This is a genomic window from Dapis purpurea BLCC-M126 (assembly GCF_050015975.1).
In the GTDB taxonomy this organism is placed as follows: Bacteria; Cyanobacteriota; Cyanobacteriia; order Cyanobacteriales; family Microcoleaceae; genus Trichodesmium.
This window is the reverse complement of record NZ_JBNHER010000196.1, coordinates 57,672-100,201: the sequence shown is the minus strand read 5'-3', so window position 1 is coordinate 100,201 and position 42,530 is coordinate 57,672. Positions and strand designations below refer to the sequence as shown.

The 42,530-nt window shown below is 36.8% G+C and carries 36 protein-coding genes (1 of these 36 only partly in view); 8 read left to right on the top strand and 28 right to left on the bottom strand.

The annotated features are described in order from the left end of the window. The first annotated feature begins 483 nt into the window (after positions 1-483). Positions 484-2,292 carry a V-type ATP synthase subunit A gene (locus ACP6PL_RS17310; protein WP_426546504.1) on the top strand — a complete coding sequence of 603 codons (1,809 nt, stop codon included), beginning with the start codon at positions 484-486 and terminating at the stop codon, positions 2,290-2,292. A 163-nt stretch (positions 2,293-2,455) separates the two neighbouring features. Here the strand turns inward: ACP6PL_RS17310 and ACP6PL_RS17305 are convergent, their stop codons facing one another. Next, complete coding sequence (locus ACP6PL_RS17305) at positions 2,456-2,584, bottom strand: hypothetical protein (protein ID WP_426546503.1); 129 nt, start codon at positions 2,582-2,584, stop codon at positions 2,456-2,458. Positions 2,585-2,629: 45 nt separating this feature from the next. Here ACP6PL_RS17305 and gcvT point away from each other — a divergent pair, with 45 nt between their 5' ends. From gcvT to ACP6PL_RS17285, 4 genes are all read left to right on the top strand, one after another. Next, positions 2,630-3,769 carry a glycine cleavage system aminomethyltransferase GcvT gene (gene gcvT, locus ACP6PL_RS17300; RefSeq protein WP_426546502.1) on the top strand — a complete coding sequence of 380 codons (1,140 nt, stop codon included), beginning with the start codon at positions 2,630-2,632 and terminating at the stop codon, positions 3,767-3,769. A gap of 428 nt (positions 3,770-4,197) precedes the next feature. Then, positions 4,198-4,656, top strand: a complete 459-nt coding sequence (locus tag ACP6PL_RS17295) for an ATP-dependent zinc protease family protein (RefSeq protein WP_426546501.1) — start codon at positions 4,198-4,200, stop codon at positions 4,654-4,656. Positions 4,657-4,679: 23 nt separating this feature from the next. Then, entirely contained in the window at positions 4,680-5,585 is a 906-nt protein-coding gene (gene rimK / locus ACP6PL_RS17290) for a 30S ribosomal protein S6--L-glutamate ligase (RefSeq protein ID WP_426546508.1), read from the top strand. Positions 5,586-5,953: 368 nt separating this feature from the next. After that, a complete protein-coding gene (locus ACP6PL_RS17285; RefSeq protein ID WP_426546500.1) occupies positions 5,954-6,898 on the top strand; it encodes a succinylglutamate desuccinylase/aspartoacylase family protein in 945 nt (314 codons plus the stop codon). Between the two features lie 64 nt (positions 6,899-6,962). Here the strand turns inward: ACP6PL_RS17285 and ACP6PL_RS17280 are convergent, their stop codons facing one another. The 12 genes from ACP6PL_RS17280 to ACP6PL_RS17225 all read right to left on the bottom strand — a co-directional run bounded on the left by ACP6PL_RS17280 (position 6,963) and on the right by ACP6PL_RS17225 (position 18,901). Continuing rightward, the gene (locus tag ACP6PL_RS17280; RefSeq protein WP_426546507.1) at positions 6,963-7,094 is read right to left on the bottom strand and encodes a PEP-CTERM sorting domain-containing protein; all 132 of its coding nucleotides are present in this window, start codon (positions 7,092-7,094) and stop codon (positions 6,963-6,965) included. Between the two features lie 63 nt (positions 7,095-7,157). Then, positions 7,158-9,449, bottom strand: coding sequence for a DUF1565 domain-containing protein (locus tag ACP6PL_RS17275; RefSeq protein WP_426546499.1), 2,292 nt, complete (start codon positions 9,447-9,449; stop codon positions 7,158-7,160). 1,095 nt (positions 9,450-10,544) lie between these two features. Continuing rightward, positions 10,545-13,388, bottom strand: coding sequence for a WD40 domain-containing protein (locus ACP6PL_RS17270; RefSeq protein WP_426546498.1), 2,844 nt, complete (start codon positions 13,386-13,388; stop codon positions 10,545-10,547). Between the two features lie 511 nt (positions 13,389-13,899). Then, the gene (locus tag ACP6PL_RS17265) at positions 13,900-14,301 is read right to left on the bottom strand and encodes a hypothetical protein (RefSeq protein WP_426546497.1); all 402 of its coding nucleotides are present in this window, start codon (positions 14,299-14,301) and stop codon (positions 13,900-13,902) included. Between the two features lie 167 nt (positions 14,302-14,468). Beyond that, positions 14,469-14,972, bottom strand: coding sequence for a NifU family protein (locus ACP6PL_RS17260; RefSeq protein ID WP_426546496.1), 504 nt, complete (start codon positions 14,970-14,972; stop codon positions 14,469-14,471). Positions 14,973-14,981: 9 nt separating this feature from the next. Then, a complete protein-coding gene (locus tag ACP6PL_RS17255) occupies positions 14,982-15,206 on the bottom strand; it encodes a hypothetical protein (RefSeq protein ID WP_426546495.1) in 225 nt (74 codons plus the stop codon). 151 nt (positions 15,207-15,357) lie between these two features. After that, complete coding sequence (locus ACP6PL_RS17250) at positions 15,358-15,648, bottom strand: asr0689 family protein (protein ID WP_426546494.1); 291 nt, start codon at positions 15,646-15,648, stop codon at positions 15,358-15,360. Between the two features lie 36 nt (positions 15,649-15,684). Continuing rightward, entirely contained in the window at positions 15,685-16,677 is a 993-nt protein-coding gene (locus ACP6PL_RS17245) for a tetratricopeptide repeat protein (protein WP_426546493.1), read from the bottom strand. A gap of 470 nt (positions 16,678-17,147) precedes the next feature. Further along, positions 17,148-17,477, bottom strand: coding sequence for a hypothetical protein (locus tag ACP6PL_RS17240; protein ID WP_426546492.1), 330 nt, complete (start codon positions 17,475-17,477; stop codon positions 17,148-17,150). 222 nt (positions 17,478-17,699) lie between these two features. After that, a complete protein-coding gene (locus tag ACP6PL_RS17235) occupies positions 17,700-17,963 on the bottom strand; it encodes a hypothetical protein (RefSeq protein ID WP_426546491.1) in 264 nt (87 codons plus the stop codon). Between the two features lie 53 nt (positions 17,964-18,016). Next, entirely contained in the window at positions 18,017-18,484 is a 468-nt protein-coding gene (locus ACP6PL_RS17230; protein ID WP_426546490.1) for a hydrogenase maturation protease, read from the bottom strand. Positions 18,485-18,775: 291 nt separating this feature from the next. Further along, positions 18,776-18,901: a hypothetical protein gene (locus tag ACP6PL_RS17225; protein ID WP_426546489.1), complete on the bottom strand. Its 126-nt coding sequence runs from the start codon at positions 18,899-18,901 to the stop codon at positions 18,776-18,778. Between the two features lie 83 nt (positions 18,902-18,984). Here ACP6PL_RS17225 and ACP6PL_RS17220 point away from each other — a divergent pair, with 83 nt between their 5' ends. After that, a complete protein-coding gene (locus ACP6PL_RS17220; protein WP_426546488.1) occupies positions 18,985-19,518 on the top strand; it encodes a GNAT family N-acetyltransferase in 534 nt (177 codons plus the stop codon). A gap of 103 nt (positions 19,519-19,621) precedes the next feature. On the opposite strand, the gene ACP6PL_RS17215 is transcribed toward ACP6PL_RS17220, so the two are convergent. After that, entirely contained in the window at positions 19,622-19,795 is a 174-nt protein-coding gene (locus ACP6PL_RS17215) for a hypothetical protein (RefSeq protein WP_426546487.1), read from the bottom strand. A gap of 402 nt (positions 19,796-20,197) precedes the next feature. On the opposite strand from ACP6PL_RS17215, the gene ACP6PL_RS17210 reads away from it, so the two are divergent. Beyond that, entirely contained in the window at positions 20,198-21,286 is a 1,089-nt protein-coding gene (locus ACP6PL_RS17210) for an RNA-guided endonuclease InsQ/TnpB family protein (protein WP_426546506.1), read from the top strand. A 973-nt stretch (positions 21,287-22,259) separates the two neighbouring features. Here the strand turns inward: ACP6PL_RS17210 and ACP6PL_RS17205 are convergent. From ACP6PL_RS17205 to ACP6PL_RS17185, 5 genes are all read right to left on the bottom strand, one after another. After that, the gene (locus tag ACP6PL_RS17205; RefSeq protein WP_426546486.1) at positions 22,260-23,276 is read right to left on the bottom strand and encodes an AraC family transcriptional regulator; all 1,017 of its coding nucleotides are present in this window, start codon (positions 23,274-23,276) and stop codon (positions 22,260-22,262) included. A 455-nt stretch (positions 23,277-23,731) separates the two neighbouring features. Next, positions 23,732-24,790, bottom strand: a complete 1,059-nt coding sequence (locus tag ACP6PL_RS17200) for a sucrase ferredoxin (RefSeq protein ID WP_426546485.1) — start codon at positions 24,788-24,790, stop codon at positions 23,732-23,734. Positions 24,791-25,133: 343 nt separating this feature from the next. Further along, the gene (locus tag ACP6PL_RS17195; RefSeq protein ID WP_426546484.1) at positions 25,134-25,955 is read right to left on the bottom strand and encodes an ABC transporter ATP-binding protein; all 822 of its coding nucleotides are present in this window, start codon (positions 25,953-25,955) and stop codon (positions 25,134-25,136) included. Then, a complete protein-coding gene (locus tag ACP6PL_RS17190; RefSeq protein ID WP_426546483.1) occupies positions 25,952-26,995 on the bottom strand; it encodes a FecCD family ABC transporter permease in 1,044 nt (347 codons plus the stop codon). The genes ACP6PL_RS17195 and ACP6PL_RS17190 overlap by 4 nt, the downstream gene beginning before the upstream one ends. Beyond that, entirely contained in the window at positions 26,992-28,029 is a 1,038-nt protein-coding gene (locus tag ACP6PL_RS17185) for a FecCD family ABC transporter permease (RefSeq protein ID WP_426546482.1), read from the bottom strand. Before ACP6PL_RS17185 ends, ACP6PL_RS17190 begins: the two co-directional genes overlap by 4 nt. Positions 28,030-28,272: 243 nt before the next feature. On the opposite strand from ACP6PL_RS17185, the gene ACP6PL_RS17180 reads away from it, so the two are divergent. Continuing rightward, positions 28,273-29,835, top strand: coding sequence for a sensor histidine kinase (locus ACP6PL_RS17180; protein ID WP_426546481.1), 1,563 nt, complete (start codon positions 28,273-28,275; stop codon positions 29,833-29,835). Between the two features lie 157 nt (positions 29,836-29,992). Here ACP6PL_RS17180 and ACP6PL_RS17175 read toward each other — a convergent pair whose 3' ends face one another. The 9 genes from ACP6PL_RS17175 to ACP6PL_RS17135 all read right to left on the bottom strand — a co-directional run. Next, a complete protein-coding gene (locus ACP6PL_RS17175; RefSeq protein WP_426546480.1) occupies positions 29,993-31,081 on the bottom strand; it encodes an ABC transporter substrate-binding protein in 1,089 nt (362 codons plus the stop codon). 61 nt (positions 31,082-31,142) lie between these two features. Continuing rightward, positions 31,143-34,526, bottom strand: a complete 3,384-nt coding sequence (locus ACP6PL_RS17170; RefSeq protein ID WP_426546479.1) for a TonB-dependent receptor domain-containing protein — start codon at positions 34,524-34,526, stop codon at positions 31,143-31,145. Between the two features lie 439 nt (positions 34,527-34,965). Continuing rightward, positions 34,966-35,655: a calcium-binding protein gene (locus tag ACP6PL_RS17165; protein ID WP_426546478.1), complete on the bottom strand. Its 690-nt coding sequence runs from the start codon at positions 35,653-35,655 to the stop codon at positions 34,966-34,968. A gap of 124 nt (positions 35,656-35,779) precedes the next feature. Further along, positions 35,780-37,123: an MFS transporter gene (locus ACP6PL_RS17160; protein WP_426546477.1), complete on the bottom strand. Its 1,344-nt coding sequence runs from the start codon at positions 37,121-37,123 to the stop codon at positions 35,780-35,782. 559 nt (positions 37,124-37,682) lie between these two features. Continuing rightward, positions 37,683-38,747 (bottom strand): hypothetical protein, encoded by a 1,065-nt coding sequence (locus tag ACP6PL_RS17155; RefSeq protein ID WP_426546476.1) that lies wholly within the window; start codon positions 38,745-38,747, stop codon positions 37,683-37,685. Between the two features lie 93 nt (positions 38,748-38,840). Then, the gene (locus tag ACP6PL_RS17150) at positions 38,841-40,316 is read right to left on the bottom strand and encodes an energy transducer TonB (protein WP_426546475.1); all 1,476 of its coding nucleotides are present in this window, start codon (positions 40,314-40,316) and stop codon (positions 38,841-38,843) included. 290 nt (positions 40,317-40,606) lie between these two features. Further along, positions 40,607-41,014 carry an ExbD/TolR family protein gene (locus ACP6PL_RS17145; protein WP_426546474.1) on the bottom strand — a complete coding sequence of 136 codons (408 nt, stop codon included), beginning with the start codon at positions 41,012-41,014 and terminating at the stop codon, positions 40,607-40,609. 63 nt (positions 41,015-41,077) lie between these two features. After that, positions 41,078-41,761, bottom strand: coding sequence for a MotA/TolQ/ExbB proton channel family protein (locus ACP6PL_RS17140; RefSeq protein ID WP_426546473.1), 684 nt, complete (start codon positions 41,759-41,761; stop codon positions 41,078-41,080). 329 nt (positions 41,762-42,090) lie between these two features. Further along, positions 42,091-42,530, bottom strand: the end of a protein-coding gene (locus ACP6PL_RS17135) for an MFS transporter (RefSeq protein ID WP_426546472.1). The gene runs 886 nt beyond the window's last position; only the last 440 of its 1,326 coding nucleotides appear in the window; its start codon lies off the right edge, out of view; the stop codon is at positions 42,091-42,093.

Genomic DNA, 42,530 nt, shown 5'->3' with positions numbered 1-42,530 from the left:
AACCAGAGGTAATTATCAATTATCCATTATCAATTATCAATTAATGAAAGGAGATATTTTTTTGATAAAAAGGATGATTTACGGCAAAAAAATGGTATTGAAGCCATTCCCATGCGACTCATGACTCCTGAATTATGACTCCTAAAAATTCCCCTAGTTCTTTGTAGCAAACATTTATCAAATTGGTATAATTCATCAGTGTTTGAAGGTGAGTTAGACCCACCATTAAGTAGTTCGTCAAGAGAAAAAGGTTACCTTTATTATATTTTGGATTACATTTACTTCCACAATAAGCAACATTTCCAAGACGGCATAAGGTGAAAAGTTCTCTTGATTCTAAAAATTTTAGTTATTTGGTTCAATCAAATACTAAAGACTAGAACTACCATCAATCGAATGCTAAGCAGAATATAATAATGACATTGCTGATAATCACAGTATTCCTCTAAATAATTTCAATAAACAATAATAACTATAATAATTATGGCACAAACATTCAATCCAGCACAGGTCATTGCCGTTCAAGAAGACCTTGTTACCATTAAAAGAGCATCCACTCAGGCAAGACCTCTGATCAAAAATGAAGTGATTTATATTTGTCCGCAACGGCAAACTGAAGGTCGTACCGAAAAACTCAAAGCAGAAGTGCTGCGCGTGCGAGGACAAGAGGCAGAGGCCCAAGTATATGAAAGTACGCGAGGTGTTGGGATTGGCGATCCGGTTGAACAGACGGGAGAACTGTTGTCTGTCACCCTCGGACCAGGTTTGCTGAGTCAAGTTTACGACGGCTTACAAAATTCTCTCTCAGAACTGGCGACAGATTACGGTACTTTCTTGCCCCGTGGTGTTTATGCCTCAGCCTTAAATCCCCAGAAAAAATGGTCTTTTATTCCTACAGTTAAAATTGGCGATCGCCTCAAAGCTGGAGATACGATCGGTACAGTTGCTGAAGGTCGATTTACCCACAAAATTATGATTCCTTTCAATGAACCCACAGAAGTAACCGTTGATTGGATTCAACAAGGGAGTTTTACCATTGATACTCCCATTGCTCGGATTAAGGATCAAAATGGCAAAGAACGTAGTCTAACTTTAACCCAACAATGGCCGGTACGTCGTCCTTTACCGCAACAATTATTAGACAAACGATTTTCTCAACGGCTTTATCCCCAAGAACCGATGATTACGACTCAGCGGATTATTGATACGTTTCTACCCATTGCCCGTGGCGGAACGGGTTGTATTCCAGGTCCGTTTGGCGCAGGGAAGACGGTATTACAAGGCATGATTTCCCGTTTTTCAGCAGTGGATATCGTTATCGTGGTGGCTTGTGGGGAACGGGCAGGTGAAGTGGTAGAAACTATTACCGAATTCCCGAAAATGCAAGATCCTAAGATGGGGGGGTCTTTAATGGATCGGACAATTATTATCTGTAATACTTCTTCAATGCCTGTGGCCGCCCGTGAAGCATCTATTTATACGGGTATTACTTTGGGGGAATATTACCGTCAGATGGGTTATGATGTACTGCTGATTGCTGACTCTACATCCCGTTGGGCACAAGCTATGCGGGAAACGTCGGGACGACTCGAAGAAATTCCAGGGGAAGAGGCATTTCCTGCTTATTTGGATTCCTCAATCAAGGGAGTATATGAACGAGCTGGCATCATTCGCACCAATGATGGTACTATTGGTAGTCTGACTATGATTGGAACGGTTTCTCCGGCTGGGGGTAACTTTGAAGAACCCGTTACCCAGTCTACCTTAAGCACGGTCAAAGATTTTCTGGGATTAAGTGCAGAAAGGGCTTACAAGCGTTTTTATCCAGCGGTTGACATTCTCATATCTTGGTCGCGTTATCTCAAACAACTCGCCCCATGGTTTGAGAAAAATGTTGAACCGGGTTGGGTAAAACGGGTTGAAGAAATGATTGAACTGCTTCATACGGGGAATAGTATTGAGCAAATGATGCAGGTGACAGGGGAGGAAGGAGTCACCCTTGATGACTTTATTACTTCTCAGAAAGCTTTGTTTGTGGATATGGTTTACCTTCAGCAAGATGCTTTCGATGACGTGGATGCTAGTGCACCCCTAGAACGACAAAAAGAAACCTTTGGGCTGGTTTATGAGCTAGTTAATCGCCAGTACAAATTTAAAGATAAACAAGCTTCCCGTGATTATTTTACCCGCCTAACAGGTATTTTTAAGAACCTTAATTATGCTCACCCAGATTCTAGCGATCGGGCTAATTATTTGCAACAGATTCAAGAATTAGCCGAATCAGTGACTTGAGATACTCGCGATGGTGTGCATGGCGGGACACTGCAGGATTTTTTGATTCGTTCTGTACGAATCAAAGTGCCAAGCAGATTTGATATAGTTTTACCATCCTAGGGGTTTGGTCTCCCAACTCTGGTCTCCCAACCCTCCACCCCAAAATCTCAAAACTATAACTTTACAGTTGAGGGTCATACCCCCCACCTAACCCCAAAAGTATAATATCAAATCTGGTAGCATTGGTGTAATAAGACAGCACAGCGATCGCTACTTCCTCCTGACTCCTGACTTCTGTAAATACCCACAATGTCCTAAAATCAATAAAGTTTATTAATAAATTAGGGACATACCAGTGGCCAAGTCAACAGAATCTAATACACAACCTCTTTCTCGCACACCTCTATACGACTTAGCAGCAGAACTCAAGGGTAGAATGGTAGAATTTTCTGGGTGGGAAATGCCAGTACAATTCTCCGGCATCAGCACCGAACATGAGGCAGTACGCACCAAAGCAGGAATGTTCGACATTTCCCACATGGGCAAGTTTATCGCTCAAGGCCACGATCTAATTGAAAAAATCCAATATTTAGTACCTTCTGATCTGAGTAGTTTAGAACCTGGTAAAGCTCAGTACACCGTCTTATTAAATCCCCAGGGAGGCATTATTGATGACTTCATTTTCTATCGTCAAAGTAATGACCCCCTCACCAACGAAGCACGGGGTTTTATGATTGTTAATGCTGCCACTAAAGCCAATGATAAAGCCTGGATATTAAGTCATCTAGAAGCTAGTGGTGTTAAATTCCAAGATATCTCTGAGGAAAAAGTGTTATTGGCTGTCCAAGGGCCAGAAGCAGAATCATATTTGCAGCAATTTGTCAAGGAAAATTTGGCATCAATTGGATTTTTCGGGCATTCAGATATTACTGTATTAGAGCAACCTGGTTTTATTGCTAGAACTGGCTACACTGGGGAAGATGGGTTTGAAATTATGGTTGATCCTTCCGTGGGTGTGGAGTTATGGCGCAATTTGTTGAATGCTGGCGTTACTCCCTGTGGTTTGGGAGCTAGAGATACTCTGCGTTTAGAAGCGGCAATGGCACTTTATGGTCAAGATATTGACACTGAGACTACTCCTCTAGAAGCAGGTTTAAGTTGGTTAGTTCATTTGGATAAAAAGGGTGAATTTATTGGTCGTCAGGTCTTGGAAACACAAAAGACGGAAGGAGTCTCAAAACGTTTGGTGGGTTTGGAAATGCTCGATCGCTCTATTGCTCGTCATGGTTATCCTGTTTTGAGTGATGGTAAGGTGGTAGGAGAAGTTACCAGCGGTACTAAGTCTCCGACTTTAGGGAAAGCGATCGCTCTAGCTTATGTACCAAAAAAATTAGGGAAACTCGGTCAAAAATTAGAAGTAGAAATTAGGGGTAAAAATTATGCAGCTATTGTTGTTAAGCGCCCCTTTTATAGAAGGAATAGGGAGCTGGGGTGATGGGGTGGTAGGGTGATGGGGTGATGGAGAAAAATTACAACTCTATCTATTAGTGTGTAGTGCACTGTTTCATCTTAAATGTTGCATTAGAAAATGAGGGGATGGGGTGATGGGGTGATGGGGTGATGGGGTGATTATGAGAAAAGCGCTTTGCACTATTTTAGGTGAAACAATCCAGTAGGGTGCCTTAGGCGCAACCGTGTAAATGTGGTTGTACCTCAAAACTTAAAATTGCGCCGTAACGCACCATTTTAAAAGTAAAAAGTTAAAAGTTAAAAGCTGGAAATGGGGGAAAAATTACAACCTTCTTACTTACAGCAGATTCGGTGACTAATGTGGTACAACTGACGGGGTAAATATTTTTTGCTTATTCCCTATCTTGCTCCCCATCTTCCCTACTCCCTACTCCCTATTCCCTAAAACTAAAAATGAAACATCAAGAATTACCAATTATTGGCTGGCGAGAATGGATAGCATTACCCGAAATTGGCATTACTAGAATTAAGGCCAAAATTGATACTGGTGCCCGTTCTTCTGCTTTACACGCTTTTGATATTGAGACTGTTGAAATTGACGGTAAATCAATGGTAAAATTTAAAGTTCATCCCCAACAAAAAGATACCAATCTCATAGTAACTGCTGAAGCAGAATTAATAGATGAACGAAAAATTCGGAGTTCTAGCGGAGCAGCAGAATTACGTCCTGTTATTTTAACTGAAGTTAATTTAATGAACCAAAAATTGCAAATTGAGCTAACATTAACTAATCGAGAGTTAATGGGATTTAGAATGTTATTAGGCCGACAAGCTGTCCGGAAGAATTTCTTAATTAATCCTGGTAAATCTTATTTAGATAAAACTCGAAAATCAGTCAAGAATAAGGATTAAAAAAAATGGTAGAAAACAACAAAATGAAAATTGCTATTTTATCTACTGAACCCAATCTTTATTCTACTAGAAAATTAGTAGAAGCAGGAGTTGAACGGGGTCACGAAGTTCAGGTTATTGATTACCTGCGTTGTTATATGAATATTACTTCCATGAAGCCTCAAGTTATTTATATGGGTGAACCTTTAGAAGGATTTGATGCTATTATTCCTCGTATTGGTGCTTCTAAAACATTTTATGGCACGGCTGTAGTTAGACAGTTTGAAATGATGGGAGTTTTTACAGCAAATCCTTCTCAAGCTATTTCTCGGTCTCGTGATAAATTACGTTGTTTACAATTATTGGCTAGAGAAGGAATAGGATTACCAGTGACTGGTTTTGCTCATTCAACTAAAGATATTGATGGTTTAATTAATACTGTTGGTGGCGCTCCTTTGGTGATTAAATTATTAGAAGGAACTCAAGGAATAGGAGTAGTTTTAGCTGAAACTTATCAAGCGGCTAAATCAGTTATTGAAGCTTTTCGTGGCTTGAATGCTAATATTTTAGTACAGGAATTTATCAAAGAAGCGGGTGGCGCAGACTTGCGATGTTTTGTAGTAGGAGATAGAGTAATAGCTTCTATGAAAAGACAGGGAGCTGAGGGAGAATTTCGCTCAAATTTGCATCGAGGTGGTAAAGCAGAAAAAATTAAATTGAGTCCAGAAGAACGCTCAACTGCTACCCGTTCAGCTAAAGCAATGGGGCTAAGAGTTGCTGGGGTAGATTTGTTACGCTCTAATCATGGCCCAGTAGTGATGGAAGTGAATTCTTCTCCTGGTTTAGAAGGAATAGAAACTGCTACAGGAGTAGATGTTTCTGGTAAAATAATAGAGTTTTTAGAGAAGAATGCACAAAAAGGTCAAGTGCGCGATCGCATTGAAGGTTAAAGAAGTTAATTAATAATTAATAATGGATAATGGATAATTATTTTTGAGTATAATTATTAATTATTAGGATAAGTTTTAAACCAGATAGATTAATTATTAATTATCCATTGGTAAGCAATCTCCTACCACCTCTTAGATTGCTTCCTATCATTGCAATGACAATTACCAATTTTAGATAATACTATTTTTATAAATGTTTGCAATGAATCTCTATTACCTATTGCCTATTCCCTGTTTCCTGTTCCATATAACTAAAGTTTTATAAAATCCTTTTTTGACTCTTGGTCTAATACTTTATTTATTGATAAAAGATAGTAAATTTCAACAGGAAACATAATATTATTTCTCACCTATAAACTAAATAAAAAATGATAGAAATCGGTGGTTCAGTCATTCCGCCAGCAAAAAGACAACTAATAGAAATACCTATAGCACGTCTCCCTACTCAAACTTTAATTACTTTACCAGTTACAGTCATAAATGGTAGCTTTCAAGGACCAAAACTTTGGTTAAGTGCTGCTATTCATGGTGATGAAGTTAATGGTGTAGAAATTATTCGTCAAGTATTACAAAAAATTTCTCCATCTTTATTAAAAGGTACATTAATTGCTGTGCCAATTGTAAATATATTTGGCTTTATAGAACAGTCTCGCTATTTACCAGATCGCCGTGACTTAAATCGTTCTTTTCCTGGTTCAAAAAGAGGTTCCCTTGGCAGTCGTTTAGCTCATTTATTTATGAAAGAAATTGTTAGCAAATCTACCCACGGTATTGACTTACATACTGCCTCAGACCATCGCAAGAATTTACCACAAATTCGGGCTAATCTTCACGATCCTGAAACTTATGAATGTGCAAAAGCTTTTGCGGCACCAGTAACAATTCATTCCCAAACTAGAGATGGTTCTCTGCGGGAGGCCGCTGCCAAACAAGGTATTCCTGTATTATTGTACGAAGCAGGAGAAGCATTGCGCTTTGATGAGAATGCAATCAAAGTAGGGGTAGAAGGTATTATACGGGTAATGGCGAGTTTAAATATGTACCCACTAGAAACGTACCTGGAACTACAACCAGTTATACAAGTAAATGAGACTAAATGGGTACGAGCTGCTCGCAGTGGAATATTACGGCTATATGTGGAATTGGGTCAGAAAGTTATAAAAAAGCAATTATTAGGTGTGATATCGGATGCTTTTGGTGAACAAAATACTACCGTTAATGCTCCTTGTACAGGAATGGTCATCGGTAGTTTACAAAATCCTTTAGTTAATCAAGGTGACGCGATTGTACATCTGGCAGTTTTCGAGGAATAATTTAAGGAGTTAGAAGTTATGACTGTCAGAAGTATTCACAGAAACTACTTGGACTAAGTTCCATTTATCTTCTAGTATTTCGTTTGCCCCCTAGCATTAAACCGCCCAGTGCCATGAAACCTAGAATTAGGCTTGGTTCAGGAACGCGATCGCTAGATTTAGGAACAGGGACACCTACGGGGTAGAAGGTGGCTATAGGTTCATCTAACGTGGAGCATCTCCTTCAGGAGAAGGCTGTTAAATACTCTATTCCTATACCTTAATCAGCATTTCTCTTGCTACTCCTCAAACTATGACGATAAAATATTTTTGATAGAAAAATTATTCCAAATATCAACAAACAGATAACATTAGAAGACTCAGGAACTCGTTGATAGTCCCGATTAATTTCCTGATAGGAATCACCATTCAGACTTAGGTAAAGATTTTGATGTTTATCGCTGAGATGAACTTGATTAAATTCACAAATAGAAGTAGTATGACCCGCAAGATCGATTACATTCAGGCAATTAGAAGTTTGGGTAGTCTCTCCTACTTTAATTGAAACATTTTCTGGTAAAATTCGACCCAATGGTAACCCTGTGAGGATAAGTTGTTCGAGATTGTTTTCGTTAAGAATAGCTACAAGATTTGATAAATCTTCTTCTAATATTAACGCTCCAGGAACAAACTCTTTGGCACCAATTGTTTGACCGTCTATATTGATAGATGAATTAGTAAATGGTAGGAAAACTTCTCCTGAATCAAGTAATGGAAATAACTCTCTGGGAAGTAATTCACTATCAGATAATCCTGCGTCTTGCCGAGAAAAATTATTTTCTAGATCGCTCAAAAAAAGATTATCCTCTACAGTTGTTCCATCAGGAATATATGGTTTCCCTTGAGATGTCTGATTTTGATGACCGACAGTATTCAACTCACTACTAATATTATTGAGTAAACTTGTACCAGCAAGAGAATTCCTTGCTTCAGCCAGAAGGATACGACCATCAACTGTATTATTTTGTAAATTAATTAGAGTATTATCAGAATTCTCAGCAGTCTCCAAAATACCCCAAACGCCTATACTACTACTGCTCGTATTAAAAATAATGTTGTCATGGATGCTGTAATTAGAATTTCCTAAAGGTGCACCACCAGCATCCAACCGAATACCATAACCACCCCAATGTGGCGCAGTATCATTATAAGACCACACATCATGAATTAAATTGTAGCCAATTTCTGTTTCTTCAGCATCTCCCGCATTGAAAGCATTAATTGCAGCTAAATCGGTTTTTTGTAGGCCAATATTCCAAATATGATTGTGGGTAATCTCAGAACTTTGAAAATTGGCAGAAATTCCTATTCCACCAGTGTTAAAAATTGTATTTTGAGTAATTTCTACATTATATGGATTTCCTTTCGCTTGAATCCCCGATACACTGGCCGCAACATAACCTAAATCGTGAAATACGTTATTTTGTATGATGTGGTCATTACCAGCAATCGTTAATGGACCAGCGGTATTCCCGATGCGAGAATTGATTAATTGATTATTATTTCCTTGTATATCAATTGGTGGAGGAGCTATCCAACCACTTATTCCTTGATTATGACCGCCATAATCAGAAGTTATGCCGTCAAAAACGTTATAGGAACTATTGGAATTCATGGCAATCATGCTGCCAAAGAATTCGATGTCTTTAACATGGATATATGAGCGATCGTTGAGATTAAAAACTTGGTTGCGACGTTTTAATTCGATGGTTTTATTTTCTAAAGTGCCTCCTCGTGGCTTAAAGTATAGAGTGTAGGGGTCTCCCTGGGTTCCTTCAGTATCCAAAAACCATTCTTTTTCTGCATCGAGAGCATTATAACTTCCCCAGATGTAAAAAGGATCGTCAGCGGAGGGTTGATGAGAATTAAGCCATCCAGAAGGAAAATCAAACTCGAATTCAATTCGCCCTGGAGTAGAGTGAGTAATAGTGCCCGCATTTCCCCACCATTCATGACCAGGGATCAAGCTAATATAAGCGTCATCCCAAAAGATTTCAGGAAATTGTTCTAGTTCAGGAGATTCATAGTAAGCTGATATCTGAGAATATCCATTTTTTGATGATGGGGTTGGGTTTCCCAGGAAACCACCATCGGAGGAAATGATATGATTATCACGGGTTATATTAACAGCATTATCAATATTGGACCAGCGAGCTTCGATCATCATTTCGCCATCAACAAATAGTTGATTTTGACCAACTCCTAAATCCCTGATCTGGTTTTCGTCTAATTTAATTTTATAGATACCATCTTCATGTTCTTGCCATTCGCCTTCAATTGTTTGAGTTCCAGATATGATAACTTGTTCGCCATTGTAAGCTTCAAAGGTAATTGGAGCATCTGGGCGACCAGAATTTTTGGGTTGAACCCATTCAGAATAAACTCCTTCTCTGATCGAGCAAGTATCCCCAGGTTGAGCAATACTTGCACACTTATAGATAGTTTTAAATGGTTGTTCGATGGAACCTTGATAATTGTCATTGCCAGTTGGTGATACAAACCAAGTTGTCATATTCTCTCAGCTCCTAGTTTGTGTGTGTTATTTAATTTGTCGCAGTGAAGGCAAAGAGCGCGGATACATCAAAAGTCTAATACCTATCTAATACCTAATAGACAAAGCCATATTTTTTAAGATTAGTGGTGACCGTTTTAAGCTTCGCAAACTTGCACAATTAAACTCGGCAACATGAAAGGTTGTAAGTTTTTGGATCAAGAACGATTGCTTTTAAAGAGTCTGTATTGCAGCCATTTGATAAGTATTAACTGTTGGAATAACTCATAGATTCACTACCGACTGATTTAGTTTAGCCACGATCTCCTATAAAAAAAAAGGGTGATCATACTGAATTTTTTTATACTTAATATTTGATGTCACATTGAATATTTACAGTTGTTCAATTTGTTGACAGTAAGCGTACAGGTTATAGTCATCATGTATTAAACCCATACTGGTTATTAGCCTTTATGGGGTGATGATAACCCTTTGGGTTGTATTACTAAAACCGTTATTTACAGGAGCGATCATCTAGTAATGCAAATTGTCTCCATATTTTGATTTAGGTAGTATTATTAACACCGTTATTTACAGGAGCGATCGTCTAGTAGAGTAGATTATTGCCATATTTTGATTTAGGTTATATTATTAACACCGTTATTTACCGAAGAATTAAGGTTTAAAGCCTCTCACTCGCCGTGGAGAAATAAGCGGTCGTTTGCGTAGCATTCCGTAGGATGGGATGGCGAGGTCTCCTCGCCATATCCAATCGACCAAGAGAGAAAAAATTTTCCTTTTATTCAATCCTCTTCCTTTTAGGGCTATGCTTTATAAACATCTTTCTTAACATAAAATTTGACATGCATAGAAAAGTTATGGATTTGCTATTCAATGGATATTTAGGAAGAATAAATGTATTTAAAAATACGTTTTTTTTCCTGCAAGCCCTAATGAATGCGCTCACTCTCCCCCCACCTCCCCATCTCCCCATCCCCCTATCACAAAAGGGTTTTAGGAGTTCCTTATCAGGGATAGCTTTTAGGGAGAGGTAATTATCAATTATCCATTATCCATTATCCATTATTGAAAGGAGCGATCGTCTAGTAGAGTAAATTATTGCCAGATTTTGATATAACCATCACCATCTCCACTAACCAAAGTATCTCCTTCAGGAGAAATAGCCAACGCCAACACACCGAAATTATGACCAGTCAAAGTACCCAACTCTCGGCCCGTACTCAAATGCCAAATTTTAATCAAATTATCTCCACCCCCACTCACCAAAGTATTATCTGGGGTAACTGCCAAACACCAAATACTCTTGGAATGCCCAGTCAAAGTAGCTACTTCTAGACCTGTACTCAACTGCCAGAGCTTAATAGTATTGTCATCACTCCCACTAACCAACATTTCACCATCAGTGCTAAAGGCAACCTTACTTACATAACCAGAATGCCCCCAGAGAGTTTTAACCTCTTGCCCTGTAGCCAAATGCCAGATCTTTATAGTATTGTCACCAGTGCCACTCGCCAACATTTGCCCATCAGTGCTAAATGCCACAGACCAAACCCTCTCCGAATGACCCGTTAGAGTATGAAGTTCATTACCAGTACTCAACTGCCACAACTTAATTTCGTTATCATCCCCTCCACTCGCTAATATCTGACCATTAGGACTGAATGCCACAGACTCGATATCTTCGGAATGGCCGCGCAGAGTACGAATATTTTTACCTGTACTTAACTGCCACAGCTTGATGGTGCGATCGTAACTGCCACTAGCTAAGATCTGGCTATCGGGGTGAAACGCCACTGACTCCACATCGTCAGAATGACCGACCAAAGTAGCAATTTCTTCTCCCGTACCCAAGTGCCATAACTTAATAGTGTCATCATAACTACCACTAGCTAATATTTGCCCATCAGGGCTGATAGCAAGACAACTTACTCCTTCTGAATGTGCTTGAAATTCATTAACTACAACAAAATTTTCTAATTTATGTTTCCGTTGTTTTACTGTTTTTTGTTTTTGAACAGGTGGAGATTCTGGTTTTACTTTTTCTTGTTGTTGGGGTTGTATTTCTGCCAAAAATCCCCGCACAATGTCTAAATTTTGTCGTGAATCTTCACAGTCTGGCTGCAATTTTAATGCTTGTTCATAGTCAGCGATCGCCTGTTCATATCGCCCTAATTGATTAAAAGCATTACCGCGTTTATTATAGGCATCTACCCAATTTTCATTTGTCCCCAAAGCCTCGGTAAAATCATTAATTGCTTCCTGATATTTTCCTATTTGTGCATAAATAAAGCCACGATTATAATAAGCTTCTCCCCAATTTTTATTCAGCTTTATGGATTGAGAAAAATCACTAATTGCTGCTAAATAATCTTCCTGTTTAAAATTATTTAATCCTCGTTGATAGCAAATTTGCATTATATTTATTTGCCTTTTCTCCCCAATATTTTCCAAACATTTATTTAATTTATTTACATATTCTAAATCTTCTGCTTTTAACACACATTCCATTTCTACCAAAAGCAAAATTAATTCTTCTGGAGACGAGAATAAACCCTGTAATTGTAACCAAGATTTTAGAGAATTTTCAATTTGTTTAATTGCCCAAACTTTATTTTGTAAATTTGCCAAACTTTGAGCTAAATCTAGGATTAATTCTGGCATCCAACCTGAACGCTGAATTTCTAAACCTTGATAAATTTTTTGATAATAGGAAACAACGGATTCCATCATCTCATCAACTTCTGAAGATTCTGGCAAATTTTTGATTAAATTCGGCAATAATTCTGGTAAAATAGGAGGGAGATTATATTCAACTAAAAAATATTCATCTGCTACTAAGCCAGCAAATACACAATGATAAAGACTTAAAAATTTTCCTAATTCCTCAAAGTCTTTTTGATTGACAATATAGTTCATATCCAACTCACTAATGTCAATTCCTGCCTTTCTGAATTTTTGCTCTCGCTGTAATTTTTTCAGGTTAATTAAATTATTCCCAGCATAAAGCTCATCAATTCTTTTTCCCTTTTCTCCGGTAGCAATTAACTTAGACCTAATTGCTAACCATCGACGCGCTCGGAGTTTTGCAGATTCATATAAAATATCCCGATAGGGCAATCTAGAAATAACAGGGTCGTAACGATATTTTGACCAGCCCAAACTCCAATAAGCAACTCTAAAGTTGAGATAATTGCCATTAACTTCTGATTCTAAAACTAAAGTTGGCTGAGATTTTAATACACTAAATAAAGCTTTAATACTGACTTCACTATGAAAAGATTTACTTACCCAAGCTCCTGATAAAAAATCTATTTCTCTGCCTTTAGCTGCATAATTTCTGAAAAATTGTCGTAAACTATCTGCTAAAGTCAGTTCAATATTAGGAAAAAAATTAGGTGAATTATTAGCTTCGTTAATTCTATCGAATACGAGTTTTGGGGGATCAAAGAAAACTCGCAGAGGCATAATTTCTTCCTCTAGATGAGAGTTGAGAATGTCAGTAGCAACTAACCAAATAGGAGAATTTTCTAATCTTTTTTGTTCTTCTATAATTTGTAGAGAAGTTTCTCGTTGGTAGGCGAGTAATTCTCGTTGGAGTTCATGGTTTTGTTTGAGTATTTCTATTTGAATTGCTTTTTCTTGTTCTAACAGCCATCTTTGAAAATCGATATTTGTTTCGAGTTTTGCAGTTTCGGCAATTTGAATAAATGCCTGTAATTCTTCAGAATGATCTTGACTCAGTTGCTCTAAATCAAAGTTATCTTGATTTTGGATATATTCTAGTTTTAATTGTTCTAATTGAATATTCTTTTGTCGTTTGGTTAAAGCTGGATTTTTTATAGTTACTATATTTGTAGATTTCCCATCTTTTTTAAGAGTAATAAATTTGGCTGCTTCTGCCACTGCTTTACTAACTGTTTTCAGAAATTTTAATACCATTTTTTTAGAGTGTAGGGAGTAGGAGATTTAACTAACTGTCAGCTAAAAATTCAAGGGTAACGGTATCCCACTATAATTTTAAAAAATTAGTGGTGGGTGTTAATAGGGGTTTGTAGACGCGGAGATGCTTCTCTTGAGTATCCTCTATTATACACCTTGAGAAGCTAATTGCTGAAGTTCGCAGGGAGGGTAGCTGAGTGCTGAATGCTACTTCAAAACTCAAAAGTAAGATTTGATCAGGTCAAAACTTTCACATTAGAGTAATTTCAGGAAATTATTTCATATCTAAAGGTTGAAAATATTTGTGACATATTTAAAGTGAATTGGTATGACTAAGCTTTACTTTATTAAATATCCTTAAAAAATCATTAAACTTATACGGAGGTAAGCTAAAAATCATTTAGGTTTTATATTCCCTGTTGCCTTTAACAAAAACTTGAACAGTTTGCCATGGAATGTTCCGACATTTTTTTAAGACAACAGGAAAATTTACTAAAGTTTACTTCAACTACTACAATTTTTGGTTTAAATATTTGCACCAATTAAGAGCTAAATCAATATCTGTAAAGGGAATTTGGATATTTTTAGAATCAGAAAAAATAAACTCCAAAACTACTTTACCTTGATCGGGTGGATTTTCCGGATCTACTAGCTTATTATTAACTAATAATTGTAGCGTTTGTACATCTGACAAAGAAAAGGTCTCCAAATTAATAGGTCCCTTGCGTGTAGGTTTTCCCCAAGTTATGCTTTCACCATTTTGACCCAATACTGCATAAATATCATATTTTGCTTTCTCAAAAGATTCTGCCCAAGCACGGTAAGCTTCCAACTTTTGATACTCATTCCAACCTGCCCAAGCTAACCAGATAAACACACCCAATAAGGGCAACCACAATAAGCCTCTTTCCATTTTAACCTTTGGATTTTCTACTATATAGATTATTAAGTGTAAGTGTAATGAAAAAAACCCCCTAATTGAGAATCCATAGATCAATTAGGGGGTTTTTCTAGGGGTGTAGCAGTGCCATAAATTCTACATTTTAGCTGTTCGTAGTGGACGCTCTACTAAATTTATGGTCAAATAGAAACTACATTTTTAATTTCTGGGCAGTGGGTTTTAATTGCCTGTTCAATACCATCTTTCATGGTTAATGTCGAAGCAGGGCAGTTACTACAATTTCCCACTAATTTTACTTCCACAGTATCCGGCAGTTTAATAGCGACTAACTCCACATTACCATTATGGCTTTGCAAACCTGGGCGAATTTCATCTAACGCCTGTTGAACCCGAGTTTCTAAGGGTGGTGTTGGTGGTTTAACCAATTCATGGTAACGCAATAAACCATAAACTACCTCATCTTGCACTGCCTGACGCAATGCTGGCATAGATTCCTGTTTAACACTACGAATTAATCTGGTTAGGGCTTCTTTGTGTAATGCTTCAATGGCATTTTTCAACCCCTCAACTACTGACTTTTGATTTTCATCCCAATGAGCGATCGCCTGTTCAAAGTGGGTAATGTCAGATACCAGAGATTCTAGACTAACAGACTCTTGCAAGGGAATTTTGGCTTGAGTCATTTTTGCTCCCTATTGCAATTTCACATCTTTGAGCAGAAATGGCATAGCAATTCCAGTTGCTAGACTAGAAATAATAATTGGCAGCAATAATGTTGTTTCTATTTGTGCCATTATTATTAAGATTGAAGCACCAACTGCAGTTGCTAAAGCTACTTGTTTGAAAAAGTAAAATGGATCCCGTAGCAGTTTACCTTTTAGTAACAACTTTGTACTATACCAACCGACTTCTAACATAATAATTAACTCCTATTTTCAATTTATAGAGTAGGGTGCATATTAGGGAAACAATGCCAAACTTTGAGATTGCCACGTTACGCGACGCTCCACTCACAATGACATTCAAAATCTCTGCATCCGTCTCAAAATCAATCTCTTGCTCTTGCACTTAAACAAATTTCAAAATTGCCAAGCCAACAACAACTGCCGGAATTACACCAGCAGGACCAAACAAACCGCCAATCATTGCAGCTAGACTATAACCTAAATCTTTTCCTGCTAACCATATTCCACCAATAGCACCAGCAATAACTGAAATTCCGCTAGCAACTGCAAGCCAAAAGATGGCAGTGAGTATTGTAATTTCTCCTGCAGCTAAATTACTGATAAAAATGTGAATGCTTGGTATTGCATCCAAGTCTGTAATTAGAGTATTGATAGTGGTGAGTAAATTACTCATTTTTATCCTCCTAATTATGTTGAAATCTCCTATTTCTTAGGAGTTGGTAAGTTTAGATTCAGACAGCAATAATTCAGCTTCGACTGCTGATAATGCCTCCGAAACTACATTCGCTTTTTCTACTTCGCTATACTGACAAAAAATTTCTTGTGCTTCTGCATAAAGACTTTTTGCCTGGAGCAAATTTTGGTAATTTCCTGCTTCTGGATGTTTTGGGTTATCGGGTAAATTATATAGCAGGTTGGCTTTATTAGAGATAGTTGTCGCATACTCTAATGGTGTATCTTTAGCAGTACGAACTTTCAAGGCTTCATTGTATGCAGTCAACGCCCGCAAATTATTTTCTATCGGATGCAGACTGGGGAGATATTGCAAAGCATTAGCGAGGTTATTTTGCAACATCGCATATTCCTTTGGATGTTCGATCAGGTTAACTGCTTTTAATGCTTCCTCAAATGATTGTACTGCCATTGCTTGTCGCATACTTTCCCTTTCTGGAGAAAGAGTCATCGACAAATAGGCGATCGCGATATTATTCTGCAATATAGCATATTCTTGGGGGTATTTATCTGCTGTAAATGTTGACAACGCCCGTTGAGATACCTGTATTGCCTGTTGCATTGTTGCCAAATTATAGGGAACTAATGCTTGTAATACTAACCCTAAGTTCATTTCCGCTTCTGCTACTTCTTCCGGTGCACCTTGTTCCCGTAATATTTCTAGGGCAGTTTCATAAGCTTCTTTTGCCTCTAGCAATAAATCTGGTCCTTCTCCCGGCATTGTTCTCAAAGCTGTTGCCATTCCTGCTAATGCTTTTGCTTGCAGTAGAGCATAATTCTGGCTAGATAATTCTATAGCTTGTTGGTATAGGCAAATAGCATCATGTAGTTGTTTCGCATCTTTTGGTTTTTGTTGCAGTCCAGTTGCCATATCAATTAGCATTTGAATTTTTTCTACAACATTTGCCGACTCTGACTCTATAGCATTTAGAGCTGCTTTTACGCTGGTATCACTAATAGTTTGAACCACAGTTTTTAATAGCTAGTATTTTTAACAAAAATATTTCGTTTTTTTCACTATTTAATTTATTTATATTAATATATCAATCTACATTAATAACCATCTTAATTATTTATATTATTTTAATATTTATTGTTGTTATCTAGCCATAAAGATAAGGTAGGCAAGTATACAAAGGTTTATTGTTAGTAAATAATACCATTTCACTTTAAAGATGTAACAAATAGTTTCAAAGTTATTTTGTCAAATAATCCCTTGAAACTGCTGAATAACAAAGTTTTTTGTCTATTAAATCTTACTTTTTACTTTTAACTGTCAGATGTGCATCTTATATTCTGTTCGCAGAGCGTTTCCGGAGGAAATGGGAACCTCACGAATTAGCACTCGATGCATGACTTTTGACTTCCGTGAAACGGTTAAGAATCTCAATTTGCCCACCCTAGGATTATTATTTCAACTGCTTCATGCTTCAATCTAGATCAAACTTTGGCTGTCGGAGCAATTTCTTGAGAGCCACGTTCAAAGGCGATCGCCTTAGCAATAGATTCTGGTAATTCCTGCAAATCATCTGTATCTTGAGAACCACTTAAAGGAGATACAAAAGTATAACAAGGGTCACATTCACCAGTATCATAAACCTGAAGAATCCAATAGTCAGGACATCCTTCTATCCCTACTTCAACAATATACCAACTAGGTTCTTGTCGAGCATATCTAATAGTAAACCAATCTTGTTCTGTATCGGGAACTTCCCAATCATTACTCAAAAAATCAATTGCTAATTTTTCTGCTTCTTTTTGAGAAAACATAATATTAACTATAACTATAAATAACTATCTATTTAGTGCCATATCTATTTCAAAGTATCATCAGGACTTACACAAAATGTTGAGTCACACGCTACCTTTAGGGACGAATGGGTATTCGTCTCTACTAGATACGGCGGTTTTGCATAAGTCCTGATCGTAAGTTAATAATTTAGGAAGAAGAGGAGATGAAACCCAAAATCCCCACACTTCCCACACTCTGATTTACTGGGCAGGAACTTCTGAAGTATTTGGATCAGGATACAATCCTAATTGTTTCGCTAATTCACGAGCAAGATGGAATAAAAATTTAGCTCCATCTTGATTTCCATGATGAATTTGTGCTTGACCAACTTGCATTAAAACTGAAACAAAACCTGCATCAACAAGCTCAAGATTTTCATCTAAAACATCAGGCTCTTTCCCATTTGGGCATTTAACTAATTTATCAATTAATTCATAATATTGCTCTTGTCTTTGTTCTTCCATAATAACTTCCTTGATTTTAATTACTTTGCAGATAGAAAGAGATTTTTTCTCTTCTATATTTTGCTGTCAAAACTGTTTATAAGTTCTTGAAAAACCTTATCAGCAGAACCCTGAACTATAGGGGAAAGTTCTAGACCAAAATCTAAATTTTCAGCTTCTATTAAATAGACAATTACATCTTTAGGAAAATCGTCCTGAAAGATTTTTCTACCTACCGCCAGAGCATTATCCCAACGAAAATCATGCAAACTATAACTAGGTTCTGGCAGTGCTTCCAACTCAGAACTAGGAACCTTAAATATTGCACCTGGTTCCGAACCTGTCGCACTAGCATCCACAATAATTAGTTGCTGAGTACCCCGCGCTTGAAACATTACTTCCATTCCTGCAGTACCGCAGTCATAAACCCGGACATTAGGAACAGGATGTGCCACCAAATATTGTTGCAGGCGTTGAGCAATAATTACTCCCACCCCATCATCACTACGGTTAAGATTACCGCAACCGATAATTGTCAACATTATGTATTTGTTAAATGGGGTTTAGATGTGCTGAAAAGTAGATTTTATCTAGTTTATTAACTTCACGTCCTCAACAATAACCCATTTTTTCAACCATTTTTGTAACGTGTTAACATATATTTTAAGTCAAAAGTCAGAAGTCAAAAGTCAGAAGTGAATAAGAAAATATTTAGATTCTTATATAGAATCCGGTTGAACAGTTTTCATGGCGATGATAGGAAGCAATCTCCGTGCGCCTCTGAGATTGCTTCCTTCCACTCCGTTCCAGTCGCAATGACTGAGCTATAGTAATTATCCAGATTCTATATTAGCGATCGCCCTACTTATATCATGTCCGGTTGATATAGTTATAATTAAAGCTTGTAGTTGGGCTTTAGCCCTATCTACAGTTCGGGCTAAAGCCCAACTACAAACCATATACTTTTTTATCACTGATTATCCGGACATGATATTACTGCTATTTTGAGACAAAAAAATACCATTGAATTATTAAAAAGATAATGATTATTAGAAAAGCTTTAGATTCAGATTTAGATAATATACTATCTGTCGAACGTGCTGCATTTGGTTCAGAAGACGGGGCTGAAATTGTGCAAAAGCTTCTTGGGGACAATAGCGCTCAACCGATTATTTCTCTCGTTGCTTTCCAAGGAGATAGAGCAGTAGGACATATTTTTTTCAGTAGAGTTACTCTGGAACCAAATGTACCCTTATCACTTTCAATTCTAGGTCCCCTTGCTGTTATGCCCGATGTTCAAAGACAAGGTATTGGGGGTAAACTCATTGAAAACGGATTAGATATTTTATCCAAATCTGGAGTAGACCTCGTTTTTGTTCTTGGCCATCCCACATACTATCCGAGACACGGATTTATACCAGCAGGTAATCTTGGGTTTGAGCCTTCCTATCCCATACCAGAAAAAAACGCGGATGCTTGGATGGTTCAAGAATTGCGTCCGGGAATAATTGGAAATTTTAGAGGAAAAATTATCTGTGCAGATAGTTTGGACGATCCGCAATATTGGCGGGAATAATGAAGTCAGAATTTAGAAGTTGTTTTTGTCACGGAGATTTTGAGCAACCCTCAAGCTTGACGCAGATCAGATTGATTGGAGAACAATATTCTATTTATTAGCTTCACATTTCGTCAAGGCTTAATTTAAAAGCATACCCAATAGGATAATAAATGTTTTGCCAACGAAAGTTCACTAATTCTGTGCCAATAAATCTTGTCTCATGATTTCCCCGTCGTAATAACTTTCCATTATTAATCAGAATATACTTACTAGCTACACATGATAAAAAAACCATCCTATTAAACTCATACCAATACCAACAACTCCTGCCATTGTTAGCCAAGTATTTCGCCAACCTAAAATATCAATCAATGAACTCATAGTTAGAGGTGCAATGGAAAATCCAAAACTTACAAATACACCTATTTAATTTTAATTAATCATAAAAAATCAACGATTGTACAGCGTATTAATCTTTGACATAGTTTGAATTACTCTTTGATAACAGGGTAGCTTATGAAAATTTAGCCTGATTCAATTTTCGGTAGTGGTGTACAAGTAGTTATTTTTGCAATTATAGTTCTGACAGTGAAAGGAGTTTACTTATAAATATCACTATATCTAGAGGAGCATTGACTTAATCAACGAATAACGATATAATACGTATTTAAGCACACCATTAGACAGGCTGCGCTCAATCTCCATGAAATCCATTAGAACCAAACTCAAATTAAATAATCAACAAAAAACGCTCTTGGCACAACACGCTGGTTATTCGAGGTGGTGCTACAACTGGGGTTTAAGTTTATGGAATGCTGCTTACACAGATGGTTACAAACCCAACCCTCGTAAATTGAGAGAGGTTTTTACTAATCACACCAAACCCCTCTACCCCTGGATGAAAAACTTGTCATCTAAAGTTTATCAATATGCTTTCCGAAACTTGGGTGAAGCATTTAAGAGGTTCTTCCAAGGATTGGGCAAACGTCCACGATTTAAGAAGAAAGGTAGGTCTGATTCCTTCACAATTGATAATTCTGGAAAGCCAATAAAACTTAATGGTTGGTCTCATAAATTACCTTTTATTGGTATTGTCAAAACTTATGAACCAATTGAAGCTACAACTCAAAAAATAACTATTAGTAGACAAGCAGGTGAATGGTATTTAAGTTGCAGCTATGAATTTACTCCTACTCCCACACCCAAAAAAACTGATGTTATAGGTGTAGATTTAGGAGTAAAAACCTTAGCAACTTTAAGTGATGGAAAAGTATTTGAAAGTGTAAAGTCATACCGTAAGTTTGAAGCGAAGCTTTCGAGACTACAATACCTTAACCGTAATAAAAATATTGGCTCTGCTAATTGGAGAAAAGCACAACTAAAGATAGCTAGGCTCCATAGACGAGTAGCCAACATCCGCAAAGATGCAGTTCATAAATTAACAACATACTTAGCCAAAAACCACGGCAGTGTAGTAATTGAAGATTTGAATGTAAGCGGAATGTTAGCTAACCACAAGCTGGCGAAATCTATAGCCGACCAAGGATTTTATGAATTCAGGCGACAGCTAGAATATAAGTGCGAATGGTACGGTTCTGAGCTAGTGGTAGTTGATAGATTTTTCCCATCATCAAAAACTTGCTCTAATTGCGGTCATCTCCAGGATATGCCCTTGCATTTGAGAACTTATGATTGCCCAGAATGCGGTCTATCAATTGATCGAGACTTGAATGCCTCAATTAATTTGAGAGATGCGATCGGCTCGGTCGTGAATGCCTGTGGATGAGAAACCGCCGACGGTCTCAGTAGAAGCAGGAAGTAAACATTAAAATATCACTTTTTATGCGGTGCGACCCCGCGTCGGCGTAAGACGCAAGGGAACGCGCACCAAGAGAGACGTTTTATGTCGGTTTTATAGAGCAGTACCACAATCTTTGAACTCATATTCCGCAGGTTATAGTAGAAATTTTGAATATTTTTCATGTAATATCAAATCCGTTGGCTTCGGTGTTATAAGAAACCGGGTTTATGGGAGACAGATATCAGTATAGTGGGCATTTTATATAAACCCGGTTTCTCTGCTTTTTTATACCGATACTACCGGATTTGATATAATACAGGGCAAGGATTTCAAGAATTTTGCCAGTATGGATTTAGGTCAAAAATTCCTCGCTTTCAGGCGATCGCATCTCTTCAGTTTCCTAGAGGATGTGTGGTAGTCGCAATATATAGTCCGATCATATTTAATTGCCCCCACTAGCTATCATTAATATCCCTAGACTATTCAAGGAATTGAGGACTGCGACACTATTTGGTCACTTCAATCTGTAATAGTCTCTGTTGTTGATGTTGTTTTTTGAGAAGGACTGCAACTTATAAGAGTTGTCAGCACTAAAGCGGAAACTCCACCAAATATCACTGAAACTATTTTCCTATAGGTTTGATAACTATATTTTTAATTGTATTAACACGGATGCTATATAAATTAAATTCTTGATTAAAAATAGGTATTGTTGTTGAGTTTGCTGGTGTTGTCAATGCTACTGAAAAAACAGTACCTAATCCTATTTAATATCATGTCCGCTGGTATCGTTTGTGTAAAAGTTGGGGAAATATTTACCTTATGTAAGGCTTTTCCTTTTCTTCTTCCTTCTTCCTTCTTCCTTAACTTCTCTATACAATACCGATCCTACCGGACATGATATAATTCCAGAGATTAGTTTTGCCAATAACGGATTTGTTTTGCCTGTTTTGTCGATTTAGAAATTCAAACTCATTCTGTAATTTCTAGGAGTAATACCAAAATGTTTTTTGAAAGCGTCACAAAACCGACTTGGACTCTTATAACCAACAGTTTGAGCTACTCCAGCAACAGTTAACATTCGCTCTGCTAAGAGATTTTTTCCCTGCTCCATTCTGATTTTTTGCAAGTATCCAAATGTAGTTGTACCAAAAACTTCCTTAAAACCTCGTTTAAGTTTATAATCATTAAGCTGTACTTTTTTAGCTAATTCCATTAGGGATGGTGGATTGTCTAAATTTGCTTCTAAAATAGATTTTGCTTGATAAATTCTTTCAATATCATCCGGTTGTAGAAAACTAGATGAAATAATTTCTGACTGACTTTGTATTAATTGTGTTAACTGTAAACTTATTAATTCTAGTGCCTTACTTTCTAAATAAATTTGTTTTGCCATACCTTGATATGGGCAATTAATAATTTGTTGTAATGCTTGCTGCATTGCTGGAGTTATTGCTCCAACATTCCGATGAAAAATTTGCGGTGAATAATTAGCAATTAATGCTTTTAATTCACTGGGCATTAAATCAAGTTGACTACTACTAAAATTTCTGAAAATATCTGGTTCTACAATAATTCTAATTCTTTCTAAATTTTCTCCGGTTGGTATTTCTTCTATTTCTTTTGTACCAGGAAGAAAAAATAAATAATTTTCTCCACTTTTTTCACAATAGTAGTCATCTCCAATGCCTTCTGTCCATACTCGATAAGTTCCCGCAAGTTGGAAAGCTAATATTAATGGCATGGAAGCATGATGTTGAATTTCTCGAGCAAAAGTATATTTTGCTTTTCCGCCACTAATATTTATTTTTAATCCAGGGCGCAGTTGGATTGTTCTTTCGTATCCTACTCCCAACTCCTGTTCCGCTTGAATTCTGAGAAAAGTTTCAAAATCATCAGAATAAGAAATAATTTTACCTGTTTTTAAGTATTTCTGATATAGCTCTTGGTATTCTGTTGTTGTTAAATATTTCATTTTTTTACTAGTCAGTAGTTAATAGTTAATAGTTAGTAGTAGTCAGTAGTAATTAGAAAAAACCTAAATATCATTTCTTTGACATTTCAGGATTATGAATCACATTTTCTAACACAAAAAACGCCTAGACATTTTCATGTCTCATTTAAAAATTATATATATCCACTAATACCAAATTCCCAAAAACTGGCTATGACATAGTTTTGCTTACTAAATTATTACAGATATTAAGCATTAAGAATTTTGATAAAATAGAACAATATAAAATAATATCATATTAGGTTAAATGCTTATAATAAAAGGTTTGTAAATTGTAGGTTTGATTAAGCATTAGGATAACCAAAAAACTATTATCTGTTTTGTCTTTGTTTGGTTTCCGACTTAAACCAAATCTACAGTATTGTTATTAATTATCAGAACTATATCTGAAAAAAAATAAGTATCAAGAATGAGCGTCAACTTACTTTTACCAAAGAACTCACATGATATTGCTTAACTGCTGTTAATTCCATATCATCGCTCGAACGCAAAGCACTCATCACCTCACCCTTAACTTCCACCTTTGCTTCATAAACTTTTTTCAAGTTGCTATTATTATCAACAAGAAATTCTAATTGCACTAATGCCCAATTTGCTTCTGCTTTTGCTTCCTCTAAACTGAGATGTTTGAGTTTTTCTTCATCAAATGCCAACACTTGACCTGCTTTAGGATACTTCAACCAATTCCACCCTTCTTGGATCCATATTTCCCGTTCGGCAATTTGGGCAAAAGAGTTTAAACCTGCCCAACCTCGGTAATACTGGCGCAGACCTGATACTGAACCATTTCTCAATACCAGTAGATCGAGCATTTCTGCTTCTAAGTGTCCCCAATAACGACCTTCAGGCAGATCGACTAATGTTGGTGCAAACTGATGACCACCAAAATGACTACATCTCCAAACTCGTAAACTTCCTTGAGAAGTAGCAGCATATTCAGAACGCAACTTTTTATAAATAGGATAGCCAAACCTACCACAAGCTACATCAACATTGGCATTAGTACAAACTAGCATTTCTCTAATATGACTAGTTTGTTGTTGATATTGCTGAAAATTTTCCAGTTCGTTTGGTTGTTGCTGTAGTTGCTTGAGCAAAGAAATTAGTAACTGACTCATCAGAGCATCAGGTACAATATATTCTTGCTTCTCATACTCGGCAAATAATTCACCAGGGCGGTAATAATATAGTATGCGAGTATAACCAGCTTGGGAATATTCGCGGTCTGGAGCGATCGCCATTGGTTTTAACTTCACCCCATCTTTTATTGCTTGGAAAATTAAACCAAGCACTGGTTTAAGTTGAGGATTTTCCATAAAAGCTTGTTCAGACCAGGGTTGTGCTATTTCAATAATTAACCAGTGGTCACAAGTTGATGCTGTCCCTATGGGGTCTTCTCCATTAGCTTTTGATATCTCAGAACAAAAACGACAGTCACTGAGATTATTGTTAGTAGTCTGAAATAGTTGAGTCATTTTATTAACAGTGGGAGCATCCTTTTCCCTTATTTATTAGGTAGTAGTAGGATTTTAACGAAATCATTTTTTGGTAAGTTTGTATTTTTACATTACAAGTCATGCCAACGCTGTTCATCTCAAAAACAGGGCTTCTATTAGACATAGAAAACGTTTGCATAACATTTTGCCGGAAAGCTCTGCGTGAGCAAAACTTACCGTATGGTCTTATTACTATAAACTAAATGAAAAGAATTCTCATCTAATTGTTAAAAGATTATATACAAATATTTTTAATTTGTAAAGTCTTTATAATATTTGTATTAAATTTCTAAAATTTTGTATTAAATCTTTATAAGATAAATTACACCTTTTGTTTTGCCTTACGTCCCATCGGTATACACATTGGTGTCTCAGTTACAGGGTCTTGAATAATTTGAGACTCTAGACCAAATACTAAACGAACCATTCCCACAGTCATGACTTGCTCTGGATGACCCTGAGTTACAATTTGGCCATCCCGTAGCACAATCAAATTATCCCCGTATCTGCAAGCTTGATTCAGATCGTGCAGAACCATAACTATTGTCCGCCCCTGAGAATGGTTCAAATCGTAGAGCAAATCCAGAAGTTCAATCTGGTGGGCTAAGTCCAAAAAAGTAGTTGGTTCATCCAACAATAAAATTTCTGTATCCTGAGCTAAGGCCATCGCAATCCAAGCTCGTTGCCTTTGGCCTCCAGATAGAGAATCTAGCGATCGCTCTGCTAACTCCAAAAGTCCTGTCGTGGCCAAAGCTTCTTGAGTGATTTTCTCATCATCAATAGACCATTGTTGTAACCAATTCTGATAAGGATACCTCCCCTGAGCTACCAACTCTTCCACTGTCAAACCTTCTGGAGCAGTAGGACTTTGAGGCAAAATAGCCAATTGTTTTGCTACTTCCTTTGTTGATAACTTAAATATAGAATTACTATCTAAATAAACAGTACCACTAATAGGTTTGATCAATCTTGCCAAACTTTTGAGCAAAGTTGATTTGCCACAACCATTAGGACCAACTATCACAGTAATCTTACCTCTGGGAATTGCCAAATCTAAATTCAGCACAATAGGTTGTCCATTGTTATAAGCAACAGTCAGCTTTCGAGTAGTTAAAGCACTTTTTGGGTTTTCTGAGTCAATCATCTCTGGCTCCGATACAATAAATAAAGAAAATAAGGCGCACCAATAATGGCAGTAATTATGCCACAAGGAATTTCTGTTGGGGCAAATAATACTCTGCCAATTAAGTCTGACAAGACTACAATAAATGCACCAATCATTGCAGCAGTCGGAATTAGACCTTCATGGGATTGGCCTACCAACTGCCTACCTAAATGTGGTGCAATAAACCCAACAAATGCTATTGCTCCTGCCGTTGCTACACAAGCAGCAGCTAAAGCAACACTGGTTAACCATAACAAACTGCGTCGCCAGTCAAGGGGAATACCTAAACCTATAGCTACTTCTTCTCCTAAAAATAAGGCATTGAGGTCTTTTGCCAGGAAAATTGCCAACGGTAAAAATATGAATAACCAGGGCAGTAATGGCCAAATATATTCCCAACTGCGACCACTCACACTACCTGTAATCCAAATTAAAGCTTGAGAAACACTATTTAATTCACCGAATGTCACCATTACAGTAGTTAAGGCAGTGGCAATGGTATTTAAACCAATACCAATCAAAACTAAATACATAGTTGAGTTCCTTTTTTCCCAAGCAAGTAGGTAAATGAGAATCGAAATAGCGATCGCTCCACCAAAGGCAGAAATAGGTATTGCAAATAGAGGAGCATTCGGCAAAAGTACAATTACTACTACAGCAGCTAAACTTGCTCCAGCATTCACGCCAATAATGCTTGGAGTTGCCAAAGGATTACGGATTAAGCTTTGTAGAATTGCCCCCGATACTGCTAATCCCATTCCTACACCTACTGATATTAATACTCGTGGTAGACGTAGGGTATTAACAACAAACGAATAATCTGTATTGCCTGTTTCTAAACCAATTATTGTTTTGAATACATCTAGTAGTGGTATCGGATATTCGCCGACACTCACATTTAAGATCATAGTTACCAGGGTTAATACTACCAAAACCAACAAGACAATTGGTACTCGTCGTTCCACACGCCATGAGATTGGAAATTGTTGAGGGCGGATAACTAACCAGCGTTCTTTCATCTCTTAACCTTTGATAAAGCTAAATATATAAAAAAAGGACCCCCAATTAAGGAGGTCATTATTCCTACAGGAATTTCAATAGGTTTTAGTAACAGACGGGCAGCAATATCAGCTAAGAGTAACAAAATACTACCTAAAATTGCAGCGTAAGGGATAATCCAACGATAATCAATGCCAACTAAAAGGCGGGCAATGTGAGGAACTACTAATCCAATAAAACCAATTGCACCTGCTATTGATACAGAGCATCCTGCTAAGATAACCACACAGATAGTTGCACCAACTTTCACCCAGACAGTTTGTACTCCTAAACCTATTGCTACATCTTCTCCTAATGTCAGAAGAGTAATTTGTCGTGCAAGGAAAAAAGCTATGGTTAATCCTATCAAAAGATAGGGCAACACTTGCAAAAATACATCGAAGTCTTTTCCGGCAACCGATCCAGCTAGCCAAAATCGAATTTCATCCAACCTATTTTGATCGAGAATTAGTATTGCTGTAGTTAAAGAGCTAAGAAGAGCAGTTATAGCTGCACCCGCAATAGTTAACTTAACAGGTTGAAGGCCACCTTTACCTAGAGATCCCAACCAATAAACAGTTAGTGCTGTTACAATTGCTCCACAAAAGCCAAAAGTAGGATAAATATTTGCTGAGTCGGAGCCGAAAATCAATCTTGCGGATACTACAGCTAAAACTGCTCCTGCATTTATTCCTAGAATTCCTGGACTAGCTAGAGGATTTTTAGTTAATCCTTGCATGATACTACCCGCTACAGCCAGGGAAGCTCCGACTGACATTGCGATTAAGCTGCGAGGCACTCTCAGAGTGCGGATAATTAGTTGGTTTGTGGAACCGTCGAATGCTGTAAATGTTTTGTAGACAGTTTCCAGAGGAATTTCAGCATCGCCGGTGATTATACTAATAATTAAGCAGACTATTAATACTAATATGCTTACCAGTAAACCTGCGGTTAGTAAACGCTGAGACCGTGAGTTTTGTTTAGGTAATTGACTGACACGAGAATTTTGTTTCATTTGCTTGATTATTTTTCCAGACCGCAAGTTGTTTTTTGTCTCCTCATAAATCTAAATCACAAAATACATTATTGAGAATAATTATCTATTATAATAATGGGTGTACTGTAGGTATTTAACTTTAAAAGTTTCTCAATAGCCAATTTCAGGTAGATTCACTGCATTGAGTGTCTATTCAATTAGTTAATTATCTTATCAATAACTTTTTCTCATTAATTAATCCACAAACAATTATACACTATAATGTCACTTAACCCAAATTTTGATTCCGATTCATCTCCATCTAAATTACAGCTATTGTTAAAATGGTTGCCCTGGTTATTACTAATATTATCACTGGGAGTAACATGGGTCGTCTGGCAAAGAACCGATAGAGTTTCTGTTAGTTCAACAGAGCCATCAACAGACTATGCAGAAAGGAAACTAGAAAAAATAAAGCAACAAAAGTCTATACTGATACTGGCGAATGGTTTAACCATTAGTTGTCTTCTGTTTGGTTTAACTTGGTCTATGACTACTACTCAATATCGAGCTACAGCAATAGCTAGAGTAATGACCCAAGTTTTATCTGATAAAGAACAGCAATTGCGAACTATTATTACAAATGCTCCAATTATTTTATTTACCCTAAATTGTAATGGTATATTCACCTTGTTTGAAGGTAAAAATGTTAAACTAACAAGTAAACAATTAGATGAAATATTAGGACTATCTATTTATGATGTCTACCAAGATCAACCTCAACTTTTGGAGGCTAATAATTCTGCTTTAAGAGGAGACAATGCTGAAGCAATTGCTCAGTTTGGGGATTTAATTTTTAATACTAGATGGTCTCCTTTAAAAGGAGAGAATGATGTAATATTTGGTGTGATTGGCGTCGCTACTGATATTACAGAACGCCAGAAACTGATAACTGCTCTGCAAAAATCGGAAGCTGAATCAAGAGAAAAAGCAGACAAACTACAACAAACTTTAAATGAACTGACTGAGACACAAACTCAATTATTTCAGGCTGAAAAATTATCTAGTTTAGGTGAATTAGTAGCTGGTATTGCCCATGAAGTTAACAATCCCATTAATTTCCTTCAGGGTAATATATATCCGGCAAATAATTATACTAAAGACTTACTAGATTTAGTTAATCTATATCAACAAAAATTTCCAATCCCAGGAGTAGAAATATTACAAAAAATAGAGGAAATAGAATTAGAATTTATTACTGAAGATTTACCTAAAGTATTAAATTCAATGCACATAGCAACTGACCGTATCTGTGAATTAGTTAAGTCTTTGAAAAATTTTTCTCGCTTGGATGAAGCAGATATGAAACCAGTGGATATTCATTCTGGTATTGACAGCACTTTATTAATTTTAAATCATCGATTGAAAGAAAAGCCAAATTGTCCAACTATTCAAGTTTTAAAAGAATATGCTGATTTACCTCAAGTTGAGTGTTATCCTGGTCAATTAAATCAGGTATTTATGAACATCTTAGCTAATGGGATTGATGCTTTAGAAGAATCTGTAGCTAAAGGGAAAAACTTAGATCCTCAAATTAGAGTGATGACAAAATTAATAGATGAAAAATGGGTTATGATTAAGATATGTGATAATGGAATGGGAATTCCAAAAAATATTCAATCTAAACTATTCGACCCTTTTTTTACTACAAAACCTATTGGCAAAGGAACAGGTTTAGGACTGTCAATTAGTTATAATATAGTAGTAGAAAAGCACAAGGGTTTATTAAAATGTGTTTCTAGTCCTTCACAAGGAACTGAGTTTACAATCGAAATACCTACTTGAAATTATAGCAGTTTTCATTAATATAGAGTACAGAGATTTGGGTTTAAAGCAAGAAGGAATAAGTTTTGTAGTCTACCTTTGTGAAAACCGCTATAAGATAAAAAAAAAATAGTTATTTGAAGGTAGTAAAACACTATCATTACTGACAAACAATTCCCTACTCTTCACTCACTAATTGATCCGAAAATAAATTTGGATAAATCTTAGGCATAGTTTGATCCAACAACAGACCTAAACCACGAGTTCCAAAAGCCATAATTTTAAATGGGTTAGTACCATAAACCCGTTGTTTTTTTACTGCTGTTAACTCTTGCCACAACGGACTATCTGAATAATTTACAAATTCTTTATAATTATCAACATCAAAAGAGGAGATAAAAATCACGTCCGGTTCCAATTTTGTAAGTCTTTCTAGAGAAAAAGGAACACCACCATGTATTCGAAGCAAGCTACTATCATATTCAGGAGACAAACAATTAGCAATTTGATTCAGGAACCGACAGTTGAGAGCTTTGTCTGTAAATATATTTAAATTTCCTGCTGGACTATGTATCAAGAGAAAGTTTTGATTTTTCGGCGATTTAGCTTTGTAAGTTGCTAATTTATCCAGAAATTTTTGAGCAGCTGCTTCAGCTTCAATATTCTTCTCTGTCAGTTGTCCAACTGTTTTCAAGTTGGCGATCGCCTCTGAATAAGTTGTAGGAATTGCCAGCATATAGAAAGGAACAACTCCTTTGAGTGCTTCCCTTGTTTTCTTGTGTATAGGAAGGCCAATAATTAAATCAGGCTTGAGTTGGACAATTTGCTCCAAATTTGACTCTAGATTACCTACACTAGCAATTTTGGAAATTTTTTTACCCTGCTCTCCAAACATATGAGGTTCTTGAACCCAATCAGCCATATTTTGTAAAATCCCGGCGGGTTCTATTCCTAATTCAGCTAAAATATCCAGGCAGACAGGATCAAGGCACAAAATACGCTCTGGAATTTTGTCTAAAACAATCTCAGTATTGGTGGAGTCAGTTACAGTTAGGGTTTCTTCTGTAGCAGTTTTAGTATTTTGCTCCTCAGACAATGTATCACTAGAATTTTTAGCTGGAGAACTACAACTGATTAAAGTTGTGAGTATTAAAAAAGTTGTAGCCAAGCGAAATATACTTACAGCAGATTTCACTTTGGTGAGATAAGCTATCGCGGGCAAGATGCCCGCACTGGGAATATTTAATTTGTTATGTCTGTGCTTCATACCTATTAACTATTAACTATTAACTATTAACTATTGACTATTGACTACTGACTACCGACCACTAAAAATCCAGAAAATAACGAATACTAAGAGACCTTCCGGGAGCTGCAAGATGCCTTTGTTCTTGAACGTCTGTAGAACGGAGTTGAGCAACAACAGGAAAATATTGATGGTTTAACAAGTTCTCAATACCTACCTCCAATCTGCCAAAACCAGTATCAAGAACACTAATAAAATCTACTGTAGTATAACCGGCAATTCTAACTTGGTCTACTCCATCATCAAAAGCTCGATCGCGATTAGTTACATACAACAGTTGTAAGCGATTTTTCCAACTACGCAAAGTTTGATTCTCTAAATAAAATGTTAACTTCATCGGTTGTGCCTCCAAGGTACTCAAAGGTTGCCAACTACGCTCTGTTCCAAGAAAATCACCCTCACCTTCCATCCAAGTCAATGTGCCACCAAGATTCCAGGTATTAGCTGGTTGCCAATCAAGAGTAGCTTCTACTCCATAGTTTCGTTGAGGAGTTCTCACAAACTGTGTAATAAGCTCACCAGGCACCAGAAATAAATTTTGTCCTTTATCAGCATGGTTATAATAACCTGCCACAGTAAACTGCACTGAGTCCCAAGTGCCACGCACCCCTATTTCATAATTATCTACCTTTTCCGGTTCCAATATTTCATCAATTGCAACATTAACGTCTCCTGGGTCACTATTGTTGAGAAAACTCAAGCTAGGAATACTAAAGCCTTGAGAAAAGTTGGCAAAGAAACTAATTGCTGATGAAGCCTTATAGAGAACTCCAAAATTCAAGGCTAAATCTGAAGCATCGCTTGAACTTCCTTCAAATTCATCCAAAGGATTTCCTGCCAAAACATCAACGAAATTCGCAAATGGACTTGCTTGCCACCCGTCAATATTGGCATAGATTTTTTCATAACGGGCACCTCCGCTGAGTATTAATTTTTGATTGACATCCCAATTTCCTTCAGCAAAAATTCCTAAGCTATTTAATACAAAACTAGGAGAAGTTCTGAGACTTTCTGTGATATTTACTTCTCGGTCTTCATCAAAAGCTACTGGATCTGCAAACAATTCCCTATTGTCATTTCTTTCATTTGTATAGTCAAAACCCCACCGTACACTTGCAGAATTATTAGCAATTGGTGTATTAATTTGAAATCTAGTTCCCACTTTGCTCTCAATTTGCCTGCCTTGTCTAACAAGAGGAGCGTCGGTGCCTACTTCTATACCAGATAATATCAGAGATATAAGTTCTCTGTTATCACCAACTTTACTTGTGGAATCTGTTTGTTGAAAAAAGAATTGAGTATAAAGCTGAGAACCCCAAAAAATACTATCATCGTTATAAGTTGCACTAACATTATGATTTGTCGTTTCTGGTATTTCTTCATAATCAAGCTTACCCAATCTTAATTCTCTGGCTTTTTGGATACCAGGAATTGATACAATGGCAGGATCTGAAAGATTTTCTGAGAAGATGCGGTCATTATAAACGTTATAATTAAATGCTAGTTTTTGATCTTCACTTATATCTACCCCCAGTTTGGTCAGAAAATTTAAGCTCCTTGCTCCATCTAAAAAATTTGATGGAATTACATCCCCGTCAGCATCGTACAATCTATTATTCTGATTTAGTGATGTCTGTAACCGCCAGTCAAATATTCCTTGATTCCCAGAAAAACTATAGCTAGAGTTGTAACCTATTCCATTCCCCGGAAACGCTTCATCACCTATAGAGTCGTTTATACCTACTCGTGTTTGTTGTTGAAGTTTAAATTCTGTAGGTTCGCGAGTAATAATATTAATAATTCCCCCACTTCCTCCAGTTCCATAGATAGAAGATGGTCCGCGAATCACTTCGATGCGTTCGATGGCTGATGGATCGATAATATTCACTCGCGAGCCACTCACGTTTGAATTTTGAACTACTCCATCAATTAGAATTAATGCGGGACGACCCCTCATATTTTGAGCGCGAGCCCCTCTTTCTACTTGATTAGGAGGTCCATAACCGGGAACAAGTCTGCCAAGTACATCTGTCAAACTATTGGTAGTACTAACTGCCCCTTGACTTTCTATCTGTTCACGATTGATGACTGTTGTACTACGGGGTATATCTTCTTGTTTTCTGCCAGTACGAGTAGCACTAATTACTACTTCTATTTCATCAGTGACAGGATTTACACTTAGAGTTAGCCCTTCATCTGCAGAAACTATGGCTGCTGTTGGTAGGTCTGTTTCTCCTTCTATCGTTACTCTAATACTATTACCATCTATTGTTCTGGCTGTAATATTAGTAATACCTTTGATGGGATTTCTAGTTGAAAATTCTTCTGCATCTGGAAGAGCTAGTACGGCATTAGGAATATTAGCAATTAGAGTATTTCCATCTACAGAACTCCTGAGTTGTAATTTTTCTCCATTCAGGGTTTCTAATACAATCTCTATACCTTCTTCTGTGGTGTTAACTTCAATATTCGTTACTTGGATTATTTGTTGGGCGATTCTGATATTTTCAGAAAAGTTAGTAATAACTATATCTGGTTGGTATAGTGCTGATGCGATGGTCAGAGGCTGTTGAATTTCATTAGTGCGGAATATTTTTGAGGATTGTTGGTTTAGCTTTTGTTCAATTTGATTATTCGGTTTTGCTACATTTTCTTCTCTACTATTAGAGACTATTTTCAGGGTTGACAAATTAAAATGACTCAGACTTTTTTCTGCTTGATTTTGTGAAAATAATTCAGGTGTAATTCCTTGTATTTCTTGAAAACTTTTCTGGCTTTGTTCGGTTTTTTTATTGAGATTTTTATTTGCCAGAGTTACATGAAAATGTTTCTCTTTTATGTTTTTATTTTCTGTATTTTGGGATTTTAATCCCTCAACTTCTAGCTTTTTTTTCAGGAGCTCGTGCCTACTGATTAATGTTCGTTTTTCTATGGGAGGCAATAATGTTAAAGAGTTTCCACTCGTAGGTAATTCTAGATAATTTTCATTCTGTATAGAAGCTATTAATTCTGATAATTTTAATGTATTGATTTGAGGGATTTCATTGTCTGTACTACTTACAGATATATCAATAAATCTTCCAGTAAATTTTTTCTGATGTTTTTTTGTTAATAATTTTTGTTCTAATATGGGTGTTAAGGGTGATATCTGATTTGTCAAAATAGGAAATCTTTGATTATCTCCTTTTTGAGGTAGATTATCCAGTAGTATTGAAATGTTATCCACATTATTAATGTAGATTCCCCGATCTGAATTGTTTATAGAATTAAATAGATTGTTGGTCTGGGTATTTAATAGAGTCAACTGATTTGAAAGGGGCAGTACCTTTGAGTTTGCTGGTGTTGCTACGAGAATTGATAAGGCTAAACCCAACCCTATTTCCCTTAATCTTGATTCATCGTTCACTTTTGATTTTATTAAATCCATTTTTTTCGTAAAACTACATAAAATTCCTGTGATTTACCAGAAAAGCACCCTTATCACTATAGCGTTTTTGAGTAGGCATGAGGTACGTCAACGATCCCCCGTGCATCCCCCTTAAAAAGTGGGACTTCCAGTTCCCCCCTTCTCAAGAGGATCGAAATAACGGTACCTCACAAAGGGTGGGAAATGCTATACATATCAATTTAAGTTTTTTCTAAGATTTTGCCATAATTAAAATGACAGTAAAATTCAGGCGATTTTTAATCTTTAATTGAGACTATAGCAATCCTAAATAGGTTGTGACAAATTAAAAAGTAAATAAAAAAGCTGAAACTCCTGCCTGTTGCCTGTTGCCTAAAAAGCAGTAAGATTTTTGCCACGAATAAAATAGGATTGCTATAGAGTCGAGTATTTTCTTCTCTTACAATTGAGTAAATTCAACCAAACCATTCCTAATATCTGCTTCCGTGGTCAGGAATATTTGAGCTATAGCTTGTCCACTTGGTGTCTGAAGCTCAAAATTTCTTAGTTCTGGTGGAGCTACATTAAATATGTCTTGAGGGATTTGTGTATTCTGTAGTATTTCTTGTAGAGAGAGTCCAGGAGGAAATAATGCAAATAAAGGCTCTCTGCCTGGCAAAGGTATCTCCTCTATAACTATATCTTCTGGTCTTAAACCTAAAAGTGCTAACCTATCACCCTCTGCAGCATTAAAATCCAGAAGTATGTCTGGTCCGTCACCGGTATCATCGGCGAATAATACAAATGTATCAGCACCTTCATTCCCTATAACCCCATCTGCACCTCTGTCACCAAATAATACGTCATTTCCCTGACCTCCAGCTATTAGATCCCGATCTTTGCCCCCTCTCAATGTGTCGTTCCCAGCACCTCCAATAATGAAATCTCGTTCATTATTACCATTAGCTTCGTCATCACCTTCCTCTAGGAATGCTTGATCGTTACCTTTGCCTAAGAGCATGACCTCATTACTACTTGAGCCTGTGAGAATATCATTTCCTCTCAAACCAAAGATACTAAAACCAGGTAGCAATTCTCCTGGTGAAAAAGTACGATTATCATCACCGTCTGTCAATAAGATATCTACCATTTTATATTCTCCCTACTTTTTTTACATTGCTTTTCGACAAAAAAACTAAGTTATAATGATAACTATATTCAGAGAATAAATTTGCCTCAAACGGATTTTTTTTTTGCCATTTCTGGAATTAATCTCACTTTCTACTGGATTCATCATGGTCTGGTAAATTAATTTCCACATTTCGTAGTGGATTAAAACTATATCCCAAAATAGTGATTATGATGCTGCAAAAACTAAGAATTGCTATTTGAAGCGCTATACCAGCACCAGCACCAGTACCAAACACACCACCAAATATCCCAGCGAAGTAACCATCCGTTTTCATTGCTGGTTCAAATATGTAGTCAGCTAACACACCACTAACTGCTATACCTAATGGAACAGTTATTTGAGTTGCCAGATAGCGGGCTGCAAACACTTTTCCTTGGACTGAAGGCTCTACTTTAGATAACCAAATTGCTTGATTGAAGCTACCAGGCAATGGAATAAAAAAGCCAGCTGAAAATGCTGCTGGTATCCACATTGAAGAACTTCGTCCTAATGCCAATAGTATTTTGGTTAATTCCCCTAGTCCAGTGCTAACTAAGAGACCGTTAATCCTTAACTTTGGACCTCCCCAAAGAGTTAGAACTGTAGCACCTACTGATGCACCTACTCCGAAAGCCATTTGTATGGTGCCAAGCACTACTGTGTTAGTATTACTACGAGCTAAGAACATGGGGCCTAAAAGTGCTGGTCCCGAAGATTGGGCTAGAAAGTTAGAAATTAGCAGAAAGATCATCAGAGCTAACAGCCCTTTTCTCTGAAAGATATAATGGAAGCCAAATATTAACTCGTCCCAATGCCAATTTTTACTACGAGAGTTTTCTACTTCAGAAGTCTTAGGTTGAGGAATATGCACGAACCACAGAATACTAACAGCAACAATAAAAGTCGTAATGTCAACAATAAGAATTCCTGTCAAACCAATTAAAGGGTAAAGAACTCCCGCACAAGCAGGACTTAAAACCAAAGAGATGCCATACTTAATTGACATCATTGCCGAACCTCTGGCATAATGCTTCTTTGGCACAATTGTAGACATGGAAGCAGAAAAAGCCAGATTTTGCAAATAACCAAATAATCCGTTAATAACTCTCGTCAAGTATATATGCCAGATTTCTAAGTTATTGCTTAGAAATAGTAGTAGGATAGCAATTGTGGACAATCCTGCTACTATATCGCCAACAATCATAAGTTGTTTCCGATTCCAACGATCTACTAAGATTCCAGCAAAAGATGATGCGATTAATGTGGGTAGATGAGAAAATAAGAAGATTAAAGATAAAGGTGTTGCTTTACCAGTTAATTCCCAAGCCCAGATTGCGATCGCAAAATGTGTCATTTCTGAACCAATGGCAGATACAAATTGACCCCCCCAAATTGTTAGGAAAGTACCGAGACTACTGGGTATTTTTTCTGACTCTGTGGTGGTCATGTATTTGTTTGCTATTTTATTTTGGTAGTGATGTACAAGTAGCGATTTTGTATGATATCCTAAAAAAAATCAAGTAGTCAAGTGATGTACAAGTAGCGATTTTGTATGATATCCTAAAAAAAATCAAGTAGTCAAGGGAATACTATTTGGCGTAAAACTAAGAATCTAAGATATTTTCTGTTCCTTGTTTCCTAACTCTGCCTTAAATCACTACATCTACAGGAGTACCGTTATTTTTATATTGAGATTGATTTGAAAAAACTAACTAATTATACTGCTTTTAATTAACATGGAATACAAGATTCAGGTCTTGAATAGAAATCTCCGACAATAAAAAATAAAATCAATTATTGTACATAAATCATCAATTATTTCCCTCTAATCCATGCTTTGTAGGGACGTTGTATCTAACGTCCCTACCTTCCTCTTTAGTGGTCTAATTTATAAAAATTCAAACATACTTATCTTGTCTCTTTAGTCTACTTTTGTGAAAATTACTATAAAGAAAGACGAAATAAGCAAGCTTTATTGACGATTTAAATTTAATTGAATTATGGAATTACTGCTTAATTTTTCCTTCAACCCAAGTTCCTTCTACTTTAGTACCATCAGCAAAAATATAAACTCCTTCACCATGTTTTTTGCCGTTTTTAAATTCTCCATCATAGCTTTCGCCATCAGCGTATTTGCAAACAACATTACCATTAAAATTACCATTTTTTAATTCTCCCTCACAGCGATCGCCATTAGTAAAACTATAGACTCCCCTACCATCCATCTTGCCATTCCGAAATTCTCCCTCATAACTATTACCATCAGCAAAATTCAGAACTCCTTGACCGTCGGGTTCTCCATTCTTAAATTCTCCATCATAGCGGTTGCCATTTGCATATTCTCGCAGACCTTTGCCATCAAATTTACCATCTTTGAATCCTCCATCATAGCGACCACCGGCTGCAAATGTATATACTCCTCTACCATTGTATTTACCATTAGCAAATTCTCCGTCGTAGCGATCGCCATTTGCTAAAGTATAAACTCCTTTTCCATCCCTCTGACCATTACGCAATTGTCCTTCATATTTGTTTCCCGTAGAATATTCACAGTAACCAGTGCTATTCAACTTTCCATTTGTTACTTGTCCTTCACAACGGTCTCCTTTAGCAGTAATAAATGCACCTTTGCCACTTGGTTGACCTGCTTGAAAATCTCCCTCATAACGGGCACCACTCGCAGAAACGAAAGTACCTTTACCGTCTAACTTGCCATTCGATACCTCTCCGTCGTAGCGATCGCCATTGGCAAATTCCCAAACTCCAGTACCATTAAATTCACCATCTCTAAAATCTCCCTCATAGCGACCCCCATCAGCAAAAGTATATGTTCCTTTACCATCCGGTTTACCATCAACAAAGTTACCTTCGTAGCTAGCACCATCAGGATATTTGCAGACTCCCTGACCATTTAATTTACCATTTTGGACTTTTCCATCACAGGTAGTACCATCGGGAGAAGTAACTTGTTCAGCAATTGTAAGTTGTGGTAAGATAACCAAGCTTGTGATATAGCAACTAGAAGCTGCCAATAAAATAATTCCTAATTTTTTTTTGATTAAATTTATCATTTTAATATCAAATAAAATTGACTGATTGTTTTTTAATTTTTCTAGTAATTTATCTACTGACTATTGACTATTGATTATTGACTACTCAAATAATCATCTCAAACGAAATTTGAGCGTAACTAAAACTCCTAGTTTGCCTCCATCTTTTGGATCTAATTTCCATTCTTTTACTGCTTCCATTGCAGCTTCATCTAATATGTCATGACCACTAGATTTTTCTATATAAACATTAGTTACATTACCATCAAAATCAATATCAATTCTTAACTTAGGGTTTCCCTCCAACCCTTGATCCCTAGCTAAACTAGGATAATCAGGCTGAGGACAATCAATACAAGATACACCACCAGAACCGGAACCAGAGCTAGAACCAGAACCAGAGCTAGGTTTTTTAGGTCTCTGTCTTGAACCACCAAAACCTTCTAAAGGAGACCCCGCTGCTGCTAGTTCCCCACTACCAGGGTTGCCTGAATTTCTGCCACTACCATCTTCAAAGTTACCAAGGCCACTCAAAGCATCTCCAATGCCTGAGTTAGATTGACCACTAGCATTAGGTTGAGTTCCTACTTCTCCAGGTAATGATGGACGAGAACCTTCTCCTGTATTATCAGAACTTAGGGGCGATCCAAACTGACTGTTGCTATTACTAGGATTAGCAGAATTTGTAGCTACATCTCCAAAACTACTTTCTTCGCTCAGGGAACTACCAATATTTGAGTCTGACTGACTAACACTAGGTTGAGTTCCTACTGCTCTTGGGGGTCTTGTTGGTACAGAGCGTTCTGTCTCAATAGGACTAGATGGGGAACTTTCTAGAGCGCCAATGTCGCTGGAGACATCCTCAAAATCACTTTGTTCGCTCAGAGAATTGCTCAAGTTTGAGCTAGGTTCCTCAAAACTAGGTTGAGTTACCTCTGGAACTTCTGGTTTTGGTACTTCTGGAGGAATATTAGCTGCTATAGGTGCTGAAAAGGAGTCTGATGTTGTTTCTGGAGTAGATGCACTGTCTGGTTGTACCTCCGCTATGGAGTCTGGAGAAAAAGCTGCTGTTGATGGGTTTGGTTGAGTAATGGGTTCTGCAACAACAGGTTCTGGTTCCGGTAATGGTTCTAACTGTTGGGGTTGCTCAATGGGTTCAAGTGCTGTTTCTGTTGGTAGTTCGGGAGAAGAAGGTTCTACTGTTTCTGATATTGCCGTTTCCGTTGGTATTTCCGGAGGAACAATTTCCTGGGGTTGGGTAATAGCTGTTTCCACTGGTTCAGGGGGTATAACCTCTTGCTCTTCGACTATCTCTTCTGGTTCCGGTTCTTCTACTATTTCTTCTGGTTCTGGTTCCTCTACTTTTTCTTCAACTTCTGGTTCTGGTGGAGCTTCTTCTGGTTCTTCTACAAAAATTAGTTCGATTGCATCTTCCTCTTGTTCTGGGGGTCGATCCAACATTCCAGATATTGCTAATGTGAGAACTCCTACATGGAGAATGGTCGAACACAACAAACCATAAATGACGAACTTTTTTACCGTTCGTCTATCTTTTTGCTGTTGTTCTATACAAGTAATTGAAAGACTCATATATCTTTAAAAAAATTTATAATTTAACTTAATTTCTCCTCAAAATATTGAAAATATAGATAGTTTATCAGGACAATAATTTACCAACGGATAATTTCATTAATTGATAATTATTTAGTTTGAAAATTTTGGTACAAGAATGAATTTTTGGGGATTGTTTTCAAAAGAAAGAGCTTTTATACGAGATTTAGTATTTTAATTCATTATCAATTGTCAATTATTAATTATTAAATCCACTATCCATTATTCACTATTTATTCATTATCAATTATCCATTATCCATTAATCAACTACTTTGGTTTTTTAGTAGCGATCGCCAGTTTTACTTCATCTATTCGTCGCAGTTGATCCATAACCGCTACTACATCACCATGATCTACATCTTCATCCGCTTTTATTGTGACTATAGATGTTTGATTTGGTAATACAAGTTGACGTACTTCTTTTTCCAAAGCATCTACTTCTATAAGTTCGCGATTGAGAAATACTTTTCCTACTTCATCAATAGTTACAGTTATTTGTTCAGTTCGTTGAAGTTGAGATGTAGCAGCTTTTGGTAAGTCAACTGGTAAACCTTCTGAACGGGTTAAAAATAATGTAGAAATGATAAAGAATGCCAAGATAGAAAATATAACATCAATCATTGGCAAAATATTTATCTGAGGTGCTACATCTAGATCATCATCAATTAAACGCATGATTTAGTAATTTTAATCTCTTAGTTATATATGTTATTTTTTGCTAAAAATATTGATTTTTTTTTAAGCTCTAAAATTGGATACTTCTAAAGATTTATTGGGAGTAGGTTTAAAGTCAAAATCTCCTCTTTCATAATGAATACGATAGAGAAGTTCAAGCTGACCACCGTACTCTTGAATCAAAGCTATTTGTCGTTTATAAAATCCCCGAAACATATTGCTAAATACTAGGGTAAAAATAGCTACTACTAATCCTAATACTGTTGATGCTAAAGCTTCACTAATACCACCTGTGACTCCAGCACTACTACTACCACCAACATCTCCTATATTTAAGGAAGCAAAAGAGGTAATTAATCCTAAAACAGTTCCTAACAAACCGAGTAGAGGAGCAACATTAATAATAGTGTCAAATACCGTGTTAAAACGACGGAGATTAGGAAGTTCTGCTGAGGAAGCACTTTCTAGAGCTAGGCGCATTTCATCTGGAGTCGGTTGCTCTAACTCTAAAGCTTCTAGAAAAATGCGAGGGATAGGTAAGTCAGCGTTTTGCTTAAGTATGTTTAGAGCAGTATAAGCATCTGTTCTGTATGTTTTCAGTACCTTTTGCACTAATAAACTTTGTCGTCGCAAAACTTTAAACCAAAATGCTCCACGCTCTATAACTAGAGCTATCGCTACAAGGGAAAATAGCAATAGTGGCCAGGCAACAATGCCTGCATTCGTAATAAATTGACTAATTTGCATTACATCTATAATTTAGTAGTATTTATGGACAAAAGCTAAATGAAATTTAGTCTAACATAGATTTGTTAATAAATAGGAATTTCTTCCAATAATTTTTTTGTAAGTGATGAGACATACAATAGAATAATCATAATGTTTGCTCAAACTGTACTAAAATTATTTGAAAATCTTTATTGCTATTTATTATCATATATCTTGGATATAAGAACTGCAACTAAAGCCCATTAAGAGTGGCAAAAATTACATAAGGAGAGCAAATGAAAGATATTTATCTAGCCTATTTGCTATGAAGCAATTTGTGGTTTAGTATTAATCTGTTCTATTAACTACTAACTATCGTGGTCTGGCAGTATAAATTCCACATTCCTTAGATTATGGAAACTATATCCACATAAACAGATGACTATACCTAAGCCAGAAAATAGGGCAATTTGTAATGCCATACCAGCACCAGCACCAGTACCAAATAAACCACCAAAGATATTAGCTAAGGAACCACCTGTTTCCATAGCAGGTTCAAATATGTTGTCAGCTAAAGGACCGCTAATTCCCAAACCCAATGGAGTAGTTATTTGAGCTATGAGAAAACGAGAAGCAAAAATTCTTCCTTGAATACCAGGTTCCACTTTAGAAAGCCAAATTGCTTGATTGCAACTACCCAACCAAGGCATAAAAAAACCACCAGAAGTAGCTGTTACAATCCAAATCAAAGGCTCTCGTGCTAAACTAAACAGGATTTTGGCAAATTGTGTCACTCCAGTACCTATCA

Bases quoted from the DNA above. Each gene is read 5' to 3' on its own strand.
- ACP6PL_RS17310 (WP_426546504.1), top strand. From the start codon at position 484: ATGGCACAAACATTCAATCCAGCACAGGTCATTGCCGTTCAAGAAGAC.
- ACP6PL_RS17295 (WP_426546501.1), top strand. From the start codon at position 4,198: ATGAAACATCAAGAATTACCAATTATTGGCTGGCGAGAATGGATAGCA.
- rimK (WP_426546508.1), top strand. From the start codon at position 4,680: ATGAAAATTGCTATTTTATCTACTGAACCCAATCTTTATTCTACTAGA.
- ACP6PL_RS17285 (WP_426546500.1), top strand. From the start codon at position 5,954: ATGATAGAAATCGGTGGTTCAGTCATTCCGCCAGCAAAAAGACAACTA.
- ACP6PL_RS17275 (WP_426546499.1), bottom strand. From the start codon at position 9,449: ATGACAACTTGGTTTGTATCACCAACTGGCAATGACAATTATCAAGGT.
- ACP6PL_RS17270 (WP_426546498.1), bottom strand. From the start codon at position 13,388: ATGGTATTAAAATTTCTGAAAACAGTTAGTAAAGCAGTGGCAGAAGCA.
- ACP6PL_RS17265 (WP_426546497.1), bottom strand. From the start codon at position 14,301: ATGGAAAGAGGCTTATTGTGGTTGCCCTTATTGGGTGTGTTTATCTGG.
- ACP6PL_RS17260 (WP_426546496.1), bottom strand. From the start codon at position 14,972: ATGACTCAAGCCAAAATTCCCTTGCAAGAGTCTGTTAGTCTAGAATCT.
- ACP6PL_RS17255 (WP_426546495.1), bottom strand. From the start codon at position 15,206: ATGTTAGAAGTCGGTTGGTATAGTACAAAGTTGTTACTAAAAGGTAAA.
- ACP6PL_RS17250 (WP_426546494.1), bottom strand. From the start codon at position 15,648: ATGAGTAATTTACTCACCACTATCAATACTCTAATTACAGACTTGGAT.
- ACP6PL_RS17240 (WP_426546492.1), bottom strand. From the start codon at position 17,477: ATGTTTTCTCAAAAAGAAGCAGAAAAATTAGCAATTGATTTTTTGAGT.
- ACP6PL_RS17235 (WP_426546491.1), bottom strand. From the start codon at position 17,963: ATGGAAGAACAAAGACAAGAGCAATATTATGAATTAATTGATAAATTA.
- ACP6PL_RS17230 (WP_426546490.1), bottom strand. From the start codon at position 18,484: ATGTTGACAATTATCGGTTGCGGTAATCTTAACCGTAGTGATGATGGG.
- ACP6PL_RS17225 (WP_426546489.1), bottom strand. From the start codon at position 18,901: ATGGTTTGTAGTTGGGCTTTAGCCCGAACTGTAGATAGGGCTAAAGCC.
- ACP6PL_RS17220 (WP_426546488.1), top strand. From the start codon at position 18,985: ATGATTATTAGAAAAGCTTTAGATTCAGATTTAGATAATATACTATCT.
- ACP6PL_RS17215 (WP_426546487.1), bottom strand. From the start codon at position 19,795: ATGGTTTTTTTATCATGTGTAGCTAGTAAGTATATTCTGATTAATAAT.
- ACP6PL_RS17205 (WP_426546486.1), bottom strand. From the start codon at position 23,276: ATGAAATATTTAACAACAACAGAATACCAAGAGCTATATCAGAAATAC.
- ACP6PL_RS17200 (WP_426546485.1), bottom strand. From the start codon at position 24,790: ATGACTCAACTATTTCAGACTACTAACAATAATCTCAGTGACTGTCGT.
- ACP6PL_RS17195 (WP_426546484.1), bottom strand. From the start codon at position 25,955: ATGATTGACTCAGAAAACCCAAAAAGTGCTTTAACTACTCGAAAGCTG.
- ACP6PL_RS17190 (WP_426546483.1), bottom strand. From the start codon at position 26,995: ATGAAAGAACGCTGGTTAGTTATCCGCCCTCAACAATTTCCAATCTCA.
- ACP6PL_RS17185 (WP_426546482.1), bottom strand. From the start codon at position 28,029: ATGAAACAAAATTCTCGTGTCAGTCAATTACCTAAACAAAACTCACGG.
- ACP6PL_RS17180 (WP_426546481.1), top strand. From the start codon at position 28,273: ATGTCACTTAACCCAAATTTTGATTCCGATTCATCTCCATCTAAATTA.
- ACP6PL_RS17175 (WP_426546480.1), bottom strand. From the start codon at position 31,081: ATGAAGCACAGACATAACAAATTAAATATTCCCAGTGCGGGCATCTTG.
- ACP6PL_RS17165 (WP_426546478.1), bottom strand. From the start codon at position 35,655: ATGGTAGATATCTTATTGACAGACGGTGATGATAATCGTACTTTTTCA.
- ACP6PL_RS17160 (WP_426546477.1), bottom strand. From the start codon at position 37,123: ATGACCACCACAGAGTCAGAAAAAATACCCAGTAGTCTCGGTACTTTC.
- ACP6PL_RS17155 (WP_426546476.1), bottom strand. From the start codon at position 38,747: ATGATAAATTTAATCAAAAAAAAATTAGGAATTATTTTATTGGCAGCT.
- ACP6PL_RS17150 (WP_426546475.1), bottom strand. From the start codon at position 40,316: ATGAGTCTTTCAATTACTTGTATAGAACAACAGCAAAAAGATAGACGA.
- ACP6PL_RS17145 (WP_426546474.1), bottom strand. From the start codon at position 41,014: ATGCGTTTAATTGATGATGATCTAGATGTAGCACCTCAGATAAATATT.
- ACP6PL_RS17140 (WP_426546473.1), bottom strand. From the start codon at position 41,761: ATGCAAATTAGTCAATTTATTACGAATGCAGGCATTGTTGCCTGGCCA.